The following is a 57,671-nucleotide window of genomic DNA, read 5'->3' on the forward strand; positions in this document are numbered from 1 at the left end:
GGCCCCAACGGCTCCGGCAAAAGTACCCTATCGCAGGTGCTGGCAGGCAATGACGCATTTGAAGTCACCGAAGGCGACGTTACCCTCAACGGCGACAACCTGCTTGAACTGCCCACCGAAATGCGTGCCCGCGAAGGCGTTTTTCTGGCGTTCCAATACCCGGTTGAAATTCCCGGCGTCAGCAACCTGCAGTTCCTGCGCACCGCCGTTAACGCCATGCGCAAGCACCAGGGCAAAGACGACATGAACGCCGCTGAATTCATGAAGCTGGCCAAACAGGTTTCCAAACAGGTCGACCTGGACCCCGCTTTTCTTAAACGCGGCGTGAACGAAGGCTTTTCTGGTGGCGAAAAGAAGCGTAACGAAATCATGCAGGCGTTGCTGCTGCAGCCAAAACTCGCCATTCTTGACGAAACCGATTCCGGCCTTGATATAGACGCCCTGAAAGTGGTTTCCGACGGCGTAAACGCCTTGCGCGCGCCCGATCGCGCCATTCTGATGATTACCCATTATCAACGTCTGCTGGATTACATTGTTCCAGATTACGTACACGTACTAGCCGATGGTAAAATCATCAAGTCCGGCGGCCGTGAATTGGCCTTGGAACTGGAAGCGAAGGGTTACGGTTGGCTCGGAGTCAACGACGCAGCAACTGCCAGCCACTGATCGGGAGGTCGCGACATGAAATCTGCATCTATGCTTTCCAGCGCCTTTCTGCAATCGGCGGGTGAAGCTCTGCCAGAGCCACTGCTGGCGCTAAGGGCTAACAGAGCCAGCGCCCTGACGGATCTGTTGCTGCCCACGCGCAAAACTGAAAACTGGAAGTACTCGGCCAAACACCTGAAACTGACCGACGACATGGCCAGTTCTTTGCCATTAAGTGCCAGTGCCGGCGCCGCCGCCGACATTCAGGGTTACACTGTGGTGCTGGTGAATGGCGTTGTGCGCCCTGAAGCCAGCAACTACCCAACGCTGGAAGGCCTTAGCATTCAGCGCTTTAGTGATTTGAACGGTGACGACGCCGAGCTTGCCGCTGACCTGCTGGGCAAATCCATCAGCGATCAGCCAGCAAAACACGGCTCGGTGAACCTGTCGTTGCTGAACGCTGCGCGCTTTGAAGACGGCCTGCTGATTCAGCTGCAGCCCGGCATCGTGCTGGACCAGCCACTGTTTGTGATTCACCACACCAGCGCCAGCCACAGCGGATCTGCCTTTCCTTGTATTTTGGTAGCCGCAGGCAGCAACAGCCAGCTCACCCTGGTAGAAGACTATGTTTCTAGCGGCGACAGCCCGGTGATGGTCAATACCGCCACCGAGTTCAGCCTGGGCGATGGCGCCAATATCACCAGTGTGCGCCTGAATACCGAAGGCCAGAATGTGCAGCACATCGGCACCACCGGCGTGCGCCAGCAGCGCAATTCGCGCTTTGAAGGCCATAGCGTCGGATTTGGTGGGACCCTGCGCCGCCACGACCTGCACGTCCGTCTTGAGGGCGAACATGCCGAGTGCAAACTCAATGGTGTCGTGGTTACCCAGGGCACCCAGCATTACGACAATCACACCACCATCGAACACGTTGCGGCCCTTTGCAACAGTGAGGAAAACTACCGCAACATTGCGGCAGATAAATCCCACGCCATTTTTAACGGCCGTATACATATTCATCAGGATGCGCAGAAATCCAACGCCAACATGAGCAACAAAAATCTGCTGCTCACCAACGGTGCGGAAATTGACACTAAGCCAGAACTGGAAATTTACGCCGACGACGTAAAGTGCGCCCACGGCGCGACCATTGGCCAGCTTGATAATGAATCCATATTTTATCTGGTGTCCCGTGGCCTTAGCCCGCGCGATGCAAAAGTGCTGCTGACCATGGCGTTTATCAATGAACTGGTCGCTCAGATTCCAGTGGAGCAGGTGCGTGATACCGCCAACACCGGTCTGAACCAGTTCTTCGACCAGGCATTCCAAGAGGTATAACCGGTTATGAGCACTTTGTCCGTGGCCAAAACCACCCAACCGCTGTTTGACGTACACGCGGTACGCCGGGATTTCCCCATACTGTCGCAACAGGTAAACGGCAAACCGCTGGTCTACCTTGACAACGGCGCTTCATCACAACGCCCAGAAGCGGTGTTGAAGGCCATGGACAGCTACTATCGGGAAATGCACTCCAACGTTCACCGTGGGGCCCACACCCTGGCTGACCGCGCCACTACCGCCTTTGAAGGCGCGCGTAAGAAGGTCCAGCAGTTTTTAAATGCGCCCAGCGCACGGGAAATTATTTGGACCCGCGGCACCACCGAAGCCATCAACCTGGTGGCCAACGGCCTGGCACCGCTGCTCAAACCGGGCGACGAAATTTTGCTGAGCCAGATGGAGCACCACGCTAACATCGTGCCCTGGCAGATGCTGGCAGAGCGCACCGGTGCCAAGGTAGTGCCGATTGATGTAACGCCGGAAGGCGAGCTGGACATGGACTCGTTTCACTCACTTTTGAGTGAGCGTACCCGCATTCTGGCCATCACCCACGTATCCAATGCGTTAGGCACCGTGAATCCGGTGGCTGACATGGTGGCCAAAGCCAAAGCACAGGGCGTGGTCACCCTGGTAGATGGCGCTCAAGCCGTGCCCCACTTCCAGCCCGATGTTCAGGCGCTGGACTGCGACTTTTACGTGTTTTCGGCCCACAAGCTGTTTGGCCCCACCGGCATTGGTGTGCTCTATGGCAAAGCCGAGTTGCTAGAAGCTATGCCACCCTGGCAGGGCGGCGGCGAAATGATTGAACGGGTAAGCTTTTCCGGCACCACCTACAACACCCTGCCCTACAAGTTCGAAGCCGGCACCCCGGCCATTGCCGAAGCCGTGGGCCTGGGCGCCGCTATTGATTATTTGGCCACCCTGGATCGCGACGCGATGGAAGCGGCTGAAGGTGCCTTACTCCAGCGCGCCAATGAGCTGGTCGCTAGCGTGCCGGGGATGACCGTGATTGGCACAGCGCGCCATAAAGTGCCGCTGATATCCTTTAAAATTGACGGTCTGCACCCCAGTGATATCGGTACTCTGCTCGACCAGCAGGGCATTGCCATTCGTACTGGCCATCATTGTGCCATGCCGTTAATGGAGTATTACGGGCTTCCCGGTACAGCGCGGGCCTCGTTTGCGTTCTACAATACTTTGGAAGAAGTAGAGCAATTGTTCACTGCTTTGCAAAAAATACAGCGCCTGTTTACCTGATGGAGGTGAAATTATGACAGCCCAAGTGTTCACCCCAACGATTGCGGTCACCATGACCCCCAGCGCCGTTAAACACGTGCGCAAGCAATTGGATAAAAAGCCCGAAGCACTTGGCATTCGCCTTGCCATCAAAAAGAGCGGATGTTCCGGCTTTAAATACGAAACCCAGTGGGTGGAAGAATCTGGCAGCGATGACCGGATATTTCATATCGACGGCGTGGACCTGTTTGTAAAAGACGAACACATGCCACTGGTGAACGGAATTGAAATTGATTTTGTTACCGAAGGCGTGAACTCCACCTTTGAGTTTCGCAACCCCAACGCCACCGCAGAATGTGGCTGCGGCGAAAGCTTTACAGTGGTATGACGGAGTAACAGATGCAAGAACGGGAAGTTGTACTGACCAAACGCGAAGTGGAAGCCCGCCTGGTTCCCTCCGGAACGGAAATCATGATTCCTTCGGATACCTTCGTAACCATTACCCAGTCGCTGGGTGGCACGTTTACAGTGGCGGTTAATGGCAATTTAGCACGCATTGAAGGCCACGACGCCGACGCTTTGGGCAAACAGCCACTGGTCAGTAATTTTGATACTCCGGAAGACGGCACGGTAAACGAAAACCAGATGTGGGAAGCCCTGCGTAACTGCTATGACCCGGAGATCCCGGTCAACGTGGTAGAGCTGGGGCTAATCTACAACTGCTCCATCGAGCAGGAACCAGAGCACGGCAACCACATTCACATCACCATGACGCTTACCGCCGCAGGTTGTGGCATGGGCCCGGTGATTACTGAAGATGTGAAAACCAAATTGGAACACGTGCCCAACGTTGATAAAGTCACGGTAGACCTGACCTTTGACCCGCCCTGGACCAGCGACATGCTGACCGACGAAGCCAAACTGGAACTGGGGATGTTGTAATGACCACCAGCGCAACCGATTTCACGAAAAATCCGCTGGGTACCAGCACCACAATGGAAGACGTGTTTGAGGCCTTCGAGCTTTTGGACGACTGGGAAGATCGCTACGCGTTCATTATCGACCTGGGCAAACAGCTACCGCCGTTTCCGGATTCCGAACGCAACGAAAAGAATTACGTGCACGGCTGCCAAAGCCAAGTGTGGCTGACTCATCACTATGATCAAGCCAGCGGCAAGCTGTTTCTGCTGATCGATTCTGATGCCATTATTGTGCGCGGACTAGCGGCGATCATCCTGGTGGCGCTGAACAATCACGAACCCCGTGAACTTCTGGCCATCGACATCGACGAGCTGTTTGAACGCCTAGATTTATTCCGCCATATCTCCCCGACTCGCGGAAACGGTTTGCGTTCGATGATCAGCAAGATCCGTGATATTGCTTCTAAACAAGCCGCATAACCTGTCGTACGTTTTTTAGCCCAGAAACATGAAAAAGACCCGCCGTGTGCGGGTCTTTTTTTGGCGAACGATAACGCACGCGACGCGCTACCACACCACGGCAATATCGTCCTGCTGGACATTGGTTTGGCCACCATGGGCCGACAGCTTGCCGGAAGCGAATTCAGGGTGAACATTGTTGAGTGTGATGTTAACCCCGGTTTCAGTCAGCTCAGGTGTTGCGTCCAGAGCCTCAAAGTGCTGCGCACTGCGGTATACCTGCAGCGTTGCTGACGGCCGCAATCCGGAGGTGGCACCCGATTCAATAGTGACAAGTTCACCGTCAACACGGCTGATTCGGGTCATAAACGGTTGGCAATTCAGCGCATCCGTCACTGACCTGGCCATGTCATCCATTACCTGCGCGACCGCCTTACCATAGTCGGTTTGTTCAAAACCGGCCGAGGCAAAACCGCTGGCACTGCCGGGGCCAGCATTCCATTGCGCGCGAGCACTGAAGCGCTGCTGGTAAACCGGGGCCCCACTAAAACCATCATAAATCACCATGTCCGCAATAAAGCGCCGGGTCTGATCGACAGCGTTCAAACCACGTTTAAGTTTGCCGAATACCGACGTATTCCAAGCTGCAGGGTCAGCCACATCCAGGTCCCGTATAACCCCGCTGACCACAAACTGAGCACCCAGCTCCCGCGCCAGTTGGCGCACATTGGTCAGCCGGTTGTCATCCTGCTGGGCGGTGGGTGCGTTCAGCAAATCGCCATACATCCTCAAGCTCGTTGCCGAAAGAACCTGCACGCTGCCCGCGTTACGCAAACGGGCCTGTAACTGCTGCGGCAGCATTTCACCGGCATCATCCAGGCGCCCAACGCGGGCGTGATCAGGGTACAACAATGGAAACCCGGTAATCGCCACGCGTTTTTTCAACGTAGACGCCGCACCGTTACCACAACTGCTTTGCTGAGCGGTCATTTCTGCGCGCAGGGTCACCCGCAATAGCTGACCGCTGCGAAACTCATCCACCACCTGCACATTGCGGGCGCGGACATCGCTGGTAACGCGCAGGCGTGAACTGGTCAGCACGCCATTTTCAACTGTGTCGCTGTTGCTGATACGAGCGTCGTATTGCAGCGCCATATCGCGCAAAGCCGCCTGCCGTGCCAGAGCGCGGGCGCTATCAATATCACCATTATGAATGCTGGCATGGCCAATACCCTCAACAACCGCGGCCAGCAGCGGCTGGCTGGCAAGTACCAGTGCCAGTACCAGAGCACAGGCAGCAGCGATTGAAATAGGCAGCGTTAACCTTCGGTAGCAAGCAGTCATCGCTTAATCCAGGTAGTAAAGAGAATCGGTGTTGCCGCTGCGAACATCGCCGGCACTGTCATTTTCGCGGGGCAAGGGTAACGAACAATAACGAGCAACCTGGGTGTCGGGCACACTGGCAACGCATTGGCGAAAGCGTGGCGCCAGTTTCAATTCGACGACGGTTTCCACTACGCCGTCACTGTGCTCGTTCACAGATACGGTTTTCATACCGCGCAAATAGCTGTCGACGTAAGCTCGAAAATCGTCATTCTGCAGCACAAAGTCATTCACCGTCGCACTGCCGTAAACCACCGTGCCGTAAACCCGTTCTGCCAGGTTACGATAGGCGTCCAGCTGCGAAGCCCTGCGCGCCATCAGGCGTTTGCGCGTGTCTAACCGGTCTTTTGTGGCGTCTTCATAGGTGCCATAGCCGCTAACCCGTAGGGTGATGGGCGCGAAACGGTTAGCGTCTGCGTTGCGGCCCTGCTGCCCCGTGGGCGCGCAAGCTGTCGCCATCAACAGCACCAGTAACGCGGTTATAACGCGAAGTGTCATTACTAATCTCCGAAAATGCGGTTTAACTAATATATGAAAGAATCGGGCCAGGTTATGCAAATTACTGACCCTGTTCGAATTTTTACACAGGCGCTAAAATATCTTCAGTGTAAACGGCAAAAGACCGCCGCGCCTGCGTAACCGGCAGCGGCTTGTGTGGCAGCCGCTTCTAACCTAATCTGCGCCACAACTTCTCGTTATTATGGGCACATTTATGGACATCTATCTGGTTGGCGGCGCAGTGCGCGATCAACTGCTGGGTCTACCAATTAAAGACCGCGACTGGGTGGTAGTGGGCGCCACGCCTGAAGTCATGCTGGCACAAGGTTTTCGCCAAGTGGGCGCTGATTTTCCGGTGTTCCTGCACCCCGATACCCACGAGGAATACGCGCTGGCGCGCACCGAGCGCAAGCAAGGCCATGGCTACCACGGGTTCGCGGTGTACAGCGCACCCGACGTAACCCTCGAAGAAGACCTGAAACGCCGCGATCTGACGGTTAATGCCATGGCGCAAGCCGAAGACGGCGAGATAATTGACCCTTTTGGCGGCCGGCAGGATCTTCAAGACCGCCTGCTGCGCCACGTTTCCGAAGCCTTCGCCGAAGACCCTCTGCGCATTCTGCGCACCGCACGTTTTGCCGCCCGCTTTATGCCCCAGGGTTTCGAAGTCCATCCCGACACACTGCAATTGATGCAGGCAATGACACACGCCGGGGAAGTCGGCCACCTGGTACCAGAACGGGTATGGCAAGAGCTTCAGCGCGCCTTACACGAGGCTTCTCCGGTAACGTTTTTTGAGGTTCTACACAGTTGTGGTGCGCTGATTGAACTCGTGCCGGAATTTGCAGCGCAGCCCGTACGCCAGCAGGCCCTTCACGCCCTGCAGCAATTGCACCAGAGCTTACCCGATGCCAACACAGCGCAGCGAATTGCAGCGTTACTACTGCCGCTTTCCAGCGTACAGGCTAACAATCGGGCGACTTTATTAAAGGCGCCAAAAGTCTGCCAGGAGCTTGCCATCCTGGCCTGCACCTTACGCTGCTCATCCTGCATAAACATCACCGACAGCGAAAATGAGCCGGCCGAACAGCTGCTGGAAGCCCTTAACGCCGCAGATGCCTGGCGCCGGCCCGAGCGCCTGCAAGAAGCACTGCAACTGTTACGCGTTACCTTGCCTCTTCAAAACGGCCCCAACCTGCCTTTACAGCAGCTCGCCCTGCAACAGCTGGAAGATTCGGCGCAGGCGGCTGCGGGCGTGCAAGCCAAAACCTTACTGGCCCAAGGTTACCGCGGGCCGGAACTGGGCCAGGCTATGAGCCAGTGCAGGCTGAAGGCGATCCTCAATGTAATACAAAAGCATTAAACCTGTCGCGCACTAAGCAGTTGGTGCTCGCCAGTCAAAGGACTACACTGTGGGCAGTTTCACCCAGGCGCGGCAAATCTGTCGCCCGCATGCTAAAAATGGAGAATACTCATGCGTGATGTTGTCATTGTTGCCGCCAAGCGGACGGCGGTCGGCAGTTTTGGTGGGGGGTTATCAACCCTGCGCGCTGACCAGCTTGGATCGGCTGTCATTAAAGCGCTGATGGAAGAAACCGGCATTGCCGGTGACCAGGTCAGCGAAGTTGTTATGGGCCAGGTACTCACCGCGGGTTGCGGCCAGAACCCAGCGCGCCAGGCAGCTATTAACGCCGGGCTGCCGGCGACTGTGCCGGCTATGACCATCAATAAGGTTTGCGGTTCCGGCCTGAAGGCCGTGCACATGGCAGTACAGTCTATCCGCAACGGCGACGCAGAAATCGTCATTGCCGGTGGCCAGGAAAGCATGAGCCAGGCGCCGCACGTTCTCCCAAACAGCCGCAATGGCCAGCGCATGGGTAACTGGGCGTTGGTAGATACCATGGTTAATGACGGTCTGTGGGACGCATTCAACGACTATCACATGGGTATAACCACCGAGAATATCGTTGAGAAATACGGCATCAGCCGTGAAGAGCAAGATCAATTCGCAGCGGCGTCTCAACAAAAAGCCGTAGCAGCGCAAAAGGCCGGTCGCTTTGACGGCGAAATCGTGCCGGTTTCGATTCCCCAGCGTAAAGGCGACCCTATTATTGTCGCTAAAGACGAAGGCCCGCGCGATGGCACCACCGTCGAAGGCCTGTCCAAACTGCGCCCTGCGTTCAAAAAAGACGGCACAGTCACCGCCGCTAACTCCTCAACCATCAACGATGGCGCAGCCGCCGTTATGGTGTGCAGCGCTGAAAAGGCCAAAGAACTGGGCTTAACCGTACTCGCCACCATAAAAGCCCAGTCCAGTGCTGGTGTAGACCCCACTATTATGGGCACCGGCCCGATTCCTGCGAGCAAACGCTGCCTGAAACTAGCGGGCTGGGATGTTAGCGATCTGGACCTGATTGAAGCCAACGAAGCCTTCGCGGCCCAGGCTATTTCGGTCAACCGCGATATGGGCTGGGACCTAGCCAAGGTTAACGTAAACGGCGGCGCTATTGCGATGGGCCACCCGATCGGCGCCTCCGGCTGCCGTATCCTGGTCAGCCTGCTGCACGAAATGGTGCGTCAAGATGCCAAAAAAGGCTTGGCGACACTGTGCATTGGCGGCGGCATGGGTGTGGCGCTGGCGGTTGAGCGATAGCTCTACATGTTAAACGGAACGCTAATTTAATATGCTGAATGTCGTGCTGTACGAGCCGGAGATTCCCCCGAATACCGGGAATATTATCCGGCTCTGCGCCAACACCGGTTGTAAGCTGCACCTGATTGAACCACTGGGGTTTACTCTGGAAGACAAACAGATGCGGCGGGCCGGGCTGGATTACAGTGAATACGCCAGTGTAAAAGTGCACGAAAGTTACCCGGCGTTTTTACAATCCGAACAGCCGAAACGGCTGTTCGGGCTAACCACCAAAGGCAGCCACTACTATCATGAGGTCAATTACCAAGACGGTGACTATCTGATGTTCGGGCCGGAAACCCGCGGCTTGCCCGGACCGGTTCGCGATGCCCTGCCGGATGGCCACCGCCTGAGAGTGCCCATGTGCGCTCACAGCCGCAGCCTGAACCTCTCGAATACCGCCGCTCTGGTGGTTTATGAAGCTTGGCGACAGCTCGCATTTTTCGGTTCTGAATAAAAAACCCGGCTCGTAAGCCGGGTTTTTCTTGCCCGCTCAGAAAGTCAGTGAGTTTTGGGCTCGCTGGTGGCTTCTGCAGCCGTCGCTTCTTCTTGCTTGCGCTGAAGCGCCTGGGCATAAATCGCGTCGAAGTTAACCGGCGCCAGCATCAGTGCCGGAAAGCTGCCACGGCTTACCAGGTTGTCAATGGCTTCGCGGGCGTAAGGGAACAGAATAGTCGGGCAGTAGGCACCCAACATGTGGCCCAGTTGCTGAGGCTCCACGCCGTTTACCAGAAAAACGCCGGCCTGCTGAATTTCAACAATGTAGGCGACTTTCTCTTCGATTTTTGCCGTTACCGTCAACGACAGCACAACTTCGTACTGATTATCGCTGACTTTGGAATGCCCTGTGTTCAGATCAAGATTGACCTGCGGCTTCCACTGCTCCTGAAACACCGTCGGAGCGTTGGGGGATTCAAAAGAAAGATCTTTTACGTAAATGCGCTGCATGGCGAATTGTGGTTGGTTCTGGTTTTCATTGCCTGCTGCAGCTTGCGAATTCTCAGCCATGTTCAGTCCTTTATTATCAATCTGGGCCAGGTTGCCCGTGAATTAAGCGACGTGCTGCGGCGCTGGGCGGCAACACAACCCTTCGTTATTTCTTTACCAGCGGCAAATTGCTGGCTTTCCAGTCGGCAATTCCGCCGCTCAGGCGCACCACATTGGCAAAACCGTCAGTATTAAGCTGTTTGACCGCCATAGCAGAATGCTGCCCCATCTTGTCGACCACAATCAGCTGCTTTTCTTTATGCTTGGACAGCTCACTGCTGCGGCTTTTCAGAGCGCTCAATGGAATATTCATCGAGCCCGTGATGCGCCCTTCGTTGAATTCTTTGCGCTCACGGATGTCCACCACCACCGCTTCGTCCCGGTTAATAAGGTTCACAGCGCCTTGGGCGGAAATTTTGGCACCACCGCGGCGGGTTTCCAGGGCCAGCAGCGCCAGCAGCAAGGCAACGAATGCCGACACCAGAATGTAATGGTTAACAACAAATTCAAACAAGCGATCCATGAAAACACCCTGCAAAATAATTTGGCAAGATTATACACACCCGCAGCCCTGCGCAGAAGGTAACCAGCGTAGCATGGGCAAATGAAAGCAGTTAGAATCTTGAGTCCCACTCGTCTCGACAACATCTACCAATAACCGGAGCACGTCATGACAGCGACTCGCACGCCAACAGCACTCATCATTCTTGACGGCTGGGGCCACCGCGACCCGGCCGAAGACAACGCCATCAGCAACGCCAATACACCGTTCTGGGATAGTTTGTGGCAAAACAACCCGAAAACGCTGATTAACACTTCCGGAATGTTTGTCGGCTTGCCCAGCGGACAAATGGGCAATTCCGAAGTAGGTCACATGAATCTTGGCGCCGGTCGCGTGGTATACCAGAACCTGACCCGCATCGACAAAGATCTGAAAGACGGTGGTTTCCAGAAAAACCCGGCCCTGTGCAAAGCCATTGACGCCGCTGTGAGCCAAGGTAAAGCCGTTCACCTGATTGGCCTACTGTCGCCAGGCGGCGTGCACAGCCATGAAAGCCACATTCTTGCCGCCGCAGAATTGGCTGCAGCCCGCGGCGCTAAAGCCGTTTACCTACACGCCATTCTGGATGGCCGCGACATGCCCCCGCGCAGCGCCAAAACGTCTCTGGAAAAGGCGGCCGCCACGCTTTCTGCACTTGGTGTTGCACGTATTGCCAGCGTTACCGGACGCTACTTCGCCATGGACCGCGACAACCGCTGGAACCGCGTAGAAGCCGCCTACAATGTAATGGCTTTGGGCGAAGCTGAATACGCTTGCGAAGACGCGGTAACCGCTCTGGAGCAGGCTTACGAACGCGATGAAAATGACGAATTTGTAAAGCCAACCCGCATTCAGGCCGAAGGTGATAGCCCCGCCACCATTAACGACGGCGACGCAGTGTTGTTTATGAACTTTCGCGCAGACCGTGCCCGCGAGCTGACGCGCACTTTTGTAGACGTTGACTTTGACGGTTTCAAACGCAAAAAAGTGCCCCAGCTGGCTGACTTTGTAATGCTTACCGAATACGCCGCCGACATAAAAGCCAGCTGCGCCTATCCGCCGACGCAGCTGGTGAATAGCTTGGGCGAATACCTGGCCAACGCTGGCAAAACCCAGCTGAGGATTTCAGAAACTGAGAAATACGCCCACGTTACTTTCTTTTTCAACGGCGGCCGCGAAGAGCCATTTGCCGGAGAAGACCGCATTCTGGTGCCATCTCCAGACGTTGCCACCTATGACCTGAAGCCGGAGATGAGCGCCCCGGAAGTGACAGACAAACTGGTTGAAGCCATTAAAAGCGGCAAATACGATCTGGTGATCTGCAACTACGCTAACGGCGACATGGTTGGCCACACGGGCAAGCTGGACGCCGCCATCAAAGCGGCCGAATGCCTGGACGCCTGCGTAAAGCGCGTCGTAGAAGCGCTTGCGGAAGTGGGTGGCGAAAGCCTGATAACCGCTGATCATGGCAACTGCGAGCAGATGCAAGACCCGATCTCCGGCCAGGTACACACCGCCCACACCACCGGCCCTGTGCCCCTGGTATACACCGGCCCAAAACAGATAATGTTGAACGACGGTGGCGCCCTGAGCGATGTAGCACCTACGCTGCTAGCACTGATGGGCGTGGCTCAACCCACCGAAATGACAGGCCACAGCCTGGCTAAAATCGGTTGACTGTAAACGGGCAGATTGCCATGTTGCGCGCGCTACTGGTTTTACCTGTGCTGCTACCCTTGCTGCTGGTGCTGGCGTTTGCCGGCGCAGCCCCGGTAGCCGCGCAACAAGCATCTTCTCAACAGGTAACTCCGGCCCAGGTTGAAAAGCTGAAAAAGCAGATTGGCGCCATTAATCAGTGGCTGACCAAAGCGGAAAAAGACCGCTCGCAACTGCAACAACAGCTGACCGGCCTGGAACGCAGCATCAGTGACCTGACCCGGGAAGCTCGCGACCTAAAGCAGCAGGCCGTCAGCCAGCAAACACAGCTGGCAGAACTGGAAACCCGGCAACGGCAGTTAACCCTCATCCTCAACGGCCAGCGCGAACAGCTGAAGAAGCTGCTGCGCCAGGCCTGGATGGAAGGCGACGCCAGCGCCCTGAAAGTACTGCTCAACGAAACCGACCCCAACAATATTGCCCGCACCCTCACCTATTACGAATACCTGGGCAATTACACAGTCGGCCAAGTACAGGCTTTTCAGGCCAGCCTGGCAGAGCTGAACCAAACCCGCACGCAAATGCAGAATACCCGCACCAAACTGGCCGCCACCGAGGCCGATGTAGAGCAACGCCAGCAAAAACTGGAGCAAAGCCGCAAGCAGCGCGAACAGACTCTGACAAGCCTGAACACAGACATCGGCCAGCGTCGCAGTGAGCGCGACGAATTGGCCGCCGATCAAAAGCGTCTGGAGGCATTGTTAGAAGAAGTGCAACAGGCCATTGCCAGCATACCTGCGCCAAATGCCAACCAATCATTTGCGAAGCTGCGTAAAAAAATGCCCTGGCCCGCTGCTGGGACCGTGGTTAGCAGCTTTGGCGAAACCTATGCCGAAGGCAAACTACGCCGTAACGGCTTGCTAATGCACACCGACACAAGCGCAGAAGTGCGGGCTATTCATTACGGTCGCGTTGTATTTGCCAATTGGCTGCGTGGCTTTGGACTACTAACCATTATTGACCACGGCGATGGTTATATGACCCTATACGGCCATGCCAGCAGCCTTTACACCACAACTGGGGACTGGGTAGATGCCGGCGAGGCCATTGCTCAGGCCGGCCAGACCGGCGGCACCGACAAAACAGCGCTGTATTTTGAAATACGCCACAACGGCAAGCCCGATAATCCGTCACGCTGGCTGGCTGGGCAACCCGCGAAACCCGGCAAGAGCTGACAAACGCCAGCGCTCCCGCCATACTGTGGCGAATTAGCGGCAACCCGCCAACTAGCGGAATAAATACAGGATAAGTGAATGAAACTTGCCCAACGCACTCTTCATGCTTTACCGATGCACGCCCTCGTTATGGCGTCCTGTTTTGCCGCTTCCGGTTGGGCTTTTGCGCAGCAAACGCCGGCCAGCACCATAGCCGATCCCCACGTGGGCATTGATATGCCGGCCGAACGCGAGCAGCTACCGCTGGACGACCTGCGTAAATTTACCGCCGTATTCAGTCGCATCAAAGACGCTTACGTGGAGGAAGTCACTGACAGCCAACTGCTTGAAAGCGCCATAAAAGGCATGCTGTCAGAGCTGGATCCGCATTCCGCCTATCTGGCACCAAAAGATTATGAAGACTTGGAAGAAAGCACCAGCGGTGCCTTCGGTGGCTTGGGCATCGAAGTGAGCATGGAAAACGGCTTTATTAAGGTAATTACTCCCATAGACGACACACCGGCACAACAGGCAGGTGTGCAAGCCGCCGACGTGATCATAAAACTGGGTGAGCAACCGGTAAAAGGCATGTCTCTGCAAGACGCGGTAGAGCTGATGCGCGGCGAACCCGGCAGCATTCTGGAACTGACGATTATCCGCGACGGCGAAACAGGGCCACTGGTCATTCCGGTAGAACGCGCCATCATCAAGGTCACCAGCGTGAAATCCCGCATGCTGGATGACGGTTACGGCTATGTTCGCATCACCCAGTTCCAGGCAGAAACAGGCAGCCAGTTCCGCAACGCTCTGAAGGCCCTGAAAAAAGACGCCGGTGGTGCGCTAAAAGGTGTCATTTTGGATATACGCAACAATCCGGGCGGCGTGCTGCAGGCAGCGGTAGACACCGTTGACGCCGTGCTAGACGAAGGCCTGGTGGTTTATACCGAAGGCCGCATACAGAGCTCGCGTCTGCGCTTCAGCGCCACAGAAGGCGACATACTGGCCGATACGCCAATGGTGGTTCTGATTAACGGCGGTTCCGCGTCTGCATCAGAAATCGTCGCGGGCGCCTTGCAGGACCATCGCCGCGCCGTGGTGATGGGCACCCAGTCGTTTGGCAAAGGCAGCGTACAAACCGTGATTCCGCTGGATGAAACCCACGCCATAAAAATGACCACAGCCCGCTACTACACCCCGAACGGCCGTTCCATTCAGGCCACCGGCATAAAACCGGATATCGAAGTCAAACCGGCAGAGCTGAAAGAACTGGACAGCCGGCCTATGTTTACTGAAGCTGATTTAAGCGGCCACCTGGAAGGCACGAACGAGGCCGAAAACCGTAAAAACGAAGCTAAAGATGTAAGCGACAGCAACAAAGAGTCCACTGACGCAGTTCTGGATCGTGACTACCAGCTGCGATCAGCGCTCAATCTGCTGAAGGGGCTGAACATCATCAGCCGCACCGGCACGTCCAGCGCTCAGGAATAAGTTGCTGTCCATGAGGCACTTTCCAAGGGACACTTTGTGAAACCGCGGCTATCGAATACGTCGATTCGCATGTTGCTAACCATGCTTCTGGGCATGGTCAGCAACATAGCGCAGGCAGGGCCGCCACCCACCATCGCCATCATCATTGACGACATGGGCCACAACCGGCTTGAAGGGGAGCGCCTGGCGCGCCTGGAACAGCCCATCACCCTGTCGTTTCTGCCCTACCGCCGCTATACCGTAGAGCTAGCCAAACTGTCACACAGCCTGAATAAAGAAATCATGCTGCACGCGCCCATGGCCAATACCCAGCATTTCGGCCTGGGACCAGGCGGACTGACTGAAGATATGGACCAAACCCACCTTACCCGCACATTGCGGCGGGCCTTGCAGTCGGTGCCTCACGTTCAGGGTGTCAATAACCACATGGGCAGCTTGCTGACGCAGCGCCTGCAACCCATGGATTGGGTAATGACAGAACTGGGCCAGTACCCGCTGTACTTCGTTGATAGCCGCACGATCGCAAGCTCGATAGCCGGTGATGTCGCCCGTGCCCACCACATCCCCAGCTTTACCCGCGATGTGTTTCTGGACCACGAACAAACCGAAGAATTTGTTGACCGGCAATTCAAATTGTTGATTCAACGTGCGCGGCAACAGGGCACGGCCATCGCCATCGGCCACCCCCACAAGATCACCGTAGATTATCTGGAAAAGCACCTACCCCTACTGGATGAGCAGGGCATCGCAATAGCAACCGTCAGCGGCGTTTGGGCCATTCGAAACGGTAATAAAGCCATGTTTGCAAACAAAAAAAAGCAGACCATAGTGCCTGCTTACGCGAGAAAACCGGAATCGGACAGTAGCGCTGCCCGGTTGTAATTGCCTAGCGGGCTAATCCCGCACTTCAATTCCCTGGGCTTTCATGAACGCTTTTGCCTCTGGAATGGTGTGCTCGCCGAAGTGAAATATCGACGCCGCCAGCACCGCATCTGCGCCACCGATGGTTACGCCATCGGCCAGGTGCTGCAACTCGCCTACCCCGCCAGACGCAATCACCGGCACCGTTACCGCATCGCTGACGGCACGGGTAAGGCCCAGATCGAAACCAATTTTTGTACCATCGCGGTCCATACTGGTTAGTAGCAATTCGCCGGCACCCAGCGCCACCATCTTCTGCGCCCATTCCACCGCATCAAAACCGGTTGGCTTGCGGCCACCGTGGGTAAAAATCTCCCACCTGGGTTCTTCGCCTTCGGCGCTCACCCGCTTGGCATCAATCGCCACCACAATGCACTGGCTGCCAAAACGCTCGGCCGCGGTTCTTACAAATTCAGGATCAAACACCGCTGCGGTATTGATGGCCACCTTATCGGCACCGGCGTTCAGCAGTTTGCGAATGTCTTCCACCGTGCGCACACCGCCGCCGACGGTTAAGGGAATAAACACTTCTGACGCCATTCGCTCAACAGTTTCATAGGTGGTGTCACGGCTTTCGTGGCTGGCGGTAATATCCAGAAAGGTAATTTCATCAGCGCCCTGCTCATTGTAACGGCGGGCCACTTCTACCGGGTCGCCAGCGTCGCGGATATCCACAAAGTTCACGCCTTTCACTACCCTGCCCTTGTCTACATCCAGACAGGGAATAATGCGCTTGGCCAGTGCCATGGGAATGCTCCGTACAGTCAGAAAGTCACAGTGTCAGAAGATCAAAAAATCAGGCGCTCAGGCTGTCGCAATAAGCCTGAGCTTCGGCCACATCCAGAGTACCTTCATAAATCGCACGGCCGGTAATGGCGCCCAGAATACCCTGATCGGCCACAGCACCGAGGCGTTTCAAGTCATCCATATTGGTCACGCCGCCAGAAGCAATCACCGGTATACCGCAGGCTTTCGCCAGCGCCGCTGTGGCCTCTACGTTTACGCCCTGCATCATACCGTCGCGGGCAATGTCGGTGTACACAATGGAATCTACGCCGTCATTGGCAAAGCGTTTTGCTAAATCAGTGGCCATTATTTCAGATACTTCGGCCCAGCCGTCGGTGGCCACGCGGCCGTCTTTGGCGTCTAGGCCCACAATAATGTGGCCGGGGAAGCGTTTGCACATTTCGGTGACAAATTCGGGATCTTTCACCGCTTTGGTGCCAATAATCACCCACTGCACACCGGCCTGCAGGTAGGTTTCAATAATCTCTGCGGAGCGGATACCACCGCCAATCTGAATCGGTAAATCCGGATACTTGCGCGCGATAGCCTTCACAATTTCACCGTTGACCGGCTCGCCGGCAAACGCACCGTTCAAATCTACTAAATGAAGGCGCCGCGCACCGGCCTCTACCCAGCGGGTTGCCATATCAACCGGATCGCCGCCGAACACGGTGGAATCGTCCATCCGGCCCTGGCGCAGGCGTACACATTTGCCGTCTTTCAGATCGATAGCGGGGATAATCAGCATAGAGCTTGGTTTTCCTGAATATTTTTAGATATTTCTCGACGACTACGTAGAGATTGGAGCCTGCTCAGTTTCCGGCCCAGTTAACGAAATTCTTTAACAGTTGCAGACCTGCATCGGCACTCTTTTCCGGATGGAACTGCACCGCAAAAATATTGCCTTTGGCGACCGCCGCCGCAAGGTCAACACCGTAACGGGTGCGGCCGGCTATGTCGGCGTTACCTTCGGCTTCGGCGTAATAACTGTGCACAAAGTAAAAGCGCTCATCGTCAGCGATTTTGTGCCACATGGGGTGATCTTGCACCTGCTGGACCTGGTTCCAGCCCATGTGCGGCACTTTTAATCGTTTGCTCCCAGGTTCGCCTAAACGCTCGCCGTTTTCAGTCAGTTTGTGGCCGAAGAAACGTACATGGGCGGGGAATACGTCAATGCAGTCAACGCCACCATTCTCCTCGCTGTGGGACATCAGCGCCTGCATGCCTACGCACACACCCAGCAAAGGGCGATCGCGGGAGACTTCTTTCACCAGTTCATCCACGCCCAGCCGACGGATTTCCGCCATGCAATCGCGAATGGCGCCCACACCGGGGAATATTACCCGGTCTGCGCTGCGAATAAGGTCGGCGTTATCGGTCACCAGCACCCGGGCATCCGGGGCTACGTGTTCCACGGCTTTGCTCACGGAATGCAGGTTGCCCATGCCGTAATCAATGATGGCAACGGTTTTCATAAATTCATTAGTCCAGCAGCTGGAAACAGTCTCGGGCGCCTCGGATCAAAGCGTGCCTTTGGTGGAGGGCATAATACCGGCCATACGGTCGTCCAGCTCAATGGCCATGCGCAGCGCGCGGCCAAATGCTTTAAACACCGTTTCAATTTGGTGGTGGGTATTTTTGCCCTTCAGGTTGTCGATATGCAGGGTAATCAGCGCATGGTTCACAAAGCCCTGAAAAAACTCGGCGAACAGGTCTACATCAAAGCCACCCACGGTTGCCCGGGTGAAAGGAACGTCCATGTGCAGGCCGGGGCGACCGGACAGGTCCAGCACTACCCGCGACAAAGCTTCGTCCAGCGGCACGTAGGCGTGGCCGTAGCGGCGAATGCCTTTTTTGTCGCCCACTGCTTTAGCGAACGCCTGGCCCATGGTAATACCCACATCTTCTACGGTGTGGTGGTCGTCGATATGCAGGTCACCATCACACACCACATCCAGATCTACCATGCCGTGGCGGGCAATCTGGTCCATCATGTGGTCCAAGAATGGCACACCGGTCTGGAAGTTGGTTTTACCGGTGCCATCAAGATTTACTTCAACACTGATCTGGGTTTCAAGGGTATTGCGTTCGACCCGAGCCTTGCGTTCGACCATGTGAACTCCGTAACTTACTGTTTAAAATAGGTTTTAAAAACTTCCAGAATCCAAGACGCCAATGAATAGTTGCGCCAAGTATACCGCTTATTCGTACCGGAGTCCTGCCGGTGGATTCATCGCAGTCATTGCCCTGCGCTATGCAAACACTTTCTTCAGATTGCGCATGTACTGGTCTACCAACGAGTTGAACTCGTGCTTGATAATCGGGCTGATGGCCAGTTTTAGCAGGCTCGGCAGCGGTAGCGTCAATTTTGCATTGGTTTTAAACTTCAGAGTGGACATAGTATCGCCCTTGGCGGTAATAACCCAAGACCCGTTCACCACGCCATTGCCCTGGCCCGCAACAGGCTCCCAGCGAATGGTGCCGGCATCGCGGTCAGACACATAATGGCACGCGTACGCCGTTTGGATGGAGTACTTGTCGACACCTACCTTCTCCATTTCCCAGAGGTAGGTGTTATCGCCCAGGTCCGTCAACTTATGCACTTTTGGAAAGTGACTGACTGACCGGCGCACATCCGCCAGCAGGTCAAACACTTCATCGTAACTGCCGGCAATTTCCAGCTCGCGGCTGAGTTCTATTGATACGTTGATGGCCATTGCCAACTCCTTGTTGTCATTATTAGAGGCTCTTGTTCTCATTATTAGAGGTTCTTGTTCTCATTACTAGAGACTAAGATCGTCACAGAAATACGGCGGTACTTTGGCCTAACACTACGGCATTGTCATACACTCACGCTGTTAATTTGCTAACCCTGCGTTATCCTCTGAACTATCGCACACTGATCTGAACGAACAGGACTCGCCCAATGAAAGCACTACGTTACCTGCTCATTACTATTGTGGCACTGATTTTACTGGCCGTAGCGGCAATAGCCGTCGCCATGCTGGTGATTGATCCCAATACCTACAAACCGCAAATTGAGCAGGCCGTAGAAAAGCAAACCAATCTCGACCTGATTCTAGACGGCGACATCAGCTGGTCGTTCATTCCCATCGGCTTAGAGCTGAATAACGTTGAAGCCAAACTCGACGGCGAACGCTTCATCGCGCTCGATCGCCTGGTCGCAGAGATCGATTTCTGGTCATTGGTCGCCATGTCGCCCCAAGTGAACAACTTTGTACTGGGCGGCCTGGACGCGCATCTGAGCGTTAACAAAGAAGGCCAGGCTAACTGGACCCGCATAATGCCGGAGAAAGACGCGCAGCAAGCTGCCTCCAGCGAACCGGCTCCGGGCGCGACTGCCACAACAACAACAGCAACAGCAACAGAGAGTGAAGGCTCGCCAGAACCACTGAACTTCAACGTCAGCAACGTCGAAATCGCCAACGCCCGAGTGCACTACACCGACGCCACCACCGGCCAGGAAATCACCTTGGAAGACTTCACTCTGGGCGCCAGCGACATCACCCTGGGTTCCGAGTTTCCGCTGTCCATCAGCTTTCGGGTAGAAACCACCGAGCCGCAAATGAAGGTAGAAGGCAGTATTGCAGCCCGCCTATCGGCTAACCAGGCATTAGATGCATTTAGCGCATCGGGCCTGGACGCAAGCTTCGACATAAAAGGCGATGCATTCGCCGGTAAAACCATCACCGCTAAAATCAGCGGATCACTGGCCGCCAACCTGGCTAACGAAACCGCGAACCTGAAAGACATCAGCCTCAGCTTTGCCAACCTGAGCGCCAACACCAATCTGAATGTAGAAGGCTTTGGCGACAAGCCAAAATTGGCGGGTAACATCGCCATCAACGAATTTTCACTGAAAAAACTGCTGGAGAACCTGGGTCAACCCGCTATTCAAACCAGTGACGGCGACGTACTCACCGCTCTGGCCCTCAGTACTAACATTGGCGGAGCAGCGGGCAAGCCGGAGCTAACCGACTTAACCCTGAAACTGGACGACACCACTTTCAACGGTTCAGGCAGTTATAACCTGGCCAGCTCCGCGTTTGTTTTTCGCCTGACCGGTGACGAGCTAAACGCCGATCGCTACCTGCCGCCACCATCGGACACCCCGGCGACTGAAAGCGGCACTGGCTCTAATTCTGGCTCTAGTTCTGGTACTGCGGCAGCCCAAGCAGACCCGGACTCGCAATTGCTGCCCCTGGATACCCTGCGCGCGCTGTTATTAGACATTGATTTGGGACTGAACAAGCTAACCGTCAGCAATCTTCAAATTAATGAGATAAAAGCCAGCACCCTGGCCAAAAACGGCGTACTGGAAATCGATGACTTCAGCGGCAAACTCTACTACGGCAACTTTAACGCCAATGCCAGCATCGATGCCCGCTCCGACACTCCGAAATGGAGCATAAACACCGACGTGGCAGGCGTACAAACACTGCCGCTACTGAACGACCTGGCGGAAGTAGACATGCTCTCTGGCGGAGCAAACCTCAAAATAAACGCCAAATCCACCGGCAACACCATGGCCGCATTGCGCGGTAACGCCGATGGCAAAATTACCTTTAACCTGGCAGAAGGTGAGTTCCGCCAAATGAACCTGACCCGCCTGGCCTGCCAGGGCATTGCACTGGTCAATCAGGAAACCTTGGGTACGACCGACTGGGGCACTACCACACCGTTTAATGACATGCGCGGCACCCTGGACATTAACGGCAACACTCTGAACAACACCGAACTGCTAGCATCGCTAGCTGGCATGCAGCTGGAAGGCCAGGGCAGCGTTGATATGCAGCAAACCCTTGTGGACTACGAACTCGGCCTGCGTATTGTGGGTGAAATCCACCGCGACCCAGCCTGCCGGGTAACCGACATTGTGAGAAACGTGGTTATACCCCTGGAGTGCCGCGGCAACCTGAACGATGACCCAGCAGGGCTCTGCTCCTTCGACGGTTCGCGCTTCCGCGACAGCCTGCAAGACATCGCCAAAAACGCAGCCCGCGCCAAAGTAGAGAAAGAAATAGACCGCGCAAAAACCAAAGCAGAAGACAAAGTAAAAGAGAAGCTTCAGGAAAAGCTGGGTGAAGGCGCCGGCGACAAAGTAAAAGACGCGCTCAAAGGCTTCTTTAACTGATGACTGACCGCTTTGCCTCAGCCCTTTTGAAGTGGTTTGATGAACACGGCAGGCACAACCTGCCGTGGCACCACAACCGCACCGCATACCGGGTGTGGGTGTCGGAAATTATGCTGCAACAAACCCAGGTAGCCACGGTTATACCGTACTACCAGGCGTTTATGCAGCGCTTTCCAGACGTTCACTCACTGGCGATAGCGCCTACAGACGACGTGTTCAGCCACTGGTCCGGCCTGGGTTATTACGCCCGCGCTCGCAACCTGCAAAAAGCCGCACAAGTCGTGGTGCAGGAACACAACGGCGAATTCCCCCGCGACCAGCAACAACTGGAAGCCCTGAGCGGCATCGGCCGTTCAACCGCCGCCGCCATTCTGGCGCAATCCTACGATATAAAAGCCGCCATACTGGACGGCAACGTCAAGCGGGTACTTGCGCGCCACCACGCTGTAGTCGGCTGGCCGGGCCAAACCGCGGTACAGCAGAAACTTTGGCAATTCGCCGAACAGCACACGCCCGACGAACGTATTCGCGATTATACCCAAGCCATTATGGACCTAGGCGCCTTGGTATGTACCCGCAGCCGCCCGGGCTGCGAACGCTGCCCGGTGCAGCAAAACTGCCTGGCCTACGCCAACAGTGAAACCGCACTCTACCCCGGCTCGAAACCGAAAAAAGCCAAGCCCGAAAAAACCACCTGGATGCTGATACTGGAAGACAGCGACGGTCGCATACTGCTGCAACGCCGGCCGCCCGCTGGCATCTGGGGCGGCCTATGGAGCCTGCCAGAGCTGGACCCAGCATTGGGCGAAGACGAACTGCAGCAGGCCTGCGAACAACAGCTAGGCCTAAGCTGTGGTGATCCACAACGCATCAGCGGTTTTCGTCACACCTTCAGCCATTACCACCTGCACATACAGCCAGCGCGAATGAGCGCCGAACCCCAGAGCTGCGTTGCCGACGACAATCACCGCTGGCTGCACCGTGACCAAGCATTGAGCCTAGGCTTGCCGGCGCCCATACGCACACTGCTGACAGACCCCGAGCAGACCACGCTGCTGTAGCAACCCGGCAGCCTTATTGCTGATATGATGAGGGCAATCTGACTTTCCTCCAAACATCCCAAAATTTTCACAGGAGCCCCTATGAGCCGCAACGTTTTCTGCCGCAGAAATCAAAAAGAAATGGAAGGCCTGAACAACCCGCCCATGCCCGGCGCCCGCGGCCAGGACATCTACGACAACATCTCCAAAGCCGCCTGGGACGAATGGCAAAGCCAGCAAACCATGCTGATTAACGAAAAACACCTGAGCCTGATGGACCCGAACACCCGCAAATACCTGCAGGCGCAGATGGAACGCTTCTTTAATAACGAACCCTTCGACAAAGCCGAAGGCTACGTTCCACCTGAGAAGTAACCCCTAAACGTGGCCCAACGAGCAGCACTGAAAACTTTAACAAATTTTCAAAGGCCCTCTTGACTCAGTGCGGCCAAACCGGTTTAATAGCGCCCCGTTGCAGCGCAGTATTGCAACATGCCCGGATAGCTCAGTCGGTAGAGCAGAGGATTGAAAATCCTCGTGTCGGTGGTTCGATTCCGCCTCCGGGCACCACTCCCCCCGCTAAATCAATAACTTAGGAGGGGAATCGTGGTTGTCCCATCATTAGTCCCCACATACCCGAATTGCTTGGAAAACGACTAAAATTACTAAACTGTAATTTTTTCTTTCCAGACCTCTGTATTACAAAAAACTCCCATAACACCCTGTTTTTCGATTTCATTTAATCACAAAGCCCCCCTCTGGCCAATTGCTTGCTGCGCCAACGACTTCATGTACTCTGGATTTAGACCGGTCAAAACTAAACCTCTAACCCAGAAGGAAGTCCTACATGAATCAACATTGCAGTCACATCAGCAGTATTCTTCAAGAAGCCCTGGTTATCGCCTGGTTGCTCGACCACTTCAAAACGGCAACAGTCACGTTGGAGCTGGAGTGCCATGACGGCAAAACCGCCACCATCACTGAAACCATGGCAGAGCTGATTGCAGATACGCTGGAGACAGGCTCCCAACTGATACAAACGCCACCACAGCCGAAATCGCTGGCGGACAGTCTTGGTGACATCAAAAAACACGAATGGTTTTAAGGGGCCTATCCATGAAATTCATGAAACTGGCCCAGCAACTGGCCGCAGAACTCTCCAAGCAGTTTGGCAGCGACGAAACGATCTTCAATGCTCAGATGCGCCGCGGCGACGATTGGATCACGCTGGAACTTTATCGTAATGAGGAAGAGCCTGATCGGTTACATGCCATAGTCAACTTCGATACTTGCGGGAACATTCTGCTGCAAACCGAAAAGACGCTCCACTAGACTAGCTTCTGCAACTGTCCATCCCCGACGGTACTACTTATTCGGGGATGGATTTCACTCTTCTTATGACAACAGTTAGGCCTAAGTGTTGTCGAAGACAGACGTTGTAACCGGATACTATCGCCGAGACTCGCCGCACTCGTTAAGCGACGATCAGACGGCCCGCTCTTCACTAGGCGGGCATCAATTGCCGTTGCTCCCCTCTTCCTCTAAGCTCCACAATTATTATTTCGAAATCCGCATACCATAGCGACACTTTTTGTCGCAGTTGCGCGCTATCCTGAACAAAACCGTACGACCGAAACACCCACGAGAGAATCCATGAACAACACGGAACAGCAATTCCTCAAAGCCCTGGACGACAAGCTCTGGAAAGCCGCCGACAAGCTCCGCGCCAACCTAGACGCCGCCAACTACAAGCATGTAGTGCTGGGCCTGATCTTCCTGAAGTACGTGTCAGACGCCTTCGAGGAGCGCCAGGAAGCATTGCTGGAGTTGTTCAAATCCGACAGCGACGACAACATCTATTACCTGCCTAGGGAAGACTTTGATAGCGACGAGGACTACCAGCAAGCACTCCAAGATGAGCTAGAGGTGCTGGACTACTACCGTGAAGCCAACGTGTTCTGGGTGCCCAAGCCCGCCCGCTGGAACACTCTCAAAGAAAAAGCCGTGCTACCCATAGGCACCGTGCTCTGGCAAGACGATGCCGGTAATGACGTGAAGTTACGCTCCGTCTCCTGGCTGATCGACAACGCCCTGGAAGACATCGAAAAGAACAACTCCAAGCTTAAAGGCATTCTTAACCGCATCAGCCAATATCAGCTGGACAACGACAAGCTGCTGGGGCTGATCAACACCTTCTCCGACACATCCTTCACCAAGCCGGTATTGGGTGGCGAGAAGCTGAGCCTGCAAAGCAAAGACATTCTGGGCCATGTGTACGAATACTTCCTCGGCCAATTCGCCCTGGCTGAAGGCAAGCAGGGTGGCCAGTATTACACCCCGAAAAGCATCGTTACCTTGATTGTAGAACTGCTGCAGCCCTACTCCGGCCGCGTGTACGACCCCGCCATGGGCTCCGGCGGATTCTTTGTCTCCAGCGACAAGTTCATCGAACAACACGCCAGCGAGCAGCACTACGACGCCGCCGATCAGAAAAAGCACATTTCCGTGTACGGTCAGGAATCCAACCCCACCACCTGGAAACTGGCCGCCATGAACATGGCCATTCGGGGCATCGACTTCAACTTCGGCAAGAAGAACGCCGACACCTTTCTGGACGACCAGCACCCGGACCTACGCGCCGATTTTGTGATGGCCAATCCACCGTTCAACATCAAAGACTGGTGGAGCGAATCCCTGGCGGACGACGTGCGCTGGAAGTACGGCACCCCGCCGAAAGGCAACGCTAACTTTGGCTGGATGCAGCACATGCTCCACCACCTGGCACCCACCGGCAGCATGGCCCTGCTGCTGGCCAACGGTTCCATGAGTTCTAACACCAACAACGAAGGTGAGATCCGCAAGCGGCTGGTGGAAGAAGACCTGGTGGAATGCATGGTCGCCCTGCCCGGACAACTGTTTACCAACACCCAAATCCCCGCTTGCATCTGGTTCCTGACCAAAGACAAGGCCAACGGCGTAGTGCGCAACGAGAAAAAGCGCGACCGCCGGGAAGAGTTCCTGTTCATCGATGCCCGTAACCTAGGCTTTATGCGGGATCGGGTGCTGCGGGACTTCACCAATGAAGACATCGGCAAAATCACCGACACCTTCCATACTTGGCAGGGCGGCGAAAGCTACGAGAATATCGCCGGGTTCTGCAAATCCGCCAGCCTGGCCGAAATCAAGAAGCACGATTTTGTGCTGACGCCGGGGCGCTATGTGGGTGCACAGGAGCAGGAAGAGGATGACGAGCCATTTGCCGAGAAGATGGCGCGGCTGTCCGGGCAGCTGCGGGAGCAGTTTGCGGAGAGTGACCGACTGGAAGCTGAGATCAAGCGAAGTCTTGGGGGGCTGGGGTATGAGCTCTGAACTCTCCGTCTCACAGGATTGGAACGAGTCACAGATGCAAGAGTTCTGCGTCAAAGTAGCAGACGGAACACACGACTCCCCCAAAAAAACTGAGCAAGGCAAACTTCTAGTAACGTCTAAAAACATTATCGGTGGCACGCTCGATCTTACAAAGTCTTACCGAATTTCCGAAGAAGATTTCAATGATGTGAATCGAAGAAGCAAAGTCGATATAAACGATGTGTTGCTATCTATGATTGGCACCGTTGGTGAGGTTTGCTTGATTGAGAACGAGCCTGACTTTGCAATCAAGAACGTGGGGTTGCTCAAAAATCACGACCCACTGAAAGCCAAATGGCTCTATTTCTACCTGACTTCGCCACTAGCGCAAGCACAAATCAAAGAACGTCTCCGAGGGACAACTCAGCAGTATTTACCACTGGGAGAGATACGTAAGTTTCCGATTATCTATCCTGAGTCACGTACTGTAATGCAAGAAATTGTCGGGGTGCTAGCGGCATTGCAGGACAAAATCCAACTCAACCACCAAATCAACCAAACCCTCGAACAGATCGCCCAAGCCATCTTCAAAAGCTGGTTTGTCGATTTCGAGCCGGTCAAAGCCAAAATCGCCGCACTGGAAGCCGGCGGCAGCGAAGACGACGCCCTGCTCGCCGCCATGCAGGCCATTTCCGGAAAGACATCTGAAGACCTTACCCGCCTTCAGACCGAACAGCCCGAGCAATACACCGAGCTCCGCGCCACCGCCGAGCTGTTTCCGTCGGCTATGCAGGAGAGTGAGTTGGGGGAGCTTCCGGAGGGGTGGAGTGTTGATCAACTTTCCGAGCTAATTCAATTCAATCCTCGCAGATCGCTGAAAAAAGGAGCTCTTGCCCCTTATCTTGATATGAAGAACGTCCCCACCTCTGGCCACCTAGCTGAGAACGTTGTTCTGCGGGAAATGAACAGTGGAACCAAATTCATTAACGGCGATACTCTGCTGGCTAGAATTACGCCTTGTCTTGAAAACGGAAAAACAGCATTCGTTGATTTCTTGGAAAGCGGTCAGGTTGGCTGGGGCTCCACAGAATACATCGTGATGAAATCTAAAGAGCCCTATCCAGAATCAATTTCCTACGTCATCGCCCGAGATACGAGCTTTCGTCAACATGCCATTCAATCGATGACTGGCACAAGCGGACGGCAGCGCGCCAGCGCAAAAGCGCTGGCAGAGCTTCCGTGGATAATATATCCACAAGCGCTAGCAGAAGCATTCAACCGAATTGCATCCCCGTATTTAAGGCTTGCAAGAAGTCATGGTAATGAATCCAAGTCATTGTCGGCTATGCGCGACTCGCTTCTGCCCAAACTTCTGTCTGGGGCACTGAAAATAACAACGGTGGGTACATAAATGACCGATTGGTTGGCTGTCTTACTTCAAAAGGTCAGCAATGTGGATACTTGGAAAGACCTTGCAACAGTCCTCAGCGGATTTTCTACTCTCGTAATTGCGTTGTTAACCCTTTTTCTTTGGCGAGAGAACCGCTTGCTTCGCAAGGCGGGCTCAGAGCCAAGACTGATAGCCTATTTTGAGCCGCACCCTGATGGTACGGGCGGACTAAATATAGCAATCGCCAATGTGGGCAAAGGACCGGCTAAAGATGTCTACTTTCAATTTGAGGGCAATTCCGAAAACTTTGCGAGATACGATCTCGTGCTTGACTGCTCTCACCGCCGCGGTCCAATAGCAACCATTCCTCAGGATGGGAAAATATCCATTTTCTTTGCAGTGGGTTACCAACTTTTCTCACCCAAAAATGAGGAAAAAAGCAACACTAAAAAACCGATAGACCCTTTCCATATCCAGTTGGAGTGGGAGAGTATGAGCAGCAGTAAAAGGCATACCGATCAGTTTTTACTCGACGTAAAACCTTACGCCAATCTGCCGGGCTTCATCAACAAACCCCACCTCCTCAAACTCGTTGACTCAGTCAACGCCGTTGGAAAGCAAATTGGTGCTTTGAAACCGGAAGTTGGCCGGTTGGCAAACCTAATCGAAGCCAACACGCTTGATACCCGTACAACGCAAAAAGTTAAGGGAAACCCTGAGGATGTTTAAGATCGACCAAGCCTCCAACCGCATCACTCCACTAGAAGCCAAACGCTTCGGAGAGCTGGGGTTCACTGAGCGCAAACATCTGCAGGAGTGGCTAGAGAACTACCCGCAAGCGCTGGCCCAAAGCGACGGCGAGGAACTGCTGATTATCCAGAAGGAGTTCGACGGCTTTGACGACACTCGCGAGCGGCTGGATTTACTGGCCATTGATAAGGACGGCAACCTGGTCATTATCGAAAACAAGCTCGACGACAGCGGCCGTGATGTGGTTTGGCAAGCACTGAAGTACGCCAGCTACTGCGCCAACCTGAAGAAGCAGCAGGTGGTGGAGATCTTCCAGCGCTATCTCAACCAGAAAGCCCAGAATGAAGGCGGCGAGCCTGCCGATGCTGAAAAATTGTTGTTGGAGTTTCTGCAGGCCGATGACCTGCCATCCGTTCAGCTCAACACCCTGAAAAGCCAGCGCCTGATTCTGGTGGCCGCCCACTACCGTAAGGAAGTCACCAACACCGTACTCTGGCTCAGCCAGTTTGGCGTGAACTGTCAGTGCTTCAAAGTAACTCCCTGGCAGGCTGGAGACGAGTTGTTCCTGAATGTGGAGCAGATCATCCCCACGCCGGAAGCCTCTGACTTCATGATCGGCATGATGGCCAAGGAAGCCGAGGAAAAGAGCGCCAGCCACGAGCAAAAACACCGGCACACACTTCGCCTGGCTTTCTGGGAGCAAACACTGGAAGCATTTGGACGCAGTGACTGTTCGCTGTTCAACAACATTAGCCCCGCCAAAGATCACTGGCTAAATGCGGGATCGGGCATCAGCGGCATGGGCTACCAGCTGATATTCGGCAAGAACGAAGTGCGAGTTGGACTGAGCTTACAGAGCAGTCGCCCCGAGGCAAATCGTTTTGTCTTTGACCAACTGGAGAGCATGAAATTACAGATCGAAACCGCTTTTGGCAACGAACTGGTTTGGTTGCCGTTACCCGATAAAATCGCTTGCCGTATTCAGTACGAAAAATCCGTAGATGGTTATAACAAGGCAAACTGGCCAGAGATGATCCAGTGGCTGGTTGAACATATGACCCGGCTAGAGCAAGCCTTGAGTGGCCCCCTGGAAAAAGCTCGACAGGAGCTGAGGACTGCAAACCTGAATAAGGAACCGGCTCAGGATGCGGAATAACGTCAGGATCTCTGGTAGGTTTGGCCCTCGTGGTTAACATTCTTCGCCATAAGGAACCCGAGACAAGGAAATGTCATGACTGAGCAACAAGTACGAATCTTCACCTCAAGCGATGGTCAGGCTCAGCTTGAGGTCGCGATTGAGCAAGAGACCGTTTGGCTTAATCAGGCTCAGATGTGTGAGCTGTTTGGCCGCGACCAGTCGGTTATCTCCCGTCACATTCGCAATGTTTTCAAGGAAGGCGAAGTTCCAGAAGTGAGCAATATGCAAAAAATGCATATTGCCGAATCAGACAAGCCAGTCACTGCCTATTCGCTCGACGTTATCATTTCGGTCGGCTATCGCGTCAAATCCCAGCGTGGTGTCCAGTTTCGACAGTGGGCGACCAGTGTACTCAAAGACCACCTGGTCCAAGGCTACACCCTCAACCAGCGCCGCCTAACCGAACGCGGCATCGAATTCGAGCAGGCCGTTAACCTGCTCAGCCGCACGCTCACCAATCAAGGCCTGGTTTCTACAGAAGGCGAAGCCGTTGCCAGAGTAATCAGCGATTACGCCCGCTCTTGGAGCCTGCTGCAAGGCTATGACGAACAGCATTTGGCAGAGGTCGGCATAAAACAGCCGGGCATGCAATCGTTAGAGCTGGACGAGGCGCTGCGGGCTATTGGCGAGCTGAAGCAAACACTGATCGCCAAAGGCGAGGCAACGGAGCTATTCGGACAGTTACGGGGAGACGGACTAACCTCTGCACTTGCCACCATAGAACAAGGCTTCGGTGACGAGCTTTTCTATCCAAACATCGCCACCCGTTCAGCCCACCTGCTCTACTTTGTCATCAAGAATCACCCGCTGGCGGACGGCAACAAGCGCTGCGGCTCTTTTCTGTTTTTATGGTATCTGCGCCGTAACGCAGCTCTGCTAGCAAAGCCAGTAGAACACCTTATCAACGACAACACCCTGGTGGCATTAGCGCTTTTAGTGGCTGAAAGCTTGCCGGATCAGAAAACTCTGATGATCCGGTTGATCGAGCATTTCATCCTGCTAAAGGAGCCCGCCGAAGTTAAAGATGAAAGGAAATAGGATAAAAAATGACGGAAGATCAGCTGGAACAACAATGTCTGGAGTGGTTCGCCGAAGGTGGCTGGGAAATCGGCCACGGGCCAGACATAGCGCCGGACGGTCCGTCACCGGAGCGAGTCGACTATCGACAGGTATTGTTACTGGCTGATCTTGAAGCGGCCATCCGCCGCATTAATCCTCACCTGCCCCAAAGCGCCGTTGAGCAGGCTGTAGATGTGGTGCGCAAACCAGAGAGCCTGGATTTGGTGATCAGCAACCGGGCCTTTCATCGCCTGCTGCTGGAGGGCGTGCCGGTTGAATACAAGCTGCCGAGAGCCTCTGACAAAGAGCACGACAGGGTCATCCACGACCAGGTATTTCTGGTGGACTTCAATGATCTGACCACCAACCGCTTCCGCGCCATCAACCAGTTCACCATTGAGGGCTCCAAGCAACTGCGCCGGCCCGACATTGTGTGCTTCATTAACGGTCTGCCCTTTGCCGTACTGGAACTGAAAAGCCCCGGTGCCGAGAACGTGGATATCTGGGATGCCTTCAACCAGATCCAGACCTACAAAGACGAAGTGGCCGACCTGTTCGCCTATAACGAAGCGGCCATCATCAGTGACGGCTATCTGGCCCGGGTTGGCTCCCTTACCGCCAGCCAGGAACGCTACATGCCTTGGCGCACCCTCAAGCATGAGGACGACAAGCCCCTGCTGGAATGGCAGCTGGAAACCATGGTGCGGGGTTTCTTCGACCGGGAACTGTTCCTGGATTACCTTCGCTATTTCGTCATCTTCGAAACAGATTCCGAAAAGCTGATCAAGAAAATTGCCGGTTACCACCAGTTTCATGCCGTGCGCGAAGCGGTGCGGGCCACCGTGATTGCCGCCCGCGATATGAGTGGCCATGGCATTAGCGAGAAGCGCGCCACCTACGGCGACCAAGTGGTACCCGGCAGCAAAAAAGCCGGCGTGGTGTGGCACACTCAAGGTTCGGGCAAGAGCATTTCCATGTGCTGTTACGCCGGCAAACTGCTGCAACAGCCGGAGATGAACAACCCGACCCTGATTGTGGTGACCGACCGCAACGATCTGGATGGCCAGCTCTTCGCCACCTTCAGCGCCGCGAAAGAACTGCTGAAGCAGGAGCCCGTTCAAGCCGAAGACCGCGATGCCCTGCGCGAACTGCTGGCCGAGCGGGAATCCGGCGGAATCATCTTCACCACGGTACAGAAGTTCGCCCTGCTGGACGGTGAATCAGGCCACCCTGTTCTGAACGACCGCCATAATATTGTGGTGATCTCTGACGAAGCCCATCGCAGCCAGTACGGCCTGAAAGCCACCCTGAAGAAAGACGGCACCTACAAGTACGGCTACGCCCGCCACATGCGGGATGCCCTGCCCAACGCCTCTTTCATTGGCTTTACCGGTACACCCATCGCCAATGAAGACAAAGACACCCGCGCCGTGTTCGGCGATTACGTGTCGATTTACGATATTCAGGACGCCGTCGACGATGGCGCAACCGTCCCCATCTTCTACGAATCTCGCCTGGCCAAGCTTGACATCAATCGAGAGGCCATCGAAGCGCTTTCTGACCAGGTCGAGGAAGTGGTTGAAGACGAAGAAGACGTTGGCAACCGCGAGAAAACCAAAGGTGAATGGAGCCGGCTGGAAAAACTGGTAGGTTCAGGCCCCCGGCTGAAACAGGTGGCGGAAGATCTGGTCAAACACTTTGAGACCCGCAACAGCATCATTGAAGGCAAGGCCATGATTGTGGCCATGAGCCGGGATATTGCGGCTCAGCTGTATAACGAACTCGTGGCTCTGCGCCCGGAATGGCACGACGAAGATCCAGAGAAAGGCGCCATTAAAGTAGTGATGACTGGTTCCGCCTCTGACAAAGCCCTGCTGCAGCCCCACATTCACAACAAGAAAACCAAGAAGCGGCTGGAGAAACGCTTCAAGGACGCAAACGACCCGCTCAAGCTAGTGATCGTGCGGGACATGTGGTTGACCGGTTTCGACGCGCCCTGCTGCCATACGATGTATGTAGACAAGCCCATGAAGGGCCACAACCTGATGCAGGCCATCGCCCGGGTAAACCGCGTGTTCAAGGATAAGCCCGGCGGTCTGGTGGTGGACTACATCGGCATCGCTAACGAACTCAAGCAGGCCCTGAAAACCTATACCGACGCCAAAGGCAAAGGCGCGCCCACCCACAGCGCGGAAGAAGCCTACGCCATTCTGCTAGAGAAACTGGACATCATCCACGGCATGTTTGCGCCCGGCCCCAAAGGCAAAAGTTTCAGTTACGCCGGCTTTGAAGAAGAACCCCACAAACTGCTGGTCCCAACTGCGAACTATATCCTCGGCCTGGAAGACGGCAAGAAGCGTTTTCTGGATACCGTGCTGGCCATGAATAAGGCGTTTTCATTATGCGCCACACTGGACGAAGCCCAAGCCCAGCAAAAAGAAGTGGCCTTCCTGTCCCAGGTAAAGACAGCCATTACCAAGTTCACCAGCGTAGACAAGAAGCTGACCCAGGAAGACAAAAATTCCGCTCTCAAACAGATTCTGGACAATGCTCTGGTGTCCGAAGGCATCACCGACGTGTTCGCCCTATGCGGCCTGGACAAACCCAATATCGGCCTGCTGTCTGACGAGTTCCTGGAAGACGTTCGGCAAATGCCCTACAAAAACTTTGCCGTAGAGCTTCTGGAAAAGCTACTGAAAGACGACATCAAAGCCAAGACCCGCAATAACGTAGTGCAGGAGAAAAAGTACGCCGACCGCCTGCAGGCGACGCTGCTCCGCTACAACAATCGGGGCATCGAAACCGCTCAGGTCATTGAAGAACTCATCGCCATGGCCAAGCAGTTCCAGGCGGAAATGGAGCGTGACGCCGCCCTTGGCCTGACCCCCGACGAAGTAGCCTTCTACGATGCTCTGGCAAATAACGAAAGCGCCGTGCGCGAGCTGGGTGATGAAATTCTGAAAAAGATCGCGATCGAGATCACCGATAAATTGCGAAAATCGACCACCGTGGACTGGCAGGTGCGGGAAAGCGTAAGGGCCAAGTTGCGGATTCTAGTGCGTCGCACGTTACAACGTTATAAGTACCCACCAGATAAGGCTTCTGAAGCCATCGAGTTGATAATGCAGCAGGCGGAAGTTTTGTCGAATGGGTGGAGCCGGTGATGATCCCAGCTTCACATCTTCTTTTTAAAGTCTTAACTGGCTTCCAAACCCCTTTCCGACATATTGACCATCTCACCCAACAGATTTGGGGCGATGTATCGCTAATCTCGACGTCAGAAGCGTAGGTACTTCCATACCTTTTCGATAAGCTCTGTAGCCGAGTTACCGACCGCTCCCGCAACAGCACCACCGATCGCGCCTGCACCACACCCTACAGCCCCGGCACCACGCACCCCAGCCACGCATCCTCGAACCGCACCATCAAGCGCGCCCTTCCCATCGGCGACCGCCAGATCAGTTGCATGACTTAGCGCGGACTTGGTTGGAATAAGAGTATTTTGCATTCCTCCACTTGCCAGCTCTTGAAACAAGTCCTGACCTGGATAGTATAGCCCTTGGCTTATTCCGTCCTCGATAATTGCGCTTGCAGCACGAAACCCTTCATTAACCTCGTTGCTGTCACTAACCTCCTCTATTAGTGTTCGATATATTTCCAAAGTAGCCTCCGGCGAAGTCGCGCTCTCCAAGGCGTCACTGGCCTCACGAGTCACCTCGATCCACTCATCTTGTGGTGGTGTCTCTGCAATTACTGTTAGGCATTCCCTAGCAGTAATTGCCTTCGGGCGCGCCTCCTCTCCGAACACTCCGGACTCAATCAATTGCGCAAGAACTTCCGACGCATTGTTCGCTCCGCGTTGAAGCACGTCCAATCGGTACTCTTGAGCAGTCACAGTAGCCATTCTAATACGCTGTTGTCACTCACCAATGATCAAGGTGTGGTCGCTTGGTTCTAGCCCAACACAAGGGTTAGAGCTGGACTCTTGAGCAGATACTATCGAAAAACTACAGAAAAAAATAACGGTGACCACCGTCCCAGCCAAACGTTTCAACAAGCTGCGCTTATTCATAATTTGAACCTCAACGTCCCAACTCCGCCACTCGTTCCTCGAAAGCACTGTTCAGCTCGCAAGGGCAATCCTTCTAGAATAAGATTAGCAGACGGCAGTCATGTGCGTGCCGAAAAATAGTTTAAAATTTGAGCAATCGACGCTAGCCACTGCGGAGAACGATATTTTTGTTCAGGTAATTCAAGTGAGCAAACACATAACGGAACGTGGTTTCCGAGGCGAGTGCAATTTGACGCTTTGAAGTTGCTGTGTTCCCTGCTTGCGGCCTGTATCGACTCCAACACTTTTGTGAAGCCTTTGTTGCGATTAAAAACTATGATGGCGACTTTGGTATCTCGCCATTAACTGTAGCCAAGCCGTTGATCGATGGTCTTAAGTAGTTTTTTTGCCCGGATCAAAACTTGCAGTCTGCTTGGTAGACAACTGGGCTTGATCGCCCCAAACCGGCCAATACTAAACAAAAGCACATCACGTTCTGGAATCAGTCAGTTGCTCGCGTCTCCGTACTTGCTGACTCATTTGCCAAAAAAGTGAGGCCCATGATGAAATCTCCCTCAACTATCGACGAACTGCGCGCAGAACTGCTCGCTGCTGCGAACGAGTTGTTTGAAAATGATGAGCTGGAAGTAAACGCCTGGCTGAATCGCCCACTTCGCGCCATTGGCTACAAAACGCCCATCGAGTACATGGATTCCCCGGAAAAAATTGGCACATTACGTGACGTTATCGGGCGCCTAGAACATGGGGTTTGGACATAATTGCCGTTTTGATTTTTAGCTGCGGAGTGCACCCGCAGTGCACTCCGAGTGTACCTGCAGTGAACTCAGTCGTTAAACCCGCCAGGTTCTGGTTCAGCGCAGGTACACTGCAGGTACACTGGCGGTACACCGTCACGTCATTTTTCCTCCTGTGCAATTACTCAGCTCGCCTGTATGTTTCACCGATAGCGGTCTTATTGACAAAAAATCGGCAATTAGCCCGCTGGACAATGCTCTTACAGAGCCTGATAATTAAATTTCACTCCTGAGGTTACTCGGGGCAGGTAGCTGACCTGCTAAAACCAAACAGCATCTAATACGATCAACCTCTGACCGTAATCGCAGTCGGCAATATAACTTTGCCAATCTGCATTCCAAGCTTATCAGCATCCAAACGACGAACAACCTGTTCGCGTGTTCCTCCGCCAGCAATGGCACCCTCTCGACATTACCTGACAACAGGTGAACGTTAGAGAGATGATTTGTAAATGGTAGACAAACCCTGTCATACCAACGCCCAGAAGCCGACCTTCGGACTAGAACCTGTCGAAAACCCTGACTAAAACCCTGTTTTGAGCTGATCCGTTCTACCAGTGCGTCATCACCGGCACGCTCGAATCGACTCGTTCGCCTATATGCCGCTCTAATCACATAGCGGCCCTACGCCATTCGTCGTCGCCCTGACACCGCAACCTACCGCTCCCCCAAGCGCTCTGCCTAAGCAGTGGCGTGCAACCCCGGTTCGTAATGGACAAAAAAAGTGCTCGCAGCAGCACGACGGATGTTCCACCTGATCATAGGAGATTTCCCATGGTTTTGTATCTGACTACGGGTCGGGGGCGGAGCATCAGCGAGGAAGCCGGCTTCGCTTCCTGGCCCGCAGGGCTTGCCTCGCAATAGCTGCACAAGTTTTTCAACCTTTTACACGGAACGGTCATTCACTGATGAAACGAAAAAAGAAGATACCCAGAAACCAGAAGCACAATTTCGGATTCGGCAAAATGTTGTTGTTTGCGTTCAAAATGGCCCTCGACGCGCTGTTCGGTGTGCATGACCACTATGGCACTAGAAGATCGCACAAGATCCGAATTCGACTCTTCGCTGAATTCTGTAAGCGGAACAACATACGTGATGCCAGGGCTATCGACCGTGCGTTAATTGGCGCATACGGCGAGTACTTGCGAGTTCGACTCAACGCCCCTTTCGTGTGGCCTGACGGTCACACTGACCAACCGATTTCTGTGGCTTACGCACACAATCTGATATCGACGGTGAACACTACGATGTACGCCATGCGGAAAAACGAGGAGCTACACCTGTCTGCCCGAACGGCTTTAGGCGTAGCTCGTTCATACATCCGGAAAACTCAGATTGAGGCTGACATTGCAGACGCAAAGACAGCAGCAGATCGCATGATCGCAGCAGATATGCTTCGCGGTGCCGCTGTTGTTCTTTTGACACGGGCATGGGGCATGAGAGTTCAAGAAGCCATCCTACAAGACCTAGACCGCATGAAACGCGAAGTCGATAAAACCGGAAGCGCTGCCATTTTGGAGGGCTGTAAAGGCGGGAGGGTCTGTTTGACACGGACTATTAAAGCTGAAGAGTTTCAAATAGAAGCTTTGGAGTTCGCTCTGGCAGTACGTCCACACGGATCAACGTGTCTGCTGTCGAAAACGGACAGCGTGATCAGCTTTTACAGAACAACTCTGAACCGCTGCAGCCGAATTCTGCGGAAATGTGGCCCCCCGTCATTCCGGGAGCTGCGAGCGGGCTTCGCTCAAGATGTGTATGAAAGCATCGTTCGTGGCCCGTCGCCTCTCCGTGGTCCGATTCGGGATCGGGCTCTGGATCGCATAGCCCGGGAAGAAGTCGCCCGAATGCTGGGCCATGACCGCTACCAGGTCGCTTCGTCGTATATCGGGGGTTACTAATGGATATTAAAGAAATCACTCAGCGTATTCGGTGGAAAGAAAAAGCCTCTGAGGTGACTATGAACAGAATGATTGAGCGAATTTATAAACTGACTGACGCTATCGAGCGTCAGTTTCCAGAAGTGCGCCGGAGCAACCAAATCAAACTCAAACATATGCTCTTCCTGAAAAATGCTTGGTTTTGCAATGAGGGCCTGGCACCTGCAACGATAGAGGACTACACACGCGCAATGCGCCTGATCATCGCAGCTAAGGATAAAACTCCGACTGGCTCGGGCCACTCAAGCTCGTCCAGAATCGACAGCAGGGTGGTAGGCCCACGGTGTATCGTGTTACTCGCTCTAAGTCGCGAAACGTCAGGCGGTAAACTGCGACAATGATGCGCCAAACTGGTTAGGCGGAAATCTTCAAACGAATGTGAGTATAAGAAGCGAAATGTAAGTCCGACGGAGGCTCAGGTTGGAGTGGTCAAGCACTTTGTGACAACCCAGTTAAGCTGCTTTCCTCAGTTCAACAACGGCTGCTTCGTAACCCATGGGGCTGATATAACCCAGCGTAGAGTGCAGTCGTCGACTGTTATAAAACATCACAACGTAATCCAGAATATCCCGCTGTGACTCGGTGCGCGTCTGGTAGCTTCGCCACTGCACACGCTCCTTTTTCAAACTCGCAAAAAAGCTTTCGGCGACCGCGTGTCCCAGCAATCGCCTTTGCGGCTCATGCTACCAACGAAGCCGTTTGCGTACAGCAACCGCCGATAAGCGTTGCTGGCATATTGAGAGCCTCGATCCGAATGGACGACCAAACCCGCTTTCGGTTGCCGCTGCCAGATGGCCATGTTCAGAGCGTCTGTCACCAGCTTGGCGTTCATCCGTGACCCCATGCTCCAACCGACTATCCGCCGGCTGAATAAATCGATGAAGACCGCCAGATACAGCCAGCCCTCCCGGGTCCAGATGTAAGTGATGTCACCGACGTACACTTGATCAGGCTCAGCAGCGCTAAAGTCTCGTGCCAGTACGTTGTCGAACACCGGCTGTTTATGGTCGCTGTTGGTGGTTACCTTAAACTTCCTCCGGTACCGGGCTTTAACGCCCGAGAAAGAATCCACTACCGGCACTACCGTACTTTAAATGAAGCGCGTACTGATGTGTTCGATTACATAGAGCGGTTCCATAATCCCAGGATGCGACGTAGAGTTGCTACTTCAGGATCTGAAGTTATCAGCTATTTTAAAACCGTCCGTGGAAACGGGGTAGAACCCCCCCTATGTCCACGATAAGGATGGCGAGGCCCATGATGCAATTACTGAGCATCAAGATATGAACCGAGGATAGCTGGGGCCGACAAGCTTCGAACGTTGGATACCTGCAAGGAGATCATTTCTCGAGTTTCAACAACGCATCGATCACGGCGCTGTTGCTGGTCACAACCGGCACTCCGAACATTTTCTGCAAAGCTTCACGAGCCTCAACAGCCCGGAAGTTAGTACAGGAAACGAACAAAACGTCGAAATGCTCACCGGCGAGCTTATCTTTAGCGAATGCCACGATATCGGCTGGGGTGGGGTCTGCCAATGCTCTGTTATCGGTAATCCCCATTCCATGAGCACAGACTAGCTCACGATTACCCAGCGCGGCCTTTGCTACCGATTGTGTCAGATCTTGATTATAAGGAGTGATCACAGCTAGACGCTTACCTGGCTGTTCATCTAACGCCTCAGCGACTGCGGAGATAACGCCCATGCCGGCACAACTGGCATTCTCACCCAATTCCCGGCAGATGCGAGCGTCGTAGTCTAGCCCGAACAGTGATCCCGCCGAGGTGCAACCGAAGACCAGAACATCAGGCGCCAAGGTGGCCAGGTCACTGGCCGCTTGTGGTGCATAGCGCTCAATCATTTCGAGTTCTTTTTCGCGCGTTGTCTCGGTTAGATACATGCGATCCGTATGGACCGTATAATGATCCTTAGGCAGCGCGGAATGCAAATCGTTTTCCATCACTGTGTTGGATGACGGTACCAGTAGTGCTACGCGGATTCTGCGGTCGGATTTCATTAGATCGTTCATGGAGATTCCTACTCAATATTATTTTGTGCCCCAGCCACCACCACCGGCAGTAACCATTTCTAGACGATCACCTTTATTCAGGAGGTGCGGACCACTCTTTGCATCAAGCTCACGTGTGCCTTGCGCCGTATGCAGACTGAAGCGGGCTAACGCCCCGTTCTCGCCACCGCCGATACCGGCAGCTGGTGTCCGAGTGCGCTCGCCCAGCAAGGACGTCTGGATGCCGTCCGCAAGGACTTCGATAGTTTTCCGCACTCCATCACCGCCGGCGTATAACCCATCACCACCACTGCCGCGAACAATCTCGTAATTGATGAAGCGCACTGGCAGGCTTGCTTCCATACCCTCGATAGGAAGATTCATGGTATTTCCCATATGTACACGCATGCCGCTCGAACCACGGCTTGTTGCGGTTCCACCCATGCCGCCACCGATGGTTTCGTAATGCACAAAGGCTCGTTGATGCTCGGGATCGATTCCACCCATGGTGTAGACACAAGCGGAGCCATAACTTCCGGCGCAGACTTGTGTTGGGTAGGCCTTCCCCAGCGCCCCCAGAAGAATGTCGGCGATACGATTAGCGGTCTCGGTGTTGGCTGCCACGACCGGCGCAGGATAAGTCGCGTTGACGATAGTGCCTGCTGGCGCGATAACCTCTATACTTTCATAGACACCCGAATTTGGCGCAATGGTGCCGCCAAGAAAGCTTAACACTGTGTAATATACCGCCGAGGCGGTTACTGGTAATGGTGCGTTGATCGGCCCGGCAACGCACGGAGAAGAGCCGGTAAAGTCGAACGTCATGTTTGCGCCGGTCTTGCGAATACGGACTTTTACCAACGGTGCGGCATTGGCAGAGATACCATCACCATCCAAGGTCTCCTCATGGAACACTTCTGCATCCGGAAGCTCAGTCAACCTGGCCTCTACCAAGCGACGGCTATAGCGCTGGGTATCTCCCATGATTTTGACGATTGTTTCGGTGCCGTAGCGCTCACATAATTTTACCACCCGCTCCGTAGCCCGCGCATGGCCGGCCAAGGCTGCTTGGAAGTCGCCGTTGCGGTCTTCTGGCACCCGCACATTAGCGAGAATTAACCGCAGTATGTCCCCGCGAACTACACCTTCCTCGATAATTTTGATTGGTGGTACGCGTAAACCTTCCTTGATGATTTCGTCACAGACGCTAGAACTACCCGCGGCAATGCCTCCGACATCCGGCCAGTGGATTCGACTAAGTACGAAGCCGACATGCAGACCTTTTAAAAAAATCGGCGTCAGCAGCGACATATCCGGAAGATGTGTACCGCCCTCGTAGGGATCATTGAGCAGAACACCGTCTCCCTCGCGCCAGGTCTCGACTGGGTAACGTGCCAGAGCTGCCAGACCGGTGAAGCGGGCTGCGCCCAGATGCACGGGGATATCCTCACCCTGAGCTATAACATTGCAACGTTCATCTAAGAGTGCACAAGACAAATCCGCTGACAGGCTGAGCAGAGGAGAAAACGATGTACGCATAATGATGCTCTTCATTTCAGCGCAGATCGCATACAACGCACTTTTCACGACTTCAAATGTTACCGGATCACGCTCAAGCACTGAGGCATTAACGTCAGTATGGGAAGACTCCATGAGTCAAGCTCCTTCTATTCGAAAAGAAACACTGCCATCCGCACCGATAGAAGCATCTTGCCCTCCTGGGACCCAGACGGTTGAACCGGAGTGGTCAATGAGAAGTGGGCCCTGTAGATCACTACCGATACAATCGGCGCTACGGTAGACCGGTATATCGCGCTCAGTACCATCGGCTTCGATATAGTGGCGGTATTCATAGGCTCTCGGCTCGCGTGCCGGAATATCAACCTTCGTCGCGAAGACTCCATCAGCTGACGCCTTCATAGGCAGCTCGGCCATCAAGTGCAGAGATACTAGCTCGACAGTCGCATTTTCCAAGTCGAAGCCGAACTCAGCTGTATAAGCCTCGCGAAAGCTGGTATCGATCTCCACGATTTCTGGCAGCGGCTGCCCGCTCTTGCCCAACGGAATTCGCAATTCGGACAACTGGCCTGCGAACCGTAGGTCGGCGAAGCGCTGTAAAGTCGAGTAACCTTTACCGGCGGTTTCTCGCTCCAATAATTGCTTCGCCTTATTTTCCAAACCAGCAAACGAGGATGCAATGAGCTGTGGATCCAACTCGGGCAAGTTCCCCAGTAGCGTAGTCGAAAGATTATGGCGGATCTCTCCTAGCATAGCGCCCAGTGCCGAGAAGATGCCTGGATATGGAGGTATCAAGACTTCCTTGACCCCCGCTTCATGGCCAACAGCAGCCGCATGCAAGGGGCCCGCACCACCCGACGCTAGAATGGAGAACTCTCTTGGATCCAAGCCACGACGTACAGTGGCTAGACGCACCATTTCTGTCATATTGGCGACGGCAATAGCAATAATGGCATGGGCGGCGCGAGCGACTGTCCAGCCCATCGGCTTGGCAATATGGGTGTCGATTGCCTCGACGGCCAACTCGCGTGAGAAGGCAACTCCGGTTCCCTCGAAGGTCTCAGCACTTAGCGTACCAATCACCGCGTGGGCATCGGTTACCGTCGGTAGCTCTCCACCACCGTTGTAACAGGCGGGCCCCGGGTCGGCACCAGCGCTGACCGGGCCAACCTTTGGCACACCGCCGCTATCGATCCAGGCGATACTGCCTCCGCCGGCACCAACTTCAATGATATCAAGCACGGCGCTGCGGATCGGATAACCTCCGACGTTTCGCCCCTCTATGAGGTGATCGGCATGGAACTCATCTGTTATCGTGGGCCGGTAATCGTAAACCACGCCCACCTTGGCGGTGGTGCCACCCATATCGAAAGCAATAACGTTTCGCCGATGGGTAGCCTGAGCATAGGCCGTCGTGGCAATTATGCCTGCCGCCGGACCCGACTCTATCAGGTGTACTGGGTATCGCTGGGCATTATCCGGCGAAGTCAGCCCCCCGTTAGACTTCATAATCATAAAATCGGCAATGCCCATTTCCGCGGCAGTCGATACCAGTCGCTGGATGTAGCGCTCAACCGAAGGGCCTATATACGCATTTATTACAGTAGTACTGGTGCGTTCGTACTCGCGGAATTCTGGGCAAACATCATGAGACATCGTGATGAAGGCGTCCGGATAGACCTCCCTCACTGCTTCACCAATGGCCTTTTCATGCTCGGTATTAGCATATGAGTGTAAGCAGGATATAGCGAAGGCATCGGCATCAGTGTCACGCAGGGCAGCTATCAGTTCGCTCACATTGGAGAGCGGAGAAACCACTTTACCCTTTGCATCCATTCGCTCTTCGGCACCAAAGCGCCGATGACGAGGTGCTAGCGGTTCGGAAACCTTAGCCGACAGGTCGTACAAGTTGGGGCGGTTTTGCCGCCGCAACTCGATTACGTCGGTAAAGCCCTGCGTGGCGATCAACCCAACCTTTGCGCCCTTGCGCTCGATCAGCGTATTGGTGCCGACGGTTGTGCCATGGCAGACCGTAGCGCCTCTAAGGTCATGCGACTTAGCAATACGCTGCAGTGCTGAAATCACTGCATCCGCAGGGTCGACTGGCGTTGAAGGGAGCTTAAAGGCAGCCAGGATTTGGCCCGAACCTGGATCGAACGCTATGGCATCAGTAAAAGTACCGCCAACATCAATACCAATCACAATCGCCTGCTTTGTCATAAGAAAAATCCTTAATCTTGTGGGATTTCTGACAGGGCCCAAAGAAACCGGTCCATATGCTTCTTGAGGTTTACATCGACACGCAAATACCTATCGCCCAGCCCAATGATATCGTTGCCATCTTTGACGATTACGCCGCGCTGCAGTAGTTCGTTGAATACACGCGTTGCGCCCAACGATGGATCAAGAATCTCAGTCAGAAAGAAGTTGGAACGTGAGCCTGGCACTATACGGAATCGGTCAAGTTTCGCCATCTCACTCTCGACGTAGGAGCGATTCTCAACCACTGTCTTCACGGCGCGGGCAACATGGGCGTCATCATTAATGCCTGCCACACCACCGGCGACTTGCATCTGTCCGATGTTCCAGGTTGGTTTTATGCGGAGTAGCGGTTCGATGAGCTTCCGGTTGTTGGAGATAGCGAAGCCGACGCGCAGGCCGGCCAAGCCGAAAGCCTTAGACATTGTGCGCAGTACAATCAGGTTCGGGTATTCACGCAGCAGGTGCATACCGCCTTCAGTCTCACTGTAGTGGATATAGGCTTCGTCCAGTACAACAAGAGTGGCCTCGTCAGCAGCCTCACATACACGGCGCACAGTGGCTTCATCCACTAACCGACCGGACGGATTGTGCGGGCTGGTTAGAAAGGCGATTTTCGGTCGTTGTTTTAGCAATTCTATATATTGATCCATCTCGAATTCGAAATCCGACCCCATCGGGGCATAGATGGGGCGACGGCCTTCGCAGTTCGAGTAGATGCGGTACAACGGAAAACAGGGTTTGTGCATCAGAACCGCTTCGTCGGGCGCGGCAAAGGCACGAATCACCATGGAAATGACTTCGGTTTCTCCCGAACCACATACGACGCAATCCGGATCGAAATCGTACTTTTCCGCAATGGCGGTACGCAACGCGCGAGCCGTCCAGTCTGGATAAATGTAAAGTCGTGAGCGAGCATCTTCAACCGCCTCCACTGCAAGAGGCGAAGCGCCGTGTGGGTTCTCAGCTGAGGCTAGCTTGGCGATATCGCTGAGTGGGACACCATATTTCTTCGAAACATATTCGGCCGCTAGGCCGGGCACGTAGAGTTCGCCATCAATCAACTCTTTGTTACTGGGCTGGATCACTATACACCTCAGAGCTAGAAGGAAATGAAATTCAAATCTACTTAGTACAATATTAAAAAACAACTAGTATTAATATTTTTTTACGCGAGTCTTTTAATCAAAATCCTAGATAGGGCGAAATTAAAAACACGCCTCTTGATCGTGCAGCGCCTTTTAAAGGCTTCAGCCAAAGAGCCAGAATACCCGACGGCAGCCTCATGAATGCAGCGCTACTCATCGCCAAGGCCCACTCCCTGGCATCCTGAAAAAGCGCACCTAGGGGGCTTGGCGTAACTTAAGGCCGTGCACCTGTTCCACACAATAGAGAAGCTCTTCTGGCACGCATGCCGACCCCTTCCCAAAGCATCTAAAGTCCGCCAGGAAAGCGGAATTAGGGCAAAAAACCAACAATTTTATCGCCGATAATTAGGCCGTTGAATACTGAACGAGGAAGTAGGTTATTCCTTAGGTAAAATTTCGTTGGCTTTCAATAAACTGCCGCCTCTCGATAATTAATCAGCACTTTCCTGGAATTTCCGAGCAGTACAATGATGCAAAAATAAAGTATTGACCTGCTGTGTCGCTAACGTGCAGTATGCTCAGTAGTCACAAATGTGGCATTGGAATAGTATTTCTCGAAAATTTTTGCCAGACGAAATGACATATATGATTAACGGACAATAAACTCCTAACAATCACAAAAAGGGAAAAATCATGTTCATATATCTAAGAAGGTTTGCCGCTACCTTGCTGTGCACCACGGCAATGCTTTCAACGACGTATGCTGCCGATATTACGTTGAGCTTTGCTCACGAGGCCCCCGAAACCGCCATCAAAGGCCAGAGCGCCAACAAGTTCGCCGAGTTGGTGAATAAGTACACCAATGGCACCGTTACTGTGCAGGTTTTTCCGAGCGGTCAGTTGATACCAACGAAGGATGAGATTCGAGCAGTGGCACGAGGCCAGGTTGATATCATCGCGCCCTACACTAGCTACTTCTCTAGCATTGACTCAGCTTGGGATGCTCTCTACCAACCGCTACTGTTCGAGACTCCTGGGCAGGCCATCAATATCTTCGCCGGTAAAATCGGGGACGAATTACTAGGGAGGCTGTCATCCAGGGGAATGACAGGTCTGGGTATCTGGCATGATGGTCCGGTCTATCTGCTCAGTGATGGCGAACCTATCAAGACCCCGGCCGAGCTGAAGGGCCGCAAGGTACGTGTAGCTCCGTCTCGCCCTTTGGAGGCCGCACTCGCAGCCGCAGGAGCCTCTTCGGTATCGATTCCCGCCACTGAGGTTTACCTCGCCTTGCAACAAGGCGTTGCCGACTCAGTCATTACTACGCCTACTTATGCCGGCCCAGCAAAATGGGATGAGGTGCTGGCATCCGGTAGTAAAATAATTCTCGGCACTGGCGGCTATGCCTTCGTCGCAAATACCAAAACCCTAGACAAGCTGAGCGAGGAGCAGAGAGCCGGCTTCATGCGTGCTGCCGAGGAAACCACTCAGTGGAACCGCGAGCGAGCCCTGGAAAACATCGCGCACTGGGAAGAGACTCTAGCCAACAAAGGCCTTACTTGGTACGAACCCTCAGAGGAAGTACTAAAAAAGTGGGAGCCCATTGCAGAGGCTGCGGAGAAAGCTCAGAGCAGCGAAGCCAAAAAACTTATTAAGCAAATACGTAACAGCAAGGATAGCCAGTAGTGAGTAATTTTTGGCGCGGTCTGCTGAGGTGGATTGGCTGGGCCGAAGAACAATTGGGCGGCCTGCTATTGCTGGCCGCAGTCATCCTTGTCTTCGCCCAGATCATCATCCGCGCTTTCGGCGGTAGCCTTAGCGGCCTTTACGAGCTGGCCACGTTTCTCGTGGTCTGGTCTATCTTTTTAACAGCTGGAATCGGTATCCAGCGAAATGTTCACGTTCGTGTCGACATTTTCCTATTGGTTTGTCCACCAAGGCAAGCTTATATCCTGCAAATAATCAGTAATATTTCCGTTTCATTCATGGCTGGCATGTTGTGTTACTCAGGCTACATGCTCGTGAAGGAAAGCCTGCTTTTCGGGGACCACACGATAGGAACCATCAGCATTCCCATGTGGGTTCCGCAATTAATCATGCCGATAGGTGGCTCGCTGATGTTGATTCATTCCATGTCCTGCTTAATTGAGATAATTCGTCAAGGACCGCGGAAGGTCACGATAGATTATGAGCAGGAGGCCAGCGCAATGTAATTCTGAGCCTACTGAATCGTACACGAATGATAATTCGAGCAGAATATATGTCTTTTGCCAGACACTGCCAACGGACCGATGAGCTTTACATTATAAAATATAAAAATTGGCTTTGAAGAGGGGGTCTGACACCTCATGTTTCCTACATTCAGTGTACTTAGTATTGGCTTAATCATAGGCACACCTGTGGCTTTCGTATTGGCACTAACAGGCCTTGCCTATATGATTTCGGAAGGTTCGTTCCCTAGCACCTTTGCGTCCTATTTTTTCGGCGCTCTAAACTCTAACACTTTAATTTCAATACCTTTCTTTATTCTTTCGGCCGAAATCCTTAATCGTAGCGGTGCAACGGCCAAGTTAATCCAAATGGTCGACGCCTGGATAGGACACTATCGTGGTGGCTTGCCTGTGGTGTCAGTGATGGCGACCCTATTTTTTTCGATGATTTGCGGCTCTTCTACTGCAACTGCAGCAGCGGTAGGCTCGGTATTAATACCCGAAATGCTGAAGCGTGGGTATAACCGCAATTTATCGGTCGGGCTCATTGCTACAGCTGGCGGGCTCGGAATAATCTTGCCCCCATCAATCCCATTGATCATCTATGGCATGGTGACTGACACCTCTATCGGAGGCCTCTTTAAGGCCGCTATTATTCCTGGCCTGACGTTATCTGGCGTTCTAATATTGTTTGCCTTTGTAATGGGTGTACGTTCGGGCGCCAAACCTGCACCACGTCAATCCTTCCGCATACGGATGCAGTGCACCAAGGAGGCAGGCGGCGTTCTTATATTGCCGGTCATTGTTCTTGGCGGCATCTACTCCGGGTATTTTACACCCACCGAAGCCGCAGCAGTTGCTTGCATCTATGCCCTATTCCTAGCTTTATTTATCTATAAGGTCCCACTTAAAAAGTTACCGGCCATGCTTACTGTGTCGGCGTCCACCGCTGGTATGATCATGCTGATCCTCGCCGGAGCAAGCCTTTTTAGCTATGCATTAACAGCGGAACGTCTTCCTCACACTATCTTTCAATCAATATCAGCTCTGAATTTTGAAGGCTGGCAACTGCTCACAGTGTTAATGCTATTCTTCTTGGTGCTCGGCATGTTTTTGGAAGTAATCTCGGTTATTCTAATCGTCATGCCAATATTGGTACCGATTCTCATAGCTGTGGACATCAACCTGATGCATTTCGCTATCCTACTAATACTAAACATGGAATTGGCTGTAGTTACCCCACCCATAGGGCTCAACTTATTCGTTATCAGCGCTATCAGCAAAGTTCCTGTAATGCAGGTTTTCAAAGGCGCCCTGCCTTTTGCACTATGCATACTACTGGTATTACTGGCGTTAATGTATATTCCAGGCTCTACATTATTCACTATAGGTTGGTAGCCTAGGAGCATTGATGGATTTGCAGAACCATAAACAGACAGAGAAAAAGAAAGACTCTTTTGCTGCGCGGGCGGTTGGTGTTCCTAGCTCAATATCGATGGCGGAATGGTCGCCAATAATTTATGCGGAATGCAGTAGAAAATATGCCGTTATCGTGTCGACAATTGAGCAGGGGATAGCAGAAGGAAAACTGTTACCCGGCATGCGGCTGCCCACACAGAGGGAAATTGCCAAATACTTCAATGTCACTATTGCTACTGTGACCAAGGCGATTAATATTGCCTCACGCAAGGAACTGGTTTCGGCCCGGGCCGGCAGTGGCACCTATATCAACAGCTCGCCGCATTCTGCCTCTCAGCCCCCTCTACAGGACGACAAGGGTTTAATCGATTTTTCCCTGAATACTCCACCAGTATCGATTACTGCAGAGCTGCTTCAGGAAAATCTGCGCGACATGGTTAAGGTCTCCACCGGAGACGGCGTCTTTGACTATGAACCGATACCTGGCAGTCTTTCGAATCGTAAAGCTGGCAGCGCTTGGCTTTCTTTGCGTGGTTTCTCAGTCGATCCCGATCAGGTGCTAGTTACCCAAGGTGCCCATGAAGGGCTTATCGTTGCTCTACTAGCTCTAACTCGTCCCGGTGATGCCATTCTCTGTGAGCAGCTCAACTACACGGGGCTTCGTCGTATCGGCCAGTTACTGGGCCTGCGACTGATAGGTATAGAATTGGACCAAGAAGGGCTCGACGCAGACTCGATTCCCGCCTTGATTGCACAGCATGCACCTAAAGCCATCGTATGCACGCCCATTATCCATAATCCCACTACAGCCACACTTTCCGCTCCACGTCGCTTGACGCTAATAAAGGCCGCGCGCGCACAGGTAGTGCCAATCATTGAAGACGACATCTACGGACTCTTCTCAGGTAATACAGTGTTACCTTTGGCTACCCTCTGGCCGGAGGGTGTGATTGTCGTCACCAGCTTATCCAAGACCATCGCACCCGGTTTGCGTGTCGGCTATGTTGCCGCCCCACGCAGTTTAATATCACGGATACGCGATGCGATGTTCATGCTTGCTTGGACTGAGCCTTCGCTGCAGGCAGCTATCGCCACACAACTGATCGTTTCCGGGAAAGCCGAACACTGTGTGCGGCTTCACCAGGATGAAGCCGCGCGGAGGATAAAAATCGCCCATCAGCTGTTTGGCTCATCCATGACCCTGCCTCAGGAAGCGCCTTCATATCACGTGTGGGTTTCTACAGGTTTGGTTCGCTCCAATGACATTGCCGCTGAGCTTTCCCGTAAAGGGATACAAGTTTCGCCAGCCTCACATTTCTTAATTGATGAACAATCTGCGCCCCCACTCGCCTTGCGGATCAGTCTCGGTCGTATTCCTCATGCAGAAGATCTCAAGAAACCGTTGAAAATGATTGCCGACTGTTTGCTGCGTGGTCATACATCTGCTCTTGGGTCGATTGTGTAAACCTTCAAACTCCCTCCTGTGGCTCCGGATCAATTGGTTATCCCCCCATTTTTAACCACCACCGCTCTTTACCGGGGGCATAATGTAGTGGTTCAATGATTCCGGACACCAACGTAGGTGGTAATATTGCCATCTTAAACGAGGTGTCTGATGACCAAAAAACGACGTTCTTTTTCGCCTGAGTTCAAGCAAGAAGCTGCTAGTTTGGTACTTGACCAAGGATACTCCTTTACACAGGCCTGCACGTCCTTGGGCATGGGTGAAAGCGCTCTGCGACGATGGGTTCAGAAACTGGCCGAAGAGCGTGAGGGGGTGACGCCAAAAGGCAAGGCACTGACTCCAGAACAGCGCCGGTGACGGGAAATGGTCGTAAAGTCGACCTGCATCTGTTTGCCAGGCGGCGTCTCAAAGCGAACCACCGGATCTGGAGTGGTCAAGCACTTTGTGACAACCCAGTTAAGCTGCTTTCCTCAGTTCAACAGCGGCCGCTTCGTAACCCATCGGGCTGATATAACCCAGCGTAGAGTGCAGGCGTCGACTGTTATAAAACATCACAACGTAATCCAGAATATCCCGCTGTGACTCGATGCGCGTCTGGTAGCTTCGCCACTGCACACGCTCCTTTTTCAAGCTCGCAAAAAAGCTTTCGGCGACCGCGTTGTCCCAGCAATCGCCTTTGCGGCTCATGCTACCAACGAAGCCGTTTGCGTACAGCAACCGCCGATAAGCGTTGCTGGCATATTGAGAGCCTCGATCCGAATGGATGATTAAACCGGGTTTCGGTTGCCGCTGCCAGATGGCCATGTTCAGGGCGTCTGTCACCAGCTTGGCGTTCATCCGTGACGCCATGCTCCAACCGACTATCCGCCGGCTGAATAAATCGATGAAGACCGCCAGATACAGCCAGCCTTCTCGGGTCCAGATGTAAGTGATGTCACCGACGTACGCCTGATCAGGCTCAGCAGCGCTAAAGTCTCGTGCCAGTACATTGTCGAACACCGGCTGTTTATGGTCGCTGTTGGTGGTTACCTTAAACTTCCTCCGGTACCGGGCTTTAACGCCTGCTTCACGCATCAGCGACCGCGCCTTTCGCCGACCCACTGGATAGCCCAGGGCGTTCAGAGCGTGCTTCATCCGCCTGGAGCCATAGCTCTTGTCGCTACTTTGAGCGACCTCCTTCACAGCCTCAATCATCGCCTCGTGCTCCGCATTCGGCAGCCGTTCGCGTTGACGTTGGCAGTAGCGATAATAGGCATTGCGACTGACACCCAAGAGCCGACTCATTACGTCGACCGGCCAGGTCTTCTTATGCTGGGTGATGAACGCGTACTTTAATGCGTTTCCTTGGCAAAGAAGACCGTCGCTTTTTTTAAGATGTCTTTCTCCATTTTCAAACGGCGATTTTCTTCTCGCAACTGACGAATTTCCAACTGTTCAGCGGTCAGTTTGCCGTTCCCTCTGAAAGCCTGCCCATCGACCGATTCATGCTCTTTTATCCAACGCCCCAGCATGTTTGGGTTGATCTCCAGACTGCGCGCCGCGTGGGCCCTTGAATATCCCTGCTCCAGTACAAGGCTGATGGCGTCCAGCTTAAATTCTTTCCTGATTACGCATAAGCTTCAGCCATCTTCAACAGCCGGTAAGGCATCGGTGGTGTCCGGGTTGCCACCGTCAGAAATCGTGGAAGCATGGCCTTGAGGTCGTAGCGCCGGTTGAAGCGGTATTCGAACTCGGCAAGATAGCGAGGGGCATGCTGCCCACGGATGGCATGGTAGGTACCGGTGATCGCGTTCTTGACGTTGCCAAGCAGGGTGTTGACCCAGTTGAACTCAGGATTCTTCACGCTGGCACGCCCACCCCCGGTGATGTGGCGGTCATGGCTGTAGATGGGAGTGTCGAAGGCCCGGAAACACCATAGGCCGTCACTGATGACCTGGCTTCCGGGCGCAATGGCCTGTTGGGCGTAGCGACGTATCTCGACAAGGCTAAAACCGCTCACACGTCGTAGCTGAACACGCTGCGGATGGCCCGCCTCATCGGTTTGTACGGCGGCCACAAACGGGAACGTGTGCTCAGCGCCGCGACCGCGCTTTCCCGGCCGTTCACCGCCCAGGTAGGCGTCATCAATCTCAATGCGCCCGGAGAGCTTCTCTCCCTGGTTGCGCTCATGCATGACCTGCATCAGCTTGTGCTTGAGTTTCCAGGCCGTGTTGTAGGCGACCCCAAGCTCCCGGGACAGTTGTAGTGCCGAGATACCACTCTTGCGCTGGGTCAGCAGATAAATGGCCAGGAACCAGAGGGTCAACGGCAGGTGTGTCGCATGAAAGATGGTGCCGGCCGTCAGCGAGGTTTGATGGTGGCAGCGGTGGCACTGGTAGTGCCCTCGGGACAGTCGACAGCCTGTGCTATTACCGTAAGCGCCAATAAATCGACCCACTTGCCCTCAGTCGATTTGCGACACTTTTTTTGAAGTCCGCTCCAGATCTACACTCCACGGCAGCAATGCTTCCAGCTTTTCCAGCGTGTCTGCTTCGGCAATGCGGTCCAGCACATATTGGATATACGCCGAGGGCTCCAGACTGTTTGCCTTAGCGGTCTCGACCAGGGAATAGCACGTTGCACTGGCACGTGCGCCCCGTGAGGTATCTGCAAATAGCCAAGCTTTTCGACCCAGAGCGAACGGGCGGATGGCGTTTTCGGCCAGCACGTTGCTGATCTGCAGATCACCTCGCTCGCAGTAGCCGACCAGAGTGGGCCACTGGTTCAACGTATAATCCATGGCCTTGCGAGTCATCGTGCCCTTGGCGACCTTGCCGGCATTGGCCTCAAGCCAGGCCTTGAATGACGCCAGTCTGGGCACACTCAGCTCCTGACGGATGCGATAACGCTCGCCTTCACTCAGCTCTTTGATCTGACGCTCGATGGCGTAGAGTTTGTTGATATGGCTTAGAGCTACATCGGCCTTGGAGACCTTTGTGGCTTTGCCTTTACCTTGAGGCTTGGACCCTTTGATAGCTTCCACGAACTTACGTCTCGCGTGGTCCCAGCAACCAATTCGAGTGATGTTGTTCTCCCGGCAGACTTTGCCATAGCCAGAGTAACCATCGGCTTGCAGAATGCCCTTAAAGTCGTCGAGCAGACGCACCGGCACTTTTCCCGCCCGTGATGGGTCGTATTCAAACAGAACCGACGGTTGCCCTGGCGGGCCACCTCGGGTGACCCACATCCACTTATCAGACTGCGCCGTTTTACCGTCTTCTTTCAGAACGTACATTCGGGATTCATCGGCTTGCAGGTAATCACTGCTGTTCTGCACTTCGCGCATCAGGTTGATCAGCGGTTTGAACACGTCATCCAGGCGGATAACCCAGTGTGCCATGCTGGTGCGGCTGATCTCATGGCCCAGGCGTTTGAGCATGTGCTCCAGACGATACAGAGGCAGGCCATCGGCGTATTTTGAGGTAATGATGTAAGCCAGCAAAGACGTGGTGGCCGTGCACTTGCCCAGTGGATGAACCGGGCGGGTGGCGGCCAGGATACGCTCTTCACCATCTTGCTCGAACACGGCTTTTTCCTGCCAGTACTCAAGAACCTTCAGTTGAGCGGGAATGAACTGCAACTCTTCCTTGACCTTGGTGAAGAAGGTCTTGCTGGCTCCCGCCTTTTCTTCGTCGCTGAGGGTCAGTTCGATGCGCTCGCGCAGCAGTGTATCCGAGAAGCCACGCTGACGACGTTTACGGGAGGCCGGCGGTGCTTTTTCCTCTGCAACATCGTCTGGCAACTGATCGCGCAGGGCATCAATCTCAACTTCCAGCTCGGCTTCGTCAAACAGATGAATCTGGTGTGCGGACTTCTCACTGCTGGCGCCGAACTGCTGAACCCGTTTCCAGCGCAGCAGTTCTTCGAGAATCTGGATGGTGTGATCACGCTGTTTGACCTCTTGATCGCGCTGTTGGATTTCAGCGCTCTTGGCGGTCAGTTCCTGCTGAAGACCTTCGACAACCGACCGTAATTCAGTGGCTGAAAGGCCGCTGATATCGGGTGTTTTTGAAGGTGCTTCAGGCTTTAATTTCATGAACAAAGTATAGCAAAAACAACGCCCTGAAGCACGAGAAAAGAGCTAATTAACGGCCTCATAATGCAGGGTTTTGTGCCCTTTTAACAAGGCAATATCGTAGCCGTCCAGCAACCAGTTGATCTGCTCCCCCGTCAGTGGCATCAGCTCATCTGAGGCCTTAGGCCACTTGAACTTCTCCTCGGCCAGCGCCTTGTAATAGAGTACAAAACCATTGTCTTCCCACATCAGGCACTTGATCTTGTTCCGATGCTTGTTGGTGAAGGCGTAGAGCGCTCCGGTAAACGGATTATGACCCAGCTCCTGTTCAACCAAGACCGCCAGGCCCTGGGCCTGCTTGCGGAAATCCACGGGCGCCCGGTACAGATAAATCTCTGGCAACGACAAGGACGGGCGCAAATATCGGTGGCGCATTACAGCTGTCTCAAAACAGCGCCGAGCAACTCGATGTTGCCGGCGTGCAAACCGGTGATGGAGACACCGCCGGGCAGTGACACGGTCAGACCATCGGCTCCGCCGATGCCAGCGCCAGGAGCAGAAACGACCCGAGCAAACCCGGTGACCGTTTGCGCCTGCTTTGGAGAGTCGTCAGTCGGGGTTAGCTTCTGGCGCCAGTAAACAAATTGATGGTAAACCAGCGACTGTTGCTTGCAGTAAGCGCTGCCGGACACGCCGGAGACTTGCCACTCAGTGATATGCTGCTGCCAGACGTGCGCTCGTTCGGTTGGGGTCATGCTGATTCCTCATGGAATGGGTGAGGAAGTCAGTGTGTGCAATCGGTGAGCCGGAATGTAGGTGCTGATTTATTGGCGCTTACCTATTACCACACTCAGGGCACACGAAGCCCTTGGGCCAGCGATGCTGAAAGAGGGCTGCTTGGCACTGTGCTTCCGTGCCGTACTGCTCAAGAAACGCCGGTAATGACAAGCCGGGCTGGAACTGGATTGGGTTGCGTGCCATGACGTCGACTCCTCTACTGGACATAACCCCAGTATAGGTCAAGCTGGCGGAATGGTGGCTGATCAACATGCGTAATCAGGAATTCTTTTGAGTACAGCTTTCTTGTGGTCATGTAGGTTCTCCAGGTTCAGGGTATTATTCCTTAACTGGGCTGGTCACATCCATTCAACCACTTCACACCAACTCCCAGCGACCATACCCCGCAGTAGATCTATCGTTGATAATCGCTATTAAATGCTGCTTTCGCCACTCTGTTGGAAAATCAGCTTGGACAACGGTACCGGTCGTGTCCCAAAGGAAATTCTCGGCGTCGATGTATTCTTGAATCTTCTCAGAATCATCAAAAAACCGGGATCTGACATTGGGGTGTTTTGCGAACGTTTTCCTCGCAACAGTGATCAATTCATTACGGGATATATTTTCAGGAGTGATGAAAACCTTCCATTTCCATCCATTCGTGGATTGATAGTCACCCCAATGTGCAATCTCCATCGCAACCGGCGGTTCTAATGCACCCGGAGCGATTGAGCTTGTCGATGAACCGCCATCATTAGCCTGAAAGTAAATCCAGAAACCAATAACGATAAAAACTAAAAACACTACAGGGTAAGGAACGTAATTAGCCTTTGCTGCGTCACGCGTTATCCGCTTCTTCTGTTCTTTGGATAAAGGATCAACTTCTGAGCCACAGTGTTTACACTTTATCGCCTCGACCTTTATTTCTTCCGCGCAGTACGGGCACTTCCGACTAACCTCACCCATTGGACTGTCCTTTCCCAGCTAACTATCTCTGAAGACTACATGGCGTTACGGGTCCTTATCACCGAGTTTGGCCACCGGGGGGGAGCGCGGTATTCGGTTGTTTTCAAAATTTCTATAACACCACAATTTGAGTTTTATCACCGGTGGGATGTAAGCGCCCTTAAATCGACCCACTTGTCCTCAGCCGATCTGCGGCACTTTTTTTGAAGTTCGCTCCAGGTCGACGTTCCACGGCAGAAGTGCCTCCAGCTTTTCCAGCGTGTCAGCATCAGCAACGCGCTTCAGAACATGCTGGATATAAACCGAGGGTTCCAGGTTGTTCGCTTTCGCGGTCTCGACCAGGGAGTAACACGTTGCACTGGCACGGGCGCCCTGCGAGGTATCTGCAAAAAGCCATGCTTTTCGGCCCAGAGCGAACGGACGGATGGCGTTTTCGGCCAGCACGTTGCTGATCTGCAGGTCGCCCCGTTCGCAGTAACCCACCAGGGTGGGCCATTGGTTCAACGTATAATCCATCGCGGTGCGTGTCAGAGTGCCCTTTGCGACCTTGCCCGCGTTGGTCTCCAGCCAAGTCTTCAGTGTTTTTAATGCGGGCACACTCAGTTCCTGACGAATGCGGTAACGCTCGCTTACACTCAATTCTTTGATCTTGCGTTCGATGGCGTAGAGTTTGTTGATGTGGCTAAGGGCCACATCGGCTTTGGAGACTTTCGTGGGTTTGCCTTTGCCTTGAGGCTTGGCCGCCTTGGTGGCCTTGGTGGCCTCCACGAACTTACGCCGGGCGTGATCCCAGCAACCGATTCGGGTGATGTCGTTATCTCGACACACCTGCCGTAACCCGAATAGCCATCGGCTTGCAGAATGCCTTTAAAGTCGTCAAGCAGACGTACCGGCACTTTGCCCGCCCGTGAAGGGTCGTATTCAAACAGAACCGACGGTTGCCCTGGCGGGCCACCGCGGGTGACCCACATCCACTTATCAGACTGCGCCGTTTTGCCGTCTTCTTTCAGAACGTACATTCGGGATTCATCGGCTTGCAGGTAGTCACTGCTGTTTTGCACTTCGCGCATCAGATTGATGAGCGGTTTGAACACGTCATCCAGGCGGATAACCCAGTGTGCCATGCTGGTGCGGCTGATCTCATGACCCAAGCGCTTAAGCATGTGCTCTAAACGATACAGTGGCAGGCCATCGGCGTATTTTGAGGTAATGACGTAAGCCAGCAGTGACGTGGTGGCCGTGCATTTGCCCAGTGGATGAACCGGGCGGGTGGCTGCCAGGATGCGCTCTTCACCATCCTGCTCGAACACGGCTTTTTCTGCCAGTATTCCAGAACTTTGAGTTGAGCCGGGATGAACTGCAGCTCTTCTTTGACCTTGGTGAAGAAGGTTTTGCTGGCGCCGACCTTGTCTTCGTCGCTGAGCGTCAGTTCGATGCGCTCACGCAGCAGCTTATCCGAGAAGCCACGTTGACGACGTTTACGGGACGCAGGTGGTGCCTCATCTTCTTTGACATCGTCTGGCAACTGATCGCGCAGGGCATCAATCTCAACTTCCAGCTCAGCTTCGTCAAACAGATGAATCTGGTGTGCGGACTTCTCGCTGCTGGCGCCGAACTGCTGAATCCGTTTCCAGCGCAACAGTTCTTCAAGAACCAGAATATAATGATCGCGTTGTTGAACGGCCGCCTTCTTGGCCGCCAATTCTTGCTGAAGGCCTTCAACCACCGACAGCAATTCAGCGGCCGTTAGGCCGCTGATATCGGGTGCTTTTGAAGGGGTTCAGGCTTTAATTTCATGGGCAAATTATAGCAAAAACAACGTTTTGAAGCACGTAAAAAGACTTAAATAACGGCCTCATAATGCAGAGTTTTATGACCTTTCAGCAGGGCAATATCGTAGCCGTCCAGCAACCAGTTAATCTGTTCACCGGTCAGTGCCATTAACTCATCTGAGGCTTTCGGCCACTTGAATTTCTCCTCGGCCAGGGCCTTGTAATAGAGGACAAAGCCGTTGTCTTCCCACATTAAACACTTGATCTTATTCCGCTGCCGATTGGTGAAGGCGTAAAGCGCACCGGTGAACGGATTATGGCCCAACTCCTGCTCAACCAGCACCGCCAGGCCGTTGGCCTGTTTGCGGAAATCCACCGGTGCCCGATATAGATAAATCTCTGGCAACGACAAGGACGGGCGCAAATACCGGCGGCGCATCACAGCTGCCTCAGCACCGCGCCCAGCAACTCGATATTGCCAGCGTGCAAACCGGTGATGGAAACACCGCCGGGCAAGGATACGGTCAGGCCATCAGCGTCGCCAGCATCAACACCGATGCGGGGAGCTGAAGAAATAACCCGCGTGAATCCGGTGGCTGCCGGCGCCTGCTTCGGATAACCTTTACC

The 57,671-nt window shown here is 53.9% G+C and carries 52 protein-coding genes, 1 tRNA gene and 5 pseudogenes (2 of these 58 only partly in view); 33 read left to right on the forward strand and 25 right to left on the reverse strand.

Going from position 1 to position 57,671, the window contains the following annotated elements; genetic code table 11:
- The 6 genes in view from sufC to MIH19_RS18150 are tightly spaced (at most 15 nt apart) and all read left to right on the forward strand, a layout consistent with a single transcriptional unit that may run on beyond the window.
- Nucleotides 1-666, forward strand: the 3' portion of a protein-coding gene (gene sufC / locus MIH19_RS18125) for a Fe-S cluster assembly ATPase SufC (RefSeq protein WP_249006188.1). 99 nt of this gene lie to the left of the window's left edge; the window shows 666 of its 765 coding nt (coding positions 100-765); its start codon lies beyond the left edge, outside the window; its stop codon occupies nucleotides 664-666.
- A gap of 15 nt (nucleotides 667-681) precedes the next feature.
- Nucleotides 682-1,983 carry a Fe-S cluster assembly protein SufD gene (sufD, locus tag MIH19_RS18130; protein WP_249006189.1) on the forward strand — a complete coding sequence of 434 codons (1,302 nt, stop codon included), beginning with the start codon at nucleotides 682-684 and terminating at the stop codon, nucleotides 1,981-1,983.
- Between the two features lie 6 nt (nucleotides 1,984-1,989).
- Nucleotides 1,990-3,240: a cysteine desulfurase gene (locus MIH19_RS18135; protein ID WP_249006190.1), complete on the forward strand. Its 1,251-nt coding sequence runs from the start codon at nucleotides 1,990-1,992 to the stop codon at nucleotides 3,238-3,240.
- 13 nt (nucleotides 3,241-3,253) lie between these two features.
- Nucleotides 3,254-3,607, forward strand: coding sequence for an iron-sulfur cluster assembly accessory protein (locus MIH19_RS18140; RefSeq protein ID WP_249006191.1), 354 nt, complete (start codon nucleotides 3,254-3,256; stop codon nucleotides 3,605-3,607).
- 11 nt (nucleotides 3,608-3,618) lie between these two features.
- Nucleotides 3,619-4,161 (forward strand): putative Fe-S cluster assembly protein SufT, encoded by a 543-nt coding sequence (gene sufT, locus MIH19_RS18145; RefSeq protein ID WP_249006192.1) that lies wholly within the window; start codon nucleotides 3,619-3,621, stop codon nucleotides 4,159-4,161.
- On the forward strand, nucleotides 4,161-4,619 hold the full coding sequence (locus MIH19_RS18150) for a SufE family protein (RefSeq protein WP_249006193.1): 459 nt from the start codon (nucleotides 4,161-4,163) through the stop codon (nucleotides 4,617-4,619). The genes sufT and MIH19_RS18150 overlap by 1 nt, the downstream gene beginning before the upstream one ends.
- Before the next feature lie 87 nt (nucleotides 4,620-4,706).
- Here the strand turns inward: MIH19_RS18150 and MIH19_RS18155 are convergent, their stop codons facing one another.
- Together MIH19_RS18155 and MIH19_RS18160 are read right to left on the reverse strand one after the other, a co-directional pair.
- The gene (locus MIH19_RS18155; protein WP_249006194.1) at nucleotides 4,707-5,942 is read right to left on the reverse strand and encodes a flagellar assembly protein FlgT; all 1,236 of its coding nucleotides are present in this window, start codon (nucleotides 5,940-5,942) and stop codon (nucleotides 4,707-4,709) included.
- Nucleotides 5,943-5,945: 3 nt separating this feature from the next.
- Complete coding sequence (locus MIH19_RS18160; RefSeq protein ID WP_249006195.1) at nucleotides 5,946-6,479, reverse strand: LPP20 family lipoprotein; 534 nt, start codon at nucleotides 6,477-6,479, stop codon at nucleotides 5,946-5,948.
- 214 nt (nucleotides 6,480-6,693) lie between these two features.
- Between MIH19_RS18160 and MIH19_RS18165 the strand changes: the two genes are divergently transcribed.
- The 3 genes from MIH19_RS18165 to trmL all read left to right on the forward strand — a co-directional run bounded on the left by MIH19_RS18165 (nucleotide 6,694) and on the right by trmL (nucleotide 9,628).
- Complete coding sequence (locus MIH19_RS18165) at nucleotides 6,694-7,842, forward strand: multifunctional CCA tRNA nucleotidyl transferase/2'3'-cyclic phosphodiesterase/2'nucleotidase/phosphatase (protein ID WP_249006196.1); 1,149 nt, start codon at nucleotides 6,694-6,696, stop codon at nucleotides 7,840-7,842.
- Between the two features lie 111 nt (nucleotides 7,843-7,953).
- Nucleotides 7,954-9,132, forward strand: coding sequence for an acetyl-CoA C-acetyltransferase (locus MIH19_RS18170; protein WP_249006197.1), 1,179 nt, complete (start codon nucleotides 7,954-7,956; stop codon nucleotides 9,130-9,132).
- Nucleotides 9,133-9,163: 31 nt separating this feature from the next.
- Nucleotides 9,164-9,628 carry a tRNA (uridine(34)/cytosine(34)/5-carboxymethylaminomethyluridine(34)-2'-O)-methyltransferase TrmL gene (gene trmL / locus MIH19_RS18175; protein ID WP_249006198.1) on the forward strand — a complete coding sequence of 155 codons (465 nt, stop codon included), beginning with the start codon at nucleotides 9,164-9,166 and terminating at the stop codon, nucleotides 9,626-9,628.
- A gap of 44 nt (nucleotides 9,629-9,672) precedes the next feature.
- Here trmL and secB read toward each other — a convergent pair whose 3' ends face one another.
- On the reverse strand, nucleotides 9,673-10,179 hold the full coding sequence (gene secB, locus MIH19_RS18180; RefSeq protein ID WP_249006199.1) for a protein-export chaperone SecB: 507 nt from the start codon (nucleotides 10,177-10,179) through the stop codon (nucleotides 9,673-9,675).
- An 85-nt stretch (nucleotides 10,180-10,264) separates the two neighbouring features.
- Nucleotides 10,265-10,681, reverse strand: a complete 417-nt coding sequence (locus MIH19_RS18185; protein WP_249006200.1) for a rhodanese-like domain-containing protein — start codon at nucleotides 10,679-10,681, stop codon at nucleotides 10,265-10,267.
- A 147-nt stretch (nucleotides 10,682-10,828) separates the two neighbouring features.
- Here MIH19_RS18185 and gpmI point away from each other — a divergent pair, with 147 nt between their 5' ends.
- The 4 genes from gpmI to MIH19_RS18205 all read left to right on the forward strand — a co-directional run bounded on the left by gpmI (nucleotide 10,829) and on the right by MIH19_RS18205 (nucleotide 15,939).
- The gene (gene gpmI, locus MIH19_RS18190; RefSeq protein ID WP_249006201.1) at nucleotides 10,829-12,376 is read left to right on the forward strand and encodes a 2,3-bisphosphoglycerate-independent phosphoglycerate mutase; all 1,548 of its coding nucleotides are present in this window, start codon (nucleotides 10,829-10,831) and stop codon (nucleotides 12,374-12,376) included.
- Nucleotides 12,377-12,396: 20 nt separating this feature from the next.
- Nucleotides 12,397-13,590, forward strand: coding sequence for a peptidoglycan DD-metalloendopeptidase family protein (locus tag MIH19_RS18195; RefSeq protein WP_249006202.1), 1,194 nt, complete (start codon nucleotides 12,397-12,399; stop codon nucleotides 13,588-13,590).
- A gap of 78 nt (nucleotides 13,591-13,668) precedes the next feature.
- The gene (locus tag MIH19_RS18200; protein ID WP_249006203.1) at nucleotides 13,669-15,057 is read left to right on the forward strand and encodes a S41 family peptidase; all 1,389 of its coding nucleotides are present in this window, start codon (nucleotides 13,669-13,671) and stop codon (nucleotides 15,055-15,057) included.
- A 36-nt stretch (nucleotides 15,058-15,093) separates the two neighbouring features.
- Entirely contained in the window at nucleotides 15,094-15,939 is an 846-nt protein-coding gene (locus MIH19_RS18205; protein WP_249006204.1) for a divergent polysaccharide deacetylase family protein, read from the forward strand.
- 12 nt (nucleotides 15,940-15,951) lie between these two features.
- Here MIH19_RS18205 and hisF read toward each other — a convergent pair whose 3' ends face one another.
- The 5 genes from hisF to MIH19_RS18230 all read right to left on the reverse strand — a co-directional run bounded on the left by hisF (nucleotide 15,952) and on the right by MIH19_RS18230 (nucleotide 19,481).
- Nucleotides 15,952-16,725 (reverse strand): imidazole glycerol phosphate synthase subunit HisF, encoded by a 774-nt coding sequence (gene hisF, locus MIH19_RS18210; protein WP_249006205.1) that lies wholly within the window; start codon nucleotides 16,723-16,725, stop codon nucleotides 15,952-15,954.
- Between the two features lie 49 nt (nucleotides 16,726-16,774).
- Complete coding sequence (hisA, locus tag MIH19_RS18215) at nucleotides 16,775-17,512, reverse strand: 1-(5-phosphoribosyl)-5-[(5-phosphoribosylamino)methylideneamino]imidazole-4-carboxamide isomerase (protein ID WP_249006206.1); 738 nt, start codon at nucleotides 17,510-17,512, stop codon at nucleotides 16,775-16,777.
- A gap of 64 nt (nucleotides 17,513-17,576) precedes the next feature.
- Nucleotides 17,577-18,239 (reverse strand): imidazole glycerol phosphate synthase subunit HisH, encoded by a 663-nt coding sequence (hisH, locus tag MIH19_RS18220; protein ID WP_249006207.1) that lies wholly within the window; start codon nucleotides 18,237-18,239, stop codon nucleotides 17,577-17,579.
- 45 nt (nucleotides 18,240-18,284) lie between these two features.
- Nucleotides 18,285-18,878: an imidazoleglycerol-phosphate dehydratase HisB gene (hisB, locus tag MIH19_RS18225; protein ID WP_018404056.1), complete on the reverse strand. Its 594-nt coding sequence runs from the start codon at nucleotides 18,876-18,878 to the stop codon at nucleotides 18,285-18,287.
- Between the two features lie 138 nt (nucleotides 18,879-19,016).
- Nucleotides 19,017-19,481, reverse strand: coding sequence for an SRPBCC family protein (locus tag MIH19_RS18230; protein WP_249006208.1), 465 nt, complete (start codon nucleotides 19,479-19,481; stop codon nucleotides 19,017-19,019).
- A gap of 209 nt (nucleotides 19,482-19,690) precedes the next feature.
- Between MIH19_RS18230 and MIH19_RS18235 the strand changes: the two genes are divergently transcribed.
- The 12 genes from MIH19_RS18235 (at nucleotide 19,691) to MIH19_RS18290 (ending at nucleotide 33,868) form a co-directional block, all read left to right on the forward strand.
- A complete protein-coding gene (locus MIH19_RS18235; protein ID WP_249006209.1) occupies nucleotides 19,691-21,919 on the forward strand; it encodes an AsmA family protein in 2,229 nt (742 codons plus the stop codon).
- Nucleotides 21,919-22,980, forward strand: a complete 1,062-nt coding sequence (gene mutY / locus MIH19_RS18240; RefSeq protein WP_249006210.1) for an A/G-specific adenine glycosylase — start codon at nucleotides 21,919-21,921, stop codon at nucleotides 22,978-22,980. The genes MIH19_RS18235 and mutY overlap by 1 nt, the downstream gene beginning before the upstream one ends.
- 81 nt (nucleotides 22,981-23,061) lie before the next feature.
- Nucleotides 23,062-23,334: an oxidative damage protection protein gene (locus MIH19_RS18245; protein ID WP_249006211.1), complete on the forward strand. Its 273-nt coding sequence runs from the start codon at nucleotides 23,062-23,064 to the stop codon at nucleotides 23,332-23,334.
- Nucleotides 23,335-23,453: 119 nt separating this feature from the next.
- Nucleotides 23,454-23,529 (forward strand) — tRNA-Phe (locus MIH19_RS18250).
- A gap of 277 nt (nucleotides 23,530-23,806) precedes the next feature.
- Nucleotides 23,807-24,064 carry a hypothetical protein gene (locus tag MIH19_RS18255; RefSeq protein ID WP_249006212.1) on the forward strand — a complete coding sequence of 86 codons (258 nt, stop codon included), beginning with the start codon at nucleotides 23,807-23,809 and terminating at the stop codon, nucleotides 24,062-24,064.
- Between the two features lie 11 nt (nucleotides 24,065-24,075).
- Entirely contained in the window at nucleotides 24,076-24,291 is a 216-nt protein-coding gene (locus MIH19_RS18260) for a hypothetical protein (protein ID WP_249006213.1), read from the forward strand.
- 321 nt (nucleotides 24,292-24,612) lie between these two features.
- Complete coding sequence (locus tag MIH19_RS18265) at nucleotides 24,613-26,328, forward strand: class I SAM-dependent DNA methyltransferase (protein WP_249006214.1); 1,716 nt, start codon at nucleotides 24,613-24,615, stop codon at nucleotides 26,326-26,328.
- Nucleotides 26,318-27,718, forward strand: a complete 1,401-nt coding sequence (locus MIH19_RS18270; RefSeq protein ID WP_249006215.1) for a restriction endonuclease subunit S — start codon at nucleotides 26,318-26,320, stop codon at nucleotides 27,716-27,718. The genes MIH19_RS18265 and MIH19_RS18270 overlap by 11 nt, the downstream gene beginning before the upstream one ends.
- Complete coding sequence (locus MIH19_RS18275; RefSeq protein ID WP_249006216.1) at nucleotides 27,719-28,426, forward strand: hypothetical protein; 708 nt, start codon at nucleotides 27,719-27,721, stop codon at nucleotides 28,424-28,426.
- A complete protein-coding gene (locus MIH19_RS18280) occupies nucleotides 28,419-29,603 on the forward strand; it encodes a DUF4268 domain-containing protein (RefSeq protein ID WP_249006217.1) in 1,185 nt (394 codons plus the stop codon). Before MIH19_RS18275 ends, MIH19_RS18280 begins: the two co-directional genes overlap by 8 nt.
- A 75-nt stretch (nucleotides 29,604-29,678) precedes the next feature.
- Nucleotides 29,679-30,683: a virulence protein RhuM/Fic/DOC family protein gene (locus MIH19_RS18285; RefSeq protein WP_249006218.1), complete on the forward strand. Its 1,005-nt coding sequence runs from the start codon at nucleotides 29,679-29,681 to the stop codon at nucleotides 30,681-30,683.
- Nucleotides 30,684-30,691: 8 nt separating this feature from the next.
- Nucleotides 30,692-33,868, forward strand: a complete 3,177-nt coding sequence (locus tag MIH19_RS18290) for a type I restriction endonuclease subunit R (RefSeq protein ID WP_249006219.1) — start codon at nucleotides 30,692-30,694, stop codon at nucleotides 33,866-33,868.
- Nucleotides 33,869-33,981: 113 nt separating this feature from the next.
- Here MIH19_RS18290 and MIH19_RS18295 read toward each other — a convergent pair whose 3' ends face one another.
- Nucleotides 33,982-34,578, reverse strand: coding sequence for a hypothetical protein (locus MIH19_RS18295; RefSeq protein ID WP_249006220.1), 597 nt, complete (start codon nucleotides 34,576-34,578; stop codon nucleotides 33,982-33,984).
- 737 nt (nucleotides 34,579-35,315) lie between these two features.
- Between MIH19_RS18295 and MIH19_RS18300 the strand changes: the two genes are divergently transcribed.
- The 3 genes from MIH19_RS18300 (at nucleotide 35,316) to MIH19_RS18310 (ending at nucleotide 37,848) form a co-directional block, all read left to right on the forward strand.
- Nucleotides 35,316-35,534, forward strand: coding sequence for an MbcA/ParS/Xre antitoxin family protein (locus MIH19_RS18300; RefSeq protein WP_249006221.1), 219 nt, complete (start codon nucleotides 35,316-35,318; stop codon nucleotides 35,532-35,534).
- Between the two features lie 944 nt (nucleotides 35,535-36,478).
- A complete protein-coding gene (locus MIH19_RS18305; protein ID WP_249006222.1) occupies nucleotides 36,479-37,468 on the forward strand; it encodes an integrase domain-containing protein in 990 nt (329 codons plus the stop codon).
- Entirely contained in the window at nucleotides 37,468-37,848 is a 381-nt protein-coding gene (locus MIH19_RS18310) for a hypothetical protein (protein ID WP_249006223.1), read from the forward strand. Before MIH19_RS18305 ends, MIH19_RS18310 begins: the two co-directional genes overlap by 1 nt.
- Before the next feature lie 111 nt (nucleotides 37,849-37,959).
- Here MIH19_RS18310 and MIH19_RS18315 read toward each other — a convergent pair.
- The 5 genes and pseudogenes from MIH19_RS18315 to hisC all read right to left on the reverse strand — a co-directional run.
- Nucleotides 37,960-38,567, reverse strand: a pseudogene (locus MIH19_RS18315) (IS3 family transposase); the annotation flags it as partial.
- A gap of 280 nt (nucleotides 38,568-38,847) precedes the next feature.
- Complete coding sequence (locus MIH19_RS18320) at nucleotides 38,848-39,537, reverse strand: aspartate/glutamate racemase family protein (protein ID WP_249006224.1); 690 nt, start codon at nucleotides 39,535-39,537, stop codon at nucleotides 38,848-38,850.
- 18 nt (nucleotides 39,538-39,555) lie between these two features.
- Nucleotides 39,556-41,169 (reverse strand): hydantoinase B/oxoprolinase family protein, encoded by a 1,614-nt coding sequence (locus tag MIH19_RS18325; protein ID WP_249006225.1) that lies wholly within the window; start codon nucleotides 41,167-41,169, stop codon nucleotides 39,556-39,558.
- A gap of 3 nt (nucleotides 41,170-41,172) precedes the next feature.
- Entirely contained in the window at nucleotides 41,173-43,254 is a 2,082-nt protein-coding gene (locus MIH19_RS18330; protein ID WP_249006226.1) for a hydantoinase/oxoprolinase family protein, read from the reverse strand.
- An 11-nt stretch (nucleotides 43,255-43,265) separates the two neighbouring features.
- Nucleotides 43,266-44,381, reverse strand: coding sequence for a histidinol-phosphate transaminase (gene hisC / locus MIH19_RS18335; RefSeq protein WP_249006227.1), 1,116 nt, complete (start codon nucleotides 44,379-44,381; stop codon nucleotides 43,266-43,268).
- 693 nt (nucleotides 44,382-45,074) lie between these two features.
- On the opposite strand from hisC, the gene dctP reads away from it, so the two are divergent.
- The 5 genes and pseudogenes from dctP to MIH19_RS18360 form a co-directional block, all read left to right on the forward strand.
- On the forward strand, nucleotides 45,075-46,067 hold the full coding sequence (dctP, locus tag MIH19_RS18340) for a TRAP transporter substrate-binding protein DctP (RefSeq protein WP_249006228.1): 993 nt from the start codon (nucleotides 45,075-45,077) through the stop codon (nucleotides 46,065-46,067).
- Entirely contained in the window at nucleotides 46,067-46,594 is a 528-nt protein-coding gene (locus tag MIH19_RS18345; RefSeq protein WP_249006229.1) for a TRAP transporter small permease, read from the forward strand. Before dctP ends, MIH19_RS18345 begins: the two co-directional genes overlap by 1 nt.
- Before the next feature lie 186 nt (nucleotides 46,595-46,780).
- Nucleotides 46,781-47,989: a TRAP transporter large permease gene (locus tag MIH19_RS18350; RefSeq protein WP_249006230.1), complete on the forward strand. Its 1,209-nt coding sequence runs from the start codon at nucleotides 46,781-46,783 to the stop codon at nucleotides 47,987-47,989.
- A gap of 13 nt (nucleotides 47,990-48,002) precedes the next feature.
- The gene (locus tag MIH19_RS18355) at nucleotides 48,003-49,475 is read left to right on the forward strand and encodes a PLP-dependent aminotransferase family protein (protein WP_249006231.1); all 1,473 of its coding nucleotides are present in this window, start codon (nucleotides 48,003-48,005) and stop codon (nucleotides 49,473-49,475) included.
- A 150-nt stretch (nucleotides 49,476-49,625) separates the two neighbouring features.
- Nucleotides 49,626-49,829: pseudogene (locus tag MIH19_RS18360) on the forward strand (transposase); the annotation flags it as partial.
- Between the two features lie 102 nt (nucleotides 49,830-49,931).
- Here MIH19_RS18360 and MIH19_RS18365 read toward each other — a convergent pair.
- The 10 genes and pseudogenes from MIH19_RS18365 to MIH19_RS18415 all read right to left on the reverse strand — a co-directional run.
- A protein-coding gene (locus tag MIH19_RS18365; RefSeq protein WP_249009051.1) for an IS3 family transposase occupies nucleotides 49,932-51,082 on the reverse strand; the annotation gives its coding sequence in 2 pieces (ribosomal slippage) (nucleotides 49,932-50,839 and nucleotides 50,839-51,082; 1,152 coding nt in all).
- A pseudogene (locus tag MIH19_RS18370) lies at nucleotides 51,082-51,888 on the reverse strand (IS1595 family transposase); the annotation flags it as partial. The gene MIH19_RS18365 and the pseudogene MIH19_RS18370, both read right to left, overlap by 1 nt.
- 30 nt (nucleotides 51,889-51,918) lie before the next feature.
- Complete coding sequence (locus MIH19_RS18375; protein WP_249006232.1) at nucleotides 51,919-53,550, reverse strand: IS66 family transposase; 1,632 nt, start codon at nucleotides 53,548-53,550, stop codon at nucleotides 51,919-51,921.
- Nucleotides 53,551-53,595: 45 nt separating this feature from the next.
- Nucleotides 53,596-53,964 carry an IS66 family insertion sequence element accessory protein TnpB gene (gene tnpB, locus MIH19_RS18380; RefSeq protein ID WP_249006233.1) on the reverse strand — a complete coding sequence of 123 codons (369 nt, stop codon included), beginning with the start codon at nucleotides 53,962-53,964 and terminating at the stop codon, nucleotides 53,596-53,598.
- Nucleotides 53,964-54,284, reverse strand: a complete 321-nt coding sequence (locus tag MIH19_RS18385) for an IS66 family insertion sequence element accessory protein TnpB (protein WP_249006234.1) — start codon at nucleotides 54,282-54,284, stop codon at nucleotides 53,964-53,966. The genes tnpB (MIH19_RS18380) and MIH19_RS18385 overlap by 1 nt, the downstream gene beginning before the upstream one ends.
- An 85-nt stretch (nucleotides 54,285-54,369) precedes the next feature.
- Nucleotides 54,370-54,510, reverse strand: a pseudogene (locus MIH19_RS18390) (transposase); the annotation flags it as partial.
- Between the two features lie 174 nt (nucleotides 54,511-54,684).
- The gene (locus MIH19_RS18395) at nucleotides 54,685-55,272 is read right to left on the reverse strand and encodes a zinc ribbon domain-containing protein (protein WP_249006235.1); all 588 of its coding nucleotides are present in this window, start codon (nucleotides 55,270-55,272) and stop codon (nucleotides 54,685-54,687) included.
- A gap of 180 nt (nucleotides 55,273-55,452) precedes the next feature.
- A pseudogene (locus MIH19_RS18400) lies at nucleotides 55,453-57,031 on the reverse strand (IS66 family transposase).
- An 83-nt stretch (nucleotides 57,032-57,114) separates the two neighbouring features.
- Entirely contained in the window at nucleotides 57,115-57,483 is a 369-nt protein-coding gene (gene tnpB, locus MIH19_RS18410; protein WP_249006237.1) for an IS66 family insertion sequence element accessory protein TnpB, read from the reverse strand.
- Nucleotides 57,483-57,671 carry the 3' portion of an IS66 family insertion sequence element accessory protein TnpB gene (locus tag MIH19_RS18415; protein ID WP_249006238.1) on the reverse strand. Its footprint extends 141 nt past the window's final position, so only the last 189 of its 330 coding nucleotides appear in the window; its start codon lies off the right edge, out of view — the gene reads right to left on this strand; the stop codon is at nucleotides 57,483-57,485. The genes tnpB (MIH19_RS18410) and MIH19_RS18415 overlap by 1 nt, the downstream gene beginning before the upstream one ends.

Source organism: Marinobacter sp. M1C (genome assembly GCF_023314135.1).
Lineage (GTDB): Bacteria > Pseudomonadota > Gammaproteobacteria > Pseudomonadales > Oleiphilaceae > Marinobacter.

Coding starts and splice junctions, on each gene's coding strand:
- sufD (WP_249006189.1), top strand. CDS start 682: ATGAAATCTGCATCTATGCTTTCCAGCGCCTTTCTGCAATCGGCGGGT.
- MIH19_RS18135 (WP_249006190.1), top strand. CDS start 1,990: ATGAGCACTTTGTCCGTGGCCAAAACCACCCAACCGCTGTTTGACGTA.
- MIH19_RS18140 (WP_249006191.1), top strand. CDS start 3,254: ATGACAGCCCAAGTGTTCACCCCAACGATTGCGGTCACCATGACCCCC.
- sufT (WP_249006192.1), top strand. CDS start 3,619: ATGCAAGAACGGGAAGTTGTACTGACCAAACGCGAAGTGGAAGCCCGC.
- MIH19_RS18150 (WP_249006193.1), top strand. CDS start 4,161: ATGACCACCAGCGCAACCGATTTCACGAAAAATCCGCTGGGTACCAGC.
- MIH19_RS18155 (WP_249006194.1), bottom strand. CDS start 5,942: ATGACTGCTTGCTACCGAAGGTTAACGCTGCCTATTTCAATCGCTGCT.
- MIH19_RS18160 (WP_249006195.1), bottom strand. CDS start 6,479: ATGACACTTCGCGTTATAACCGCGTTACTGGTGCTGTTGATGGCGACA.
- MIH19_RS18165 (WP_249006196.1), top strand. CDS start 6,694: ATGGACATCTATCTGGTTGGCGGCGCAGTGCGCGATCAACTGCTGGGT.
- MIH19_RS18170 (WP_249006197.1), top strand. CDS start 7,954: ATGCGTGATGTTGTCATTGTTGCCGCCAAGCGGACGGCGGTCGGCAGT.
- trmL (WP_249006198.1), top strand. CDS start 9,164: ATGCTGAATGTCGTGCTGTACGAGCCGGAGATTCCCCCGAATACCGGG.
- secB (WP_249006199.1), bottom strand. CDS start 10,179: ATGGCTGAGAATTCGCAAGCTGCAGCAGGCAATGAAAACCAGAACCAA.
- MIH19_RS18185 (WP_249006200.1), bottom strand. CDS start 10,681: ATGGATCGCTTGTTTGAATTTGTTGTTAACCATTACATTCTGGTGTCG.
- gpmI (WP_249006201.1), top strand. CDS start 10,829: ATGACAGCGACTCGCACGCCAACAGCACTCATCATTCTTGACGGCTGG.
- MIH19_RS18195 (WP_249006202.1), top strand. CDS start 12,397: ATGTTGCGCGCGCTACTGGTTTTACCTGTGCTGCTACCCTTGCTGCTG.
- MIH19_RS18200 (WP_249006203.1), top strand. CDS start 13,669: ATGAAACTTGCCCAACGCACTCTTCATGCTTTACCGATGCACGCCCTC.
- hisF (WP_249006205.1), bottom strand. CDS start 16,725: ATGGCACTGGCCAAGCGCATTATTCCCTGTCTGGATGTAGACAAGGGC.
- hisA (WP_249006206.1), bottom strand. CDS start 17,512: ATGCTGATTATCCCCGCTATCGATCTGAAAGACGGCAAATGTGTACGC.
- hisH (WP_249006207.1), bottom strand. CDS start 18,239: ATGAAAACCGTTGCCATCATTGATTACGGCATGGGCAACCTGCATTCC.
- hisB (WP_018404056.1), bottom strand. CDS start 18,878: ATGGTCGAACGCAAGGCTCGGGTCGAACGCAATACCCTTGAAACCCAG.
- MIH19_RS18230 (WP_249006208.1), bottom strand. CDS start 19,481: ATGGCCATCAACGTATCAATAGAACTCAGCCGCGAGCTGGAAATTGCC.
- MIH19_RS18235 (WP_249006209.1), top strand. CDS start 19,691: ATGAAAGCACTACGTTACCTGCTCATTACTATTGTGGCACTGATTTTA.
- mutY (WP_249006210.1), top strand. CDS start 21,919: ATGACTGACCGCTTTGCCTCAGCCCTTTTGAAGTGGTTTGATGAACAC.
- MIH19_RS18245 (WP_249006211.1), top strand. CDS start 23,062: ATGAGCCGCAACGTTTTCTGCCGCAGAAATCAAAAAGAAATGGAAGGC.
- MIH19_RS18255 (WP_249006212.1), top strand. CDS start 23,807: ATGAATCAACATTGCAGTCACATCAGCAGTATTCTTCAAGAAGCCCTG.
- MIH19_RS18260 (WP_249006213.1), top strand. CDS start 24,076: ATGAAATTCATGAAACTGGCCCAGCAACTGGCCGCAGAACTCTCCAAG.
- MIH19_RS18265 (WP_249006214.1), top strand. CDS start 24,613: ATGAACAACACGGAACAGCAATTCCTCAAAGCCCTGGACGACAAGCTC.
- MIH19_RS18270 (WP_249006215.1), top strand. CDS start 26,318: ATGAGCTCTGAACTCTCCGTCTCACAGGATTGGAACGAGTCACAGATG.
- MIH19_RS18275 (WP_249006216.1), top strand. CDS start 27,719: ATGACCGATTGGTTGGCTGTCTTACTTCAAAAGGTCAGCAATGTGGAT.
- MIH19_RS18280 (WP_249006217.1), top strand. CDS start 28,419: ATGTTTAAGATCGACCAAGCCTCCAACCGCATCACTCCACTAGAAGCC.
- MIH19_RS18285 (WP_249006218.1), top strand. CDS start 29,679: ATGACTGAGCAACAAGTACGAATCTTCACCTCAAGCGATGGTCAGGCT.
- MIH19_RS18290 (WP_249006219.1), top strand. CDS start 30,692: ATGACGGAAGATCAGCTGGAACAACAATGTCTGGAGTGGTTCGCCGAA.
- MIH19_RS18300 (WP_249006221.1), top strand. CDS start 35,316: ATGATGAAATCTCCCTCAACTATCGACGAACTGCGCGCAGAACTGCTC.
- MIH19_RS18305 (WP_249006222.1), top strand. CDS start 36,479: ATGAAACGAAAAAAGAAGATACCCAGAAACCAGAAGCACAATTTCGGA.
- MIH19_RS18310 (WP_249006223.1), top strand. CDS start 37,468: ATGGATATTAAAGAAATCACTCAGCGTATTCGGTGGAAAGAAAAAGCC.
- MIH19_RS18320 (WP_249006224.1), bottom strand. CDS start 39,537: ATGAACGATCTAATGAAATCCGACCGCAGAATCCGCGTAGCACTACTG.
- MIH19_RS18325 (WP_249006225.1), bottom strand. CDS start 41,169: ATGGAGTCTTCCCATACTGACGTTAATGCCTCAGTGCTTGAGCGTGAT.
- MIH19_RS18330 (WP_249006226.1), bottom strand. CDS start 43,254: ATGACAAAGCAGGCGATTGTGATTGGTATTGATGTTGGCGGTACTTTT.
- dctP (WP_249006228.1), top strand. CDS start 45,075: ATGTTCATATATCTAAGAAGGTTTGCCGCTACCTTGCTGTGCACCACG.
- MIH19_RS18355 (WP_249006231.1), top strand. CDS start 48,003: ATGGATTTGCAGAACCATAAACAGACAGAGAAAAAGAAAGACTCTTTT.
- MIH19_RS18375 (WP_249006232.1), bottom strand. CDS start 53,550: ATGAAATTAAAGCCTGAAGCACCTTCAAAAACACCCGATATCAGCGGC.
- tnpB (WP_249006233.1), bottom strand. CDS start 53,964: ATGCGCCACCGATATTTGCGCCCGTCCTTGTCGTTGCCAGAGATTTAT.
- MIH19_RS18385 (WP_249006234.1), bottom strand. CDS start 54,284: ATGACCCCAACCGAACGAGCGCACGTCTGGCAGCAGCATATCACTGAG.
- MIH19_RS18395 (WP_249006235.1), bottom strand. CDS start 55,272: ATGGGTGAGGTTAGTCGGAAGTGCCCGTACTGCGCGGAAGAAATAAAG.
- tnpB (WP_249006237.1), bottom strand. CDS start 57,483: ATGCGCCGCCGGTATTTGCGCCCGTCCTTGTCGTTGCCAGAGATTTAT.